Here is a 57,671-nt window from a genome sequence, read left to right on the forward strand (position 1 = left end):
GCACATGAACGCGATTCCGGAGTACGAACTCGGCCTGATGGTGGCGCACAATCCACAACACCTTCCCGGCGCGGGCTCGTGCATCTTCATTCATTTGTGGACCGCGCGCGACAACGCCGGCACCTTCGGCTGCACCGCCTTGCATCGGCACGACTTGCTGGAATTGTTTCACTGGTTGGATGCTGCGAAACATCCCGTCCTCATTCAACTGCCTGCCACGATCGTGAGGGAAAGTCTGAGCGGGTTCTGAGAGTGTTCGATCGAAAGACGCGTTCTCCACGAGCACCGGACAGCGAACGAACGGGCTTCTTCTTAATCTTAATCTTAATCGTAATCTTAATCCTCCGTCGGCCCGTTCAGGATCAAGATTACGATTAAGATTAAGATTAAGAGCAAGAGCCGCCCTCGATATGGCCCCTCTCTCCACTGTGACACCCTGTCACCCCTTCAGAGAGGCGATGCCAATTTTAACATTAAACGCCACCCCCTAATATTCGCCTACACGTAGCTTGCACGCCTCTCGCTCACGCCGTATGTCTTACGCCCCTAAAAAAACGCCCACATGATCAACTGGATCCTGAAGAAAATCGTCGGCTCGAAAAATACGCGCCTCATCAAGAGTCTGCGGCCGGTCGTCGCGCGCATCAACGAGCTGGAAGTCCAGTTCCAGAAACTCAGCGACGACGAGCTGCGGGCCAAGGTCGTCGGCTGGAAGGAGCGCCTCGCGAAGATCGAAGAACCCGCTGAGCAACAGGTCGTGCTGAACGAGATTTTGCCCGAGGCTTTCGCCGCGGTGAAGAATGCCGCGCGGCGCATGACCGAGCGCAAGGAGACCTACAGCGTCTGCGATCAGCCCTACACCTGGGCGATGGTGCATTTCGACGTCCAGCTCATCGGTGGCATCTGCCTGCATCGCGGTATGATCGCGGAAATGGCCACCGGTGAAGGTAAGACACTCGTCGCCACCCTGCCCCTCTTCCTCAATGCGCTCACCGGCAAGGGTGCGCACCTCGTGACGACGAACGATTACCTCGCCCGCCGCGACGGCGAGACGATGGGCAAGCTCTACGAATTCCTCGGGCTCACCACCGGCATCATTCAGCACGACCAGTATCCCACCGAGCGCCGGGCGCAGTACTACTGCGACATCACCTACGGCATGAACTCGGAGTTTGGCTTCGATTACCTGCGCGACAATGGCATGGCCACCAGCAAGGACCAGCAGGTGCAGCGCGACTATCATTTTGCCATCGTCGACGAAGTGGACTCGATCCTCATCGATGAAGCCCGCACCCCGCTCATCATTAGCGGACCGGCCACGGTTTCCACCCACCAGTACGACAAATACAAGCCGCTCGTGGACCAACTCGTGAAGAAGCAGACCATGCTCTGCAATCGTCTCGTCTCCGAAGCTGAGGAGCTTTTCAAGCAGGGCAAGACCGAGGAAGCCGGCCGCCTCATGGTGAAGGTGAAGCTCGGCCAACCGCGCAACAAGGGCTTCCTCCGCATGATGGAAGATCCGGAGCGCCGCCGGGTCATCGACAAGACGGAGCTCTCCTTCTACGGCGATACGCGCAAGGAAGAGTTCTTCGCGCTCAAGGAAGAGCTCTTCTTCACCATGGACGAGCGCGCGCACGAGGCCGACCTCAGCGAGCAAGGCCGCGACTTCATGAACCCGGATGATCCGGACGCCTTCGTGCTGCCGGACCTCATTACGCAATTTGCCGAGATCGACCAGACGCCCGGCCTGACCGACGCGCAGAAGATCGAAGAGAAGCAGAAGCGCCAGGCGCACTGCGATCACCAGAGCGAGCGCATTCACAATATCTCGCAGCTCCTCCGCGCCTACTGCCTGTTCGAGCGGGACGTGCAGTACGTCGTCGAGGAAGGCAAGGTCGTGATCGTCGACGAATTCACCGGCCGCAAGATGACCGGCCGCCGCTGGAGCGACGGCCTGCACGGTGCGGTCGAGGCCAAGGAAAACGTCACCATCGAGCGCGAGACGCAGACGCTGGCCACGATCACCATTCAGAATTACTTCCGCCTTTATTTCAAACTCGCGGGCATGACCGGCACTGCGGAGACCGAGGCCAATGAATTCAGCGACGTCTACAAGCTGGACGTCGCCGTCATCCCCACGAACCGGCCTTGCATCCGCAAGGACATGAACGACTTCATCTACAAGACGCGCCGTGAGAAGTTCAACGCGGTGGTCAAGGAGATCGTCAATGCGCACGCGCGGAATCAGCCCGTGCTCGTCGGCACGGTGAGCGTCGAAGCCAGCGAGGTCCTGAGCCGCATGCTCAAGCGCGAGAAGGTGCCGCACGCGGTACTGAATGCGAAGTATCACATGCAGGAAGCCGAAATCGTCTCGCGCGCCGGCCAACCGGGCAGCGTGACTATTTCCACGAACATGGCGGGCCGCGGCACGGACATCAAGCTCGGCCCCGGCGTAACGGAAGTCGGTGGACTCTACGTCATCGGCACGGAACGTCACGAATCGCGGCGTATCGATCGCCAGTTGCGCGGCCGTTGCGCGCGTCAGGGCGACCCGGGTCTCTCGCGTTTCTACGTCAGCTTTGAAGACGATCTGATGCGTAACTTCGGCGCCGCCGATCGCATGACGAAGATGATGGAGCGTTTCGGCCTCGAAGAAGGCCAGGAGCTCGAGCATCCGTGGTTGAACAAATCGGTCGAAACCGCGCAGAAGCGCGTGGAGCAGCGCAATTACCTCATCCGCAAGCGCTCGCTCGATTTCGACGACGTGATGAACAAGCAGCGCGAGGTGGTCTACTCCTTCCGCAACGACGGCATCAATTCAGAGGATCCGCGTCCGCTGCTCTATGAAGTCGTCGAGGAGGCGATTCCGGCGAAGGTGTTGCAATTCCTGCCCGAGGACGGCGAGGAACATAACCCGGATGGCTTGCTGCACTGGGTGAATACCACCTTCCCGATCGGCATTAACCGGGAAGCAGCTGGCTTCGATCACAAGACGCCCGCGGAGATCGGTGAATTCCTCGTCGACCGGATCAAGAAGACTTACGAACTGAAGTGCTCGCACGAACCGCCGGAAGCGGTGCGCTATCTCGAGCGCAATATCATTCTCAACGCGGTCGATCGCCTCTGGCAGGAGCACCTTTATGCTACCGACGCCTTGCGCGAAGCCGTATACCTACGGGCTTATGGCCAGAAGGATCCGCTCGTGGAGTATAAGGCGGAAGCCTATGACATGTTCGCGGAGTTGATGACCAACATCAAAAACGAAATCGTGCAGAATCTCTTCCGCTCGACGGCGAATCTGGAAGCCTTCGGTCAGTTCCTGCAGAACCTGCCGCAGTTCCTCATTAGCTCCGACGAAACCGGTGCGCAGCAGACGCAGGGCGTCGGCCCAGAGCGTCCGGCGAGCCCGCGCCCGCATCCGACGCGCGCCTTGGAATCGCAGGTCAGCAACGAGGAGCGGCATGATGGGAATGGCGCCTCCGGCTTGTCCCTCGACGATGCCATTGGCAGCAAAGCGCAGCCCCAGCGCGAGGCACTAAAGGTGGGCCGCAACGACCCCTGCCCTTGCGGCAGCGGCAAGAAATTCAAGAGCTGCTGCGGCCGGATAGCGTAGGAATACGGGTAACTCTTTAGCCGGAGTTATTGTTCCGACTATGCCCCAATTCGTATGATCTTGGGATTATGATAACATTTTCCCTTGCAGCTATTAGTTGACTGACTAATAGGTGCCCTATGTCCAACACCTCAAATCGCACCGTCCATCTGAAATCCTTGCTCGCGCTGGAGGAAAAGCGCGTGGCTTTGCAGCAACAGATCGACGATATCCAGGAACAGATTTCGAAAATCAGCAATCAGGTCCTCGGCCAGGAACCCTCGGCCATCGTCAAGGCGGCCCGCAAGGCGGTGGCCACGGGCGCTCCCCAGGGCCGCTCCCAGCGCGGCGCGCTCAAGGAAAAGATCATGGCGGCCCTCGAGTCTGCCGGCCATGCGGGTGTGCGGGTGACGGAACTTGCCGAAAGCCTCGGCACGAAGGCGGCTAATCTCCATGCGTGGTTTCACGCCACTACCAAGCGCATGCCCAGCATTGTGAAGGTGGCGGGCGGTCACTATCGTCTGAATGGCCACGGCCCCAAGTCGGCGCCGGTCGCCGCGGCGGCTCCGGCCAAGGCCAGGAGCAAGGCGCGCAAGGGCGGCCGTGTGAAGCGCGGCGCGCTCTCGGAAAACGTCCTCGCAGTCTTGGGCGAAGCGGGCGCGAACGGCATCTCCATCAAGGATCTCTCGGACAAGGTCGGCAGCAACTATCGTAATGTGGCCGTCTGGTTCGCCACCACTGGCAAGAAGCACCCGAAGATCAAGAAGGTCGCCCCGGCGACTTACAAGCTGGCCGCCTAAACCAGCACTTAAATTCACCCATCTCTACGGGGATGCCCGCTCAATGCGGGCGTCCCCCTTTTTTTTATTAGCGCGGGTTGCGGACGACTGGCCCCCGTCGTCTTCGCAGATAGAGCCTCCCGCGAAGGTAATTTCCGACAGCGCCCCTGCGTAGCTTATAACATTACTTTCCCGTCGGAGCCGCCACTAACTGCACGTCGCAAATCTCACAATCCGCGCCGTATTGCGGCAGCACGAACTTAAACTCGACCATCGCCAGGGTCGTCGTCGGCAGCTTCTTGAGGCCGTGCTCCTTGAAATTCACGGTGAATGTCTTCTCCATGCTCTTCCATTCGTTCCCGCTGCTGAAGGCCACTTTCTCGTTCACTTCCTCGTGGGTTTCGTCTTTCTGCGCTTTCACCCCGCCGCGATCGTTCTTTTGGAACTTGGTCGCCACGTTTTCCGCCGCACCGAGATAAGCCACCGTGCAAACGCCATCGGTGATCCCCTTGCCTTTGACTTTGAACGTCAGTTTGTAGGTCGTCCCCACCTTCAGGTCACCCAATTGCTGACGCAGCAGAAATGAATCCGCCATGCGCCCATGACTCGCCCAGTGCACATCCACCGGCACCCATTCATCACGCCAGTAACGGAAGAAATCCGCGTCGTCCCGCCCATTGATGGAGAGCGAGGACATCTTGAAGACCTTGTTCGGTGACGGAAAGTAACCGGCCTTGAGCACCTTACCCCCGCCCGGGCTGGCTTCATTGGGATCGACCGAGACATAGGCATACAGATTGCCACGATCGTTACCCGCGTCGAAGCTCCACCAGTCGGGTTGATTGATCTTCTCCTTGAAGTATTTCTCCCCGCGCAATTCCACCGGCATCTCGAATTTTGGCTGGGTCTTCGTCCCCTTGTTCACCGCGAGGGAGATGCGGCCATTGCCCTGGCCGATGATGAGGTCGAAGAGCCCGTCGCCGTTGAAATCCGTGGCGTGCGGCGCGACCGGCGTGCCTAGCGAGTCGCGATTGCCAAAGTGAATCATCTCCGCCAGCGGCAGCTCCGTGCCAGGCTTCCAGCCACCGGGATTGAGATAAACACCCACCGTCCCTTTCCGATCTCCGACGATCACGTCCGGCAGGCCATCGCCATTGTAATCGGCCACGGTGGGCACGAGTTGTTCGCGCCCGTCGCCATAGCAGAGGTAGTAGCGATGCTCGTCATTGAATTTCGGCTCACTACCGCTCGATTGATTCAGCAGTACGTATACGGCATTCGCCGAATAAGAGCCCTCGCCGATCAGCAAATCCGTCTTTCCATCCTTGTCCCAATCAATCGGGCAGGGCGCGAAGAGATTTCCCCACGGGCGTTTTCCGGCCAAGGGAATCTTCACCCGGTCGTAATTGCCCGGCTGTGCAAAAACGGGCGCCTGCTTGCTCCCGGTATTCGGTACGCGCAAGATATCACCGCAGTAGTTGCCGATGAGCAGGTCGAGCTTTCCGTTGTGACTCCAATCATCAAGCGCGATCTTCGGCACGCTGTGCGGCCCCGTCCACCAGCTACGGTCATACACCGTGTCCTTGGCGATCTGCGGCGGGAAGATGGGAATGATCTCGGCATGCGTGAACTTCGGCTCCGTCTTCGTTCCGCTATTGATGTAGGCGCGGAGCACGCCCGCGGGATCGGCGGTAACGAGATCCGGCAGGCCGTCCCCATTGATATCCACGATGCTGTCCGAGATGGGCATTTCCTGCCCTCCGACTTTGCCGGATTCCGTAGTGGCGTAGGTGCTGCGCCGGAAGCCGGCGAGAAATCCCGAGCCATCCACGCCTTCCCACAGATTGTCCACCGGTGTGAATTTCGAAAAATCGCCATTGGTAATGAGGTTTTGCGGCTCCGCCCAGGCGCTGGAGGTTGCGCAGCCGAAAAGCAGAGTCAGGAGGATACGTTTCATAATCGGTTTCCTTTGGAAGCTCAGTTCATCTGCGGCGCGTTGCGGAGCTTGTCCTCCCAGCGCGTCAGCAGGTGGATGATGACGTTCGTGCCGAACTTGTAAGTGGCATCGAGCGACTTGGGATCGATGTTGCGGTAGTAGAGATTGCGGCGGTACCACATGTCCTCATTCACCGCGACCATGCGCTTCTTTTCATCGCGGGTAAGGTCGATGTTCCCCTTTTCGTCGATGCCAAACTGCCACATGTCGCCGTAGTCATTAGCCGTGTAGAGCACCGCGATTTCCCCGCCGTAGCCCATCAGCGCGTAGATCGGTTCGTCGTAGTAGTTGACTCCCGGCGCAACGTTCTTGATTTCCGAATACCAGGCGTGGGTGAAGATCGGATGGCTCGGCGGCAGCTCCCTCCACGGCTGATTCGGATCTGGCACGAGTCGCAGCATCTCGCGACGAAAGGCGATGTCGAAACGGGAGCGTTGTCCGGGCAGCGAGCTATCACCCCAGATGCAACCACCGCGCCGCAGATATTCGCCGAGGTTCTCCACCTCCTTGTCCGTGAGCTTGAAATCGCGATGGCCGGTGAACCAGATGAACGGCGGCTTCTTGACGAAAATCTCGTCGCTCGACAGGTCGAGCGGTTGCACCTGCGGCTCGGCGTTGATCTTCTTTTTCGAGAGTTTCGAGATGATGTACAGCAGATTCGGCAGGCTTCCCGCCCAAATGCGTCCGTCCTGTTCCAGGCGCACCGTGGAATCCCAATCGCCGCCCTGATACTTCGCCAGATAAGCGGTGAAAACGAATTCGCGCTCCTTCAGCGGCTTGCCGAAGCTCTTCGTGCCGCCCACCGCCCATCCCGAGGTAAACGAGGAAATGCGTTTGGCGACGTCCGCGCTCAGACCGGAGCCATTCGCCGGCAGCTTCGGCGCCGCGCGATCTTTCAGCACGTCGGCAATCATCGCCGGCTTGGTGGTCGCCAGCGGACTCGCGGTGAAGGTGGTGGGGGTCAGTCCCGTCGTCGTCAATATCGCGACCTTCGACGGTGCCATGGGGACATTTGAGATCTCGACCTTCGCCTGTGAGGAATCGAGGGGTTGCAACCGCGGATCGGCGGGAGGCATCTCGACCGTTTGCTCGGGCTGCGTCAAACCACCGGGGGCGGCGAAGTCGGGCGTTTCCACCATTTGTGTCACCAGCACCGTGCCGCCGAGGAGGATGATCAAGATCGCGTGCAGCAGCGCGGACATGGTGAGGAATTGCGCTCGCGAGAAATACTCGAGCACCGCGTCCAGAAATCCGCGCTTGGGCTGCTGATGAGAGGGACGAAGGGAGGCAATGGCATTCATAGGCTAATGGGTCAGACCGAGGCAAAGATCACGTGCCGCCCTTTAGCACTCGCCGGGCCAAGCCTCGCCGGAGCGCCTCTCTCTCTGAAAGCTCATCTCTTTCCTCCGCGCTCCGGAACGCAAAGCATCCACGCCGCCAGCCATCCGGGACAGATTCTATCCCCTAAAAAAAATGACGCCCACCGCAAATCGGTGGACGTCATCTCGCTCCCTGTCCGCCGGCTCGCGCGCCCTTTCCACGAGCCTGGACGGACAGGGGATTTGAATCGAACCGGCGTCGTTTACGCCGAGGCCTGCACGCCGCGGCGGCGGAGACCGATGAGGCAACCCAGACCGCCAATCATCGCGGCCACCGTGGTCGGCTCCGGCACGGGCGAGGTCACGTTCGCCGTCGCGCCCGAGGGCGAGGTGCTGGTGAAGGTCTGGATGTCACCGAGCGCATTCGCGGCGCTGATCGGCAGGGTCAGCATCGTGGAATTCGTCGTATCCGTCGTGCCGATGGCCGGGTTGTTCGTGTCGCTGTTAAGGATCGAGACGAGGAAGCCATCGGGCGTCACGCCCGGCGCGTTCTGGCTCACCGAAACGTCGAACTGAATGTCCGTCGTTCCCGCCGTGAAGCCTTGGAAGATCTCGTTGAATTGATTCGACGAGTTGTCGTTCAACGTGATCGTCGAGCCCATATCGCCGGTCGCCAGACCGAAGGCCGTGGCCGAACCCGACGCGCTACCGCCGGTGAAGACGAAATTGCTCAGCGAAACCGAATTCGGCAGCGTGCCCGAGCCTTCGTTCAACTGGAAGTCGACAAAGAAGGGCGAGTTTGGAGCCCCGACGAGGCTCGCCACATTGAGGTCGACGTGAAAGTTGAAGTTATTCGCGTGAGTCACCGCGGGCGTCAGCACCGCCGCGACGGCCAGAGCGAGTTTGGTCAGATTGCGAGAGAAGTAAGCGTTCATTGAATTGAGTAAGAGTGTGAAAGTGGTGGGCGACCGCGCCGGAGCCGGACTCCGGGCGCGGCCGCACGTTGAGTTAGGTTAAGGATTGGTCGTGCCGGTGACGGTGCGAGCGTAGTAATTCACGCCGCCCGACGAGGGCATCGCGAATTGCAGCGAGACGGTGACCGAGGCGCCGGGAGCGATACTGCCGGTCGCCGCGGTGATGTACGGGCTGCCATTGGGCGCGTTGTTCACCGTGACGCCGGTCTTGTTGTTCAGCGCGGTGCCCGCCGACAAATTGTCGAGCACGAGTTGCACCGGGCCTTGCATCGGCACGCTGCCGCGATTGGTGATCGTCACGGCTTGGGTGATGATGCGCGCACGCTGGTTGACCGCGAACGGACCGCGAGCGATGTCGAGGGCTGTAAACACGTCCGCGAAGGTCGGAGCCGACGCGTCCCGTTGATTCAGCGACTGGAGACCGAAGCGCTGTTCGATCGTCGAGAGGATCGACGACGTATCGCGCTGCGTGTGATCGACATAACCTTTCTTCGCCAGCGGCGAGATGATGATGCAAGGCACGCGTTCACCCGGACCCCAGATATCGCGAAGCGGAGGCGTTACGTGATCCCAGCGACCCCCGTGTTCGTCGTAGGTCACGATCACCGCGGTATGCGCCCAGAGGGTTGGATTCGCCTGCAGCGCCTGGACAATCGAGGCGACGTGCGCCTGACCTTGTTGCAGCGTGGCATAACCGGGGTGCTCATTGTTCACGCCCACAGGCTTGATGAAGCTCACCGCCGGGAGGGTTCCATTCGTCACATCCGTGAAGAAGTTCGTCTCATCCTGCAAGTGAGCCGCGGAGTTCTGCGCACGGGTCACACCGGTTTGCTGGAACGTCAGGCCACCGGTGCCGGTGCCCACGAAACCGCCGACGAAATTTGCCGGCACGACGTTCGTGGTATCGAACGGCGCGTAGTTGTCGAAGTAGGCAAACGGCTGATGGTGATACTGGAGCTGCAGCGACGCATTGACCGAAGAGTAGCTCGGGCTCGTCGTTGGGCTCGGGTTCGAGCCGCTGTAGGCCAGCATCTGTGTCCAACCGCCGGAATACCATTTCCAGCTGACGTTATTCGCGCTCAGTTGATCGCCGATCGTCGGGATGTAGGGACGGGTATCTCCGTTGGCATTGGTGGGGTTGCTGTCGTTTTGCGACGGCAGCAGCGACACCAGAACCGTCCCGCCGTTGCCGGGCAGACCGTTCTCGCCATTGCCACCAAGGTTCACCGAACGGGTGGTGTTCACCACATAGTGCTTGTCGAACGTGGTGCCCGCCGCGCCTGCATAGGCTTCCGTGTTCGCGCTGGTAATCGTCACCGGCGTGGAAGCTCCGTTGAGCGTGACGGTGATCTGGTCGCCCGCCACCGGAGTGATGCTACCGTCGCGAACGTACTTCCCATTGGCTGTGCCGCTCGTGTTCATGACAAACGCGCCGTTCGCGTCGAGGTAGGCAATGTTTCCGTTATTCGACGCCGGCATGTTGTTGTAAACCGGAGCCGCCGCCGACACGAGAAACTGGTGGTTCAGGAACGAACCGCCAAAGGCCGAGTGGAAGAAGTTATCGTTGATCGTGTACTGCTGGGCGAGCAAGCCTTCCGGCAGGTTGGTTGCGTCGTAGTGGCTCATGACCAGACCCGGGTTGTCACTCCATGTGACAAAGCCGCTGTTATTGCCCGCTTCGGCGTCGCCGGTGCTCGGATTCGTGACCGTGCCGAAGATTTGGAACTGCTCCTGCCAGTAGCGGTGATAGATATCACCGGTCGTCAGCGTGGGATTGATGGAGGAGCCGAGATCATACGGTTGCAGCGTGTTCGTCGACGACGACACTCGCGTGTCACCCGTGCCCGAAGCCGCGTCCGTGGTCAGCGGCACGGGCGGATTCTTCACCTGATCGGTGGCCGGCTGGCCAGCGGCCGGCACGAAGGCCGGGTTGTTGTACGAAGTGGGGCCGTCGCCGGACAGCGCGGAACCGGTCAAGCGATTGATCTGGCTCAGCGCCGCCGCACTGGCGTTGGCGATGCCATTCGCGCCGGGGAAGCTGCCGTAGAGACCATCGAAGGGCCAGTTCTCCTGGTAGACCACCACGATGTGATCGATGCTGTTGAGGGCATTGGCCGCATCGATCTGGAAGCTGAACAACGGCTGCTCGGGATTGTTCACCGGATCATATTCCAGGAAGCTGTTCTGCGCCGTGGAGTTGATGCCGTAACTCGTCACCGACAGCGTCCTTCCGTCCGGGCTCACATCCAGAACGTTGTAGTTGAACGTGTCGGGGCTATAGAAGTCCTCCGGTCCACGGTTCGTATCCGCATTCGGATCACCGAGACGGCTGACGTTATGAAGGCCCGGATAGCCTCCCAGGCCGATCGGCTCGACACCGGCGGCCACCTGCGCATTGGCAATGCTCTGCGCCAGCGGCTTCGTCATGTTGTCGAACGAGTGGTTCGTAATCAGATCCGGTCCCGTGGCCCCAAGTGGCCCGCAGACGATTTCGAAGCAATACGGCACCTTCACATAGGTCGATTGAACGCCCGTCTGCCCGGTCGGCGAGTAGAGGATCTCGTTGACCCGGTTCTGGTGATCGTCGGTCGCGAGGAAGACCACATTCTTGATTTGATTATCGGCAATGAACTTCAGCAGGGCATTGCGCTCCGCACGATAGCCGCCCATCCAGGCTTTACCGCCATCGCTGGATACCGGGCTATAGGTGCTCCCAGCGCCAAAGCTGGGGAGGTTGTTCAACGTCAGCGCGCCACCGATCGGCCCGAGCTGATCGATGGGATCGGAAACATTGATGAATTTCCAGGTGGTGCCCGCCTGCTGCGCGCTCAGGAGCGCCTGCTCGAGCCAAGCGAGTTGCGTGGCCCCGAGATAGGTGCGGCTCAGGTTGTCGGCCCGCGAGCCGGTATCATCGGCATTACCCGAAGTCTTCATCCGGATGTCGCGATAGCTGCGGCAGTCCGTATTGATGAACATCGCGTTGCGACCCCATTGCTGGGTAAAATAGAGCTGTTTCGTGCCATTGGTCCGAGGATCGCTCGGCGCGTTCACCGTGCCGCGATTCTTCATCGGCTGATAGTTCAGGAAGACGTTTTGCAGCGCCAGGAACCCACCGCTTTGGTTCAGGAAGGTGCCACTGGTGTTGACGTCGTTCAATGAGGTGCGGGCGTCCACGCCGGCGCCGGACGTGAAATCAAACGGGGCACTTCCGGTCGTGCTGCCCACAGGACCACCGGCAGGAGCACCGCCGTTGATGTACTGCTTATTGCCCAGTTCGTGATTGTCGTAGGTGGTGTAATTCGCCTGGCCAGCAAAGAAAGGTTGCAAGCCATTCTGACCGCTCGCGTTCACCGCGATGAACTGTTCGCGATATTTGCGGGTGTAGTCTGCGATCAATTGCGACTGCGTTGCCGTCGCCGCAACCACCGTCGGATCGGGAAGCGTGCCGGTACTGTGCGCCGCTGCCGAGCCGGTGCTCGCCGTCTCATAAATCGTATCGCCGTCGAACATGAAGAAATCGAGACTCTTGTTCGCGACCTGACTCGCCAGGGCGTATGGTCGGATCAGACCGTCGCAATCGCCCGAAAACGCAAAATGCAGCGGATAATTCGTCGCGGCGGTGGGCGCCGTTTTGAACTTACCGACATTGCTGGTGGCGCCGCTGATGGGCTCCACGAAGCGGTAGTAATAAACGGTGGACGGCTGCAGTCCGGTGATATCGAACTTCACCGTATAATCCGCCACCGCGCTGCCATCGGTCGCGGCGCTCATTGTATTGACGCCCGTCACGAACGTTTGATCCGTGGAATACTGGAGCGTCACCGAGGTGGAGGCGGGAGCCGCGCTGTCAACACCGCGGGTCCAGACGATCGCTTCGTTGCTGCTGGTGTCGCCGGCCGCAACTCCCAGGAAGGAGAAGGCTGCTTGGGCATGCAGACTGATAGCCAGGAGGCTGGCAATACTCGCCCCCAAAATCGGGTATTTCGATCGTGGGGAAGGTTTCGACAAATTCATAGGGTGGTCGTGGGATTTCCGATGGATACTTACGATGGGTGATTTAGGCTGAATGAGTCACTGCGCGACCGAAGTAGTAATTCGTATCTGAAGTAATACGGATAACTCTGATCCTTGCCGCGCGGCTCGTTCGCAGAGTTACCAGCCCATTGTGGCAATCAAACGACTTGCTTGAGACGTTTGTGCGAAGAATGTGAAATACACGTGTCGTTTGTCGCGCTCGGGTGCGACCGAAACAAAATTTCGTAAAAATCACGTTTACCCTCACGCGATTGTTCCCGCCGCACCCGTCACTCAGCGATAGCGTCGCGCGGTGGTCACCAACTCGGCGGCAAGCTCTTGCGGTGTCCATTCGCCACCTCTGAAGATGTGCCGGATATGCCCGCTGGCATCCACGATCACCGTCCTGAGGTTGTGATCGATGCGCTCCCCTACCCGCTGGTATTCGAGGCCAATCGAGTCACCGAGACGCCGAAGATCTTCTTTGCTGGCTGCGGCAAAGGTCCATAACTGTCCATCCGCTTTATACCCCTTCGCATAAGCGGCGAGAACCTCCGTGGTGTCGTGCGCCGGATCGAGACTGATCGAGAGCAGGTGACATTTTCCGCCGACTCCCATTTTGGTGAGCAATTCCTGGGCAATGTTGAAGTTACGCCCGACCAGCGGACAAAATGTCGCCGCCGAGCAGCGGCTGTAAAAAAAGGTAATCGCCACCGCCTCACCGTGAAAATCGCGCAAATGAAATTCCTGGCCATCTTCCCGTCGCAGCGGAACATCGGGCAACAAGTCACCCATATTCAATTCGCGAGCTATCACCGGTGCAGGCTCAAAGGGTGACGACTCCGTGGCAGCGCGGGCACACGCGACCGAAATGGCGAGCGCAGCGATCAAAGCCAAATGAAGAGAGCGACGGCGGTGCGGCATGGTGGCCATGTCTCCGACAACAGATCGTCACCGACAAGCAACAAAATCGTTACAATGCGATCCTTGCCGCCAGGCACTGTGGTGAAGTTGTTTCGCAGTGATGAACCCTTTCGGCCTCCGCGCTTTCGTGATGCTACTATCGCTATCATTGGCGCTTTCCCATCCCCACACGCGAGCGGCGGATAACTCCGACTCCGCGCCGCCTCCCCTGCCTGTCACGGTCACACCGGAGATGGGAGATGTGGGCGGCAAGTTTTTTGGCAAAGTGCCCGATCCGCAGAAGGTCCACCATTACTACATCGCGGCAGAACCGGAGCTTTGGAACTTCGTTCCCGAAGGACAGGATCCCGTTTGCGGCAAGGCATTTCCGAGTTCACTGCTCCTGAACCGTGTCTCCTGGAAGATTCGCTACATCCAATACGCCGACCCGCAATTTTCCGCCCGTGTGCTGCCCACCGAACGGCTCGGAATTCTCGGCCCGGTCCTGCGGGGAACAACTGGTGAATATCTCGCGGTAACGGTGCTGAATCGTTCGTGGCGGCCGATTTCCATGCATCCGCACGGCGCGCACTATGACAAGGATAGCGAAGGCTCTTTTTATAAGCCCAATCCCGGCTTGGGCGCGGCCATCGCTCCGGGGGCCAGGTTTACCTATATCTGGCATCTCGATGAAGCTTCCGGCCCGCGCCCGGATGAACCTAGCTCCAAGGCATGGCTCTATCACAGTCATGTCGCCGGCGACGAAGATATCAACCTGGGCATGTTCGGATTCCTCATTGTGACCGACCCGAAGCGTGCGCGACCGGATGGAACCCCGAAGGATGTCGATCGCGAGATGGCGGCTGTCTTCAATATCTTCGACGAGAGCAATCTTCCCGACTCGGATAACGACGAACCGGATGAGCGTCCGGCCAAGGCGCCGACGGGGCCGACGGGGCCGATCCAACGCACGTGGTCGGAGATCCAGCAATTCACCGAGGAGGGCGAACGCCATGCCATCAATGGCCGCACCTTCGGCAATCTGGCCGGCTTGGAAATGAACCAGGGCGAGCACGTGCGGTGGTATCTCTTCGGGCTCGGCTCGGAGAAGGATTTTCACACGGCGCATTGGCACGGTGAGCGGGTGGTGGAAGACGGACGACGACGCACCGATGTGGTCGAGCTGCTGCCCGCGTCGATGAAGATCGCTGACATGCAAGCCGACAACCCGGGTTCGTGGCTGTTCCATTGCCACGTGGCCGATCACATGGAATCGGGCATGTACGCGAAATTTGTCGTGTATCCTTCCGATGTCACGGGGGCGAGTCGTGACCCGCGCGCCGCTTTCTTCGGCATGCCCGAAGCCGCGCAAACGTTGCACTTCCAAAGCGCCGAGCTCACGCTCCCACCGAGCGACGCCAACACATGCGAACTCAACGTCAGCGGTCAGGTGACCGTGCCCGATCCCTATCCCAGTGCAGGGCGGTCGTTCACCGTAGAGTTGGGCTCGCAGAAGATCACGTTTCATCCAGACGCCAGTGGCATCTCGGTCGGCGATGGAGGCATGCTCGTAGTGAAGAACGGCTCCCTCTACGGCAATGGCGTGGTCACCGGTGGCACGCTCCATTTCGATCTCACGCTGAAGGGGAACGCTGTTCGGCGGGAACTCGAGAAAGCTCGCGTGATTGAAGACGGCCAACTCGCCTCGAAGCCCATGCTGCACCTCAATCTGGTCGTCGGCGATGCCCACCATACCGGCGCGGCGGACGTGAAACTGCTACCGCCGTAATGCTCCGCAAATCACACCCATTTTACTTTAACCGCAGAGACGCAGCGCGGCAGAGCCGCGACCAAAACTCTTGCGACGGAGGAAGGACCACGGATTATGCGGATTTTTGACATTCGGGGCTCCCGACGGACAGTGACGCGCGAGAAAGCATTGACAGGCTCCCCTGCTTCCCTTGCCATCCGCGGATGAAATTCGAGCCCCTCGATTTCTCCAAAATCCGCACCTACCCTGTGGCGGAGCGCGCGAACAAGGTCAACGCCCAGGCCTTCGCCACGCCTCCCGCGGCAGGCGGCTCGCTGCGTGGATTTCTCGACGGCTTGCCTGACTTCCTCGCCGTGCAGGATCTGCGGAAGATCGTGACGGCTGTCGCCACCGCGGTGCGCAACCAACGCCCGGTTGTGCTGATGATGGGCGCGCACTCGATCAAGGTCGGCCTCAATCCCATTTTCGTGGACGCCATGCGGCGGGGCATCCTCAATGCCGTCGCTTTCAACGGCGCGGGCGCGATTCACGACTTCGAGCTCTGCTATCAGGGTGAGACGAGCGAGGACGTGCAGCGCGGCCTCGACGACGGCTCCTTCGGCATGGTCGAGGAAACTGGGCAACGCATGAATGCCGCACTGGCCGACGGCGTGGCCCGCGGTCTCGGCGCCGGGCGCGCGCTCGGTGAAGCGGCTCGAGCGGCGCAATATCCCAATCTTGCCCTTTCCATCCTAGCCACCGCGGCCGAGCTCGATATCCCCGTGACTGTGCACATTGCGGTCGGCACCGATATCATTCACCAGCATCCGACTACGAAAGGCTCCGTGCTCGGTGAAGCTTCGTATCGCGACTTCCAGACCTTCGCCGCGGTGTGCGCGCAACTCGAAGGCGGCGTAGTCCTCAACATCGGCAGCGCGGTGATCATGCCCGAGGTCTTCCTCAAAGCGCTGACTATCGCCCGCAATCTCGGCCACAAGGTCGAGCACTTTACCACCGCTACTTTCGACATGACGCGCCATTACCGCCCCACGGAGAATGTCCAGCGCCGCCCGACCAAACTCGGCGGCCAGGGCTTCTATCTCGTCGGCCACCACGAAATCATGATCCCGCTGCTCTTCGCCGCGATCACCGAGGAACTCGCCCGATGAATCGCGACCGCGTTGCCGCTCTCACTCGGATCTTCGCCGACAAGCGCATCCTCGTCATCGGCGATCTCATGCTCGACGAATTTCTGTGGGGCAAAGTCTCGCGCATTTCGCCTGAGGCGCCCGTGCCCGTGGTGGAAGTGGTGCGCGAGGAATGGTTCCCCGGCGGCGCGGCCAATGTGGCGCGCAACCTCGCCGAGTTTTCCAAACACGTCCGCGTCCTCGGCTTCACCGGCGTGTGCTCGCACGCCGAGCATCTCAAGAAACTGCTGACCAGCGAAGGCATCAACATCGACACGGTGCAATCGCACGCCTGTTACCAGACGATCGTGAAGACGCGCATCATCGCGCGGCAACAACACGTCGTGCGCATCGACCGCGAGAAGAAGCTGCATGTGCAACCCGAGCACGCCGCCGCGGCGCTCGCGCAAATCGAAGCGCTATTGCCGGAGATCGATGCGATCATCGTTGAAGACTACGGCAAGGGGGCTGCTCGCGCAGCCGTTTGCCGAGGCGATCTGCGACCTCGCCAATCGCGCGGGCAAAGATCCTGGCCGTCGATCCCAATCCGCATAATCCCCTTGCCTGGCGGCACGTCTCGGTCATCAAACCCAACCGCGTCGAAGCTTTTGCCAGTGCCGGTTTGCCGCAGGAGGAACCGATCGATCCGCCCACCGAGGATACTGCGCTGCTCGAAGTCGGCCGCGTGCTTTCCGAGAAGTGGGACGCCGACAACTTGCTCATCACTCTGGGCGAACAAGGTGTGTTGCTCTTCCGCCACGACGCACCGCCTTATCATGCCCCCACGAGGGCTCGTGAGGTCTTCGACGTCAGCGGCGCGGGTGATACGGTCATCGCGCTCTACACGCTGGCCCTCAGCGCCGGCGCGACTCCCGCCGAAGCCGCGGAGATCGCCAATCACGCCAGCGGCGTGGTCGTGGGCAAGCTCGGCACCGCCACGGTTACGCCTGCCGAATTGCTCGCGAGTTTCGTGGAGTAGTTTTTAATCCACGAACACAAACTCGTTCGTCTCCAGCAACACCTGGGCGTATTGCTCCCACGGTGTCAGGTCTTTCGGCGGAGTCGTCGAGCCGGCGAATTGCGCTTTCGCGTCCCACTCGCTGCTGCCGCGAATGACCGGGTGCCAGATGAAGCCGTCGGAATCCAGGCTCTCGCGCAGGTCGACCATAAAGTCGATCGTGTCGCCCTTCTTCACTTCGATCTTATCGAGACTGACTTCGACGGTACCCTTCGGAGCCACCTCGCTCTTGAACAATTCGCCTTTGCGGCTGGAAACGACGCGGGCCAGGATGCCGTCGCCGTGGTCGCTCGGCCGTTGCACCGCGCCGGTGATGGAGATCACGCCATCCTCCGCGGCGACCCAGCGTCGAATCGTATCGTGTGCATGATCATTGCCCGCGTGGCCGCCTTCGGCGTTGATGGTCACATAGCCGAGCGTGGCATCCGGCACCTTGGCGCCGCCCTGCCAGGCGTGGCCGCTGAAGAACGGAAGCTTGTGGAAATCGACCTTGTGCGTCGCTTCGTCATAACCGCCCCAGCCATACTGCCAGGCGGCTTGCAGGTTCACCCGCGGATGCGGGTTCGTGATCGCATTCATCACGAAACGCAGACCAGAATCCACTTCCAGGTTCGTCGCCTTGCGCGCATACACCCGCTGGTAAAGCTCCTGAATCTGCGACTCGTAAGCCTGCTGCTGTTGAAACTCCGGCTTCGCCACCAAGGCCTCCGCCTGCTGGATGACGAATGGGTTGTTCATCATGAACAACGCCTGCTGCGGCACGGTCGTGACATGGCGCTGTGGGCTCGTCTGGTCGGGTGTCGCATAATCAAACGTATGGAAAATACCGGGCAGATTCTGCCGATCGATGAGCCCATACACCGCGCGGCGTTTCGCATAGGGCGCCGTGGTTAGTTCCACGGGATGGCCACCCATCGAGGGATCGAGCTGACCCGCCACAGCCAGCAGCGAATCGCGCATCGCTTCAAAATCGAGACGGCGGCGGTTCATGTGCCAGAGCAGGCGGTTTTCCGGATCGGTCTGCGCCGCATCCGCGCGCAAATCGCTGACCTGCTGATACACGCTCGAAAGCATGATCTCCCGCTGCAACTTCTTCACCGACCACCCTTCGTTCATGAAACGCGAGGCGAGATAATCCAGCAACTCAGGATGGGTGGGCGCGTCGCCCTTGGTACCGAAATCGCTCGGCGTGCGCACCAGGCCGGCGCCGAAGTGCAGATTCCACACGCGATTCACGAACACGCGCGCGGTGAGCGGGTTGTCCTTGCTGGCGATCGCCTTGCCGAGTTCGAGACGGCCGCTGCCATCCTTGAACGGCTGCGGGTCGTTGTGGCTGAGCACCTGGAGGAATCGCCGCGGCACCGCTTCGCCCGGGCGCCCTGGGTTGCCGCGGATGAATACATGCGGATTCATCGGCACCGGCGCATCGACCATCGCCTGCGGACGCGGCGGCGCCAGCGGGCCGGCGTTCAGTTCGTCGATCTTGTTGCGCAGTTTCACCGAATCCTGTTTGCCCTGCTTATCGAGCACCTTTTCCTGGATCTCCGGCGAAATGATGGCCGGCACGCCGAGGAGACCGATCGTGCGCATGGCATAGACGCGCCGCTGGGTATCGAGGAACGCACCGAGCTTCCCTTCCAAATCGTCGAGTTGCTTCTTGTATTCGGCCTCATTCGCCGGGTCGCTCGCCGTCGGCAGAATCGGCAGATCCTTCCACGTCGGCTCGACGGAGGAAGCGAACACGCCATAAAGCGCGTAGTAATCCTTCTGCAGGATCGGATCGAACTTGTGATCGTGGCAGCGCGCGCAGCCCACGGTGAGCCCCATGAGACCGCGGCAGACCACATCGATGCGGTCGTCGATGATATCGGGCGTGCTGTTCAGGAAACGGCGACCGAGCGTGAGGAAGCCCAGCGCGGCCATCGGACGCGGATCCTGCGGCGTGGAGACGCGATCCCCGGCGATCTGCTGAATCACGAACTGGTCATACGGCAGGTCGCTGTTGAATGCGTTGATCACCCAATCGCGATACGTGTAGCTGAAGGGATAGCGCCGCTCTTCACCGCCGGCGAGATAGCCACGCGTGTCGGCATAACGGGCGACGTCCAGCCAGTAGCGGCCCCAGCGTTCGCCATAGTGCGGCGAGGCCAGCAGACGGTCCACGACCCTGGCAAAAGCGTCCGGTGAATTGTCCTTCTCAAACGCCTCGACCTCCGACTGGGTCGGCGGCAGTCCGGTGAGATCGAAAGTGGCCCGACGCAGCAGCGTGCGCTTCGACGCGATCGGTGAGGGCGTGAGCTTCTTTTCCTCCAGCTTGGCGAGGATGAATTGGTCGACTGGAGTCTTCACCCAATGGCCCGGGTCTTTCACCGCGGGCGGAGCCGGATTCTTCACCGGCTGCAGCGACCAGAGCGTCTTGGCCGCTTCCATCTGGGCGGAACCCTTTATCGGCGCGCCATCGTCTGGCCAGGGCATACCCATCCGCACCCATTGCTCCAGCGCGGCGATCTGCGTGTCCGCCAGCTTGTCCGCCTTCTCCGGCATCTTCGAGTCGCCGACGTGCTTGATGGATTTAATGAGCTCGCTCTCCTCTGGCTTGCCCAGCACCACGATCGGGCCGTCATCGGTCCCCTTCAAAATGGCCGCGCGGGAATCCATGCGTAGCGCCGCCTTCTGCTTGTCGGCGCCATGGCACTTGTAGCACTGCTCGGCCAGCACAGGACGCACCTGCTTCTCAAAGAATTCAGTTTCCTGAGGGGTAATCGCCACCGCCTTGGGCAAAACGGCACCAGCCAGGGCAAAAATGGCAAAAGGAACAAATCGGGTCATCGCGGTCAAAATAACCCATCGACAGAGAAGACGTTAGCGGTTTTTGCGGAGCGACCAAAAACCGCCTGAGGCGGCTATCGATCGGACCTTCTCGAATTGTGTCGGAAATGTAAAAATTATAGTAATACACGGCTCACGCGTAATTAGGTCTTGCTCTTGCTGCCAGCAGTCGACAATGCTCGACGAAGTCACATCTCGGTTGTTTCTGATTGCTCCTTCTCTTTGTCAACGGAGAGCGCCCGGTATGTAAAGGGAACGTTCGCGTACGTTGATCCAGCCTTGCCACCTTCTCCTAACCCATTGTACATGAAGACATTGTTCCGCGGTTTAGCCCCTCAGCGCTTCCTTCTCACCGCCCTTTGGCTGGCCCTCGCCCTCGTCGGGTTTGGCGGCCAGGCCATGGCTCAAACCGGTCCCTTCAACGGACAGGTCGCCGCCGGCACCGCGGGCAGCTATGACTGGCCGTTTAGCTGCGTCGCCCGCAACCCCACGACCGACGAAATCTACGGTTTCTGGCGCCGGGATAGCGGCAGCACTGCGGTTTACAACCTCATCAAATGGACCGGCTCGGCCTGGACCTCCGTCGGCACCATTCCCGCAGCCAGTGTAACCACGAATTTCAACGCCACCGACTACGTGTCCATGGCCATCGACTCGACCGGAGCTTTTCACGTCGCAGTCAGCGGCGCCATCGGCACCGGCATCAGTAACGAGCGCGGCGTGTGGTACGGCACCAGTGCAACAGGAGCCACCAGCTCGTGGACTTTTACCAAGGTGGAAACTTACACCGACCCCAACGGCTGGAAGAATACCTACGCCCCGCAGATCCGGGTCGACTCGCAAAATCATCCCCACATCGCTTTCGATTTCGATGACGTGAATGGCAGCCGCAGTTACGCGGCCCGTTACCGTTGGTTCGATGGCACCACCTGGCAGGGCTCCGGCACGGCGGGCAACATCTATGTCAATGCGGGCAACGCCAACAACGAGGTCAACTACGTCAACCTCGCCCTCGACACCAACGACAAGCCACACTTCGTCCTGCAATCCGAACTCAACGGCTCCGGCCTCGACGGCAGCCTGGTTTACGTCAACCGCGTTTCGGGTTCCTACAGTTCGCCGATCATTGCCGACCAGGGCACGACGAACAACGCCCGCGGTTATGTGGCCAACATCATCGTCGAACCCTCGGGCAAGATTGATATCGTTTACGGCAACGACGACGGCTCCTTGCGCTATGCCACCGCCCCGAGCGCTGCGGGTCCGTTCACCGCCGTCCAGATCAACGGCAACGTCACGGGCTACACCGACTACTGTTCCTTCAGCCGGAATAGTTCGGGCGATCTCTTCGTCGTCTATAACAACAACAGCAGCAGCATGGCGGCGGCCCGCCTCCCCGGTGGCACCGGCTCGACCTGGACGGTCACGAACCTTTTCACCGTCCCGGGAACCCCGGCCGAAGGTGGCACCTTCTATAGCGGCATCCTCAATAACGCGGAAACCTATGTCGCTCTCTTCGACTATGTCGCTGCCGGCGCGCCGCCCCGCAACCTCTGGGGCGCAAATGGCACCTTCGGCGCAGCGGCGTCGGCCCCGTCGGTCACGAGCAATCCGACCAGCACAACGGTCAACGCGGGCTCCACCGCCACTTTCACCGCGGCGGCCAGCGGCTCTCCGGCACCTACCGTACAGTGGCAGGTCAGCACCGACGGCGGCTCCACTTTCAACAACGTCTCCGGCGCCACCTCGACGACCCTCAGCTTCACCACCGCCGCCGGTGACAACGGCAAAAAATACCGCGCCGTCTTTACCAACGCCAGCGGCTCCGCAACCTCCACCGCAGCGACGTTGACCGTCAACTTCGCTCCCTCGGTGACCACCAATCCGAGCAGCACGACGGTCAACTCGGGCGCAACGGCCAGCTTCACCGCCGCAGCCTCCGGCAATCCGTCACCGACCGTGCAATGGCAGGTCAGCACCGACGGCGGCTCCTCCTTCAATAACGTCTCCGGCGCCACCTCGACCACCCTCAGCTTCACCACCGCCGCGGGCGACAACGGCAAAAAATATCGCGCGGTCTTCACCAATTCGGTCGGCTCCGCGACCTCCACCGCAGCGACCCTGACTGTCAACTTCGCTCCCACGGTTACCACCAATCCAACCGCCACGACGGTCAATGCGGGCGCAACCGCCTCGTTCAGCGCCGCAGCCAGCGCCAATCCGGCAGCCACCGTGCAATGGCAGGTCAGCACCGACGGCGGCTCTTCCTTCAACAACGTCTCCGGCGCCACCTCCACCACTCTGTCCTTCACAACCACCGGAACTCAAAACGGCAACCAGTACCGCGCCGTCTTCACCAACTCGGGCGGGTCGGCCACCACCACGGCGGCAACCCTCACAGTCAATATCGCGCCCACGGTGACGACCAATCCGACCAGCACGACGGCCGGCGTGGCCACCAACGCGACCTTCACCGCGGCGGCGGTCGGCAACCCGGCACCCACCGTGCAATGGCAGGTCAGCACCGATGGCGGCGCCACCTTCAATAACGTCTCCGGGGCCACCTCCACCACCCTGTCCTTCACCACCACCGGAGCTCAAAACGGCAACCAGTACCGTGCGGTCTTTACCAATGCCGCGGGCTCCGCCACGACGACCGCGGCCACGTTGACGGTCACCTTCCCCGATCTGACGGTGACCGTGGCGCATTCACCGACGACGTTCGTCGCCGGGCAGACTTTCTCTCTCACCTTTGTCGTTACGAACAGTGGCGTCGCCGCCACGTCCGGGACCATCACATTGACTTGCCCCATGCCCAGCGGTCTGACCCTGAGCTCGATTGTTAGCGATGCCACAGTCAATGCCACCAGCTCTACCGTATCCCAAGTCAACGCCACACGAACCACGCCGCTCGCCCCGGGCGCCAGTACGACGATCACCGCGAACGGCACTGTCGCGAGCAACGCGCCGAGTTCCCTGTCGGTTACCGTTACCGTGGGCGGCGGCAGCGAGACCAACACCACGAACGACACCGCCACCGACACGGTGACGGTGAACGCCGCCCCAGTCGTGACGACCAATCCGGCGACCCAGACGGTCACTGCCGGGAACGCCGTCACCTTCACCGTCGCGGCCAGCGGCAACCCCACTCCCACGGTGCAATGGCAGGTCAGCACCGATGGTGGCAGCACCTTCAACAACGTCGCCGGAGCCACGTCCACCAACCTGACCTTCACCACGGCTCCGACGGACAATGGCAACAAGTATCGGGCGGTATTTACCAACGTCCAGGGCACCGCCACGACCACCGCGGCGACATTGAACGTTCAGTTCGCGCCGATCATTACGACCAATCCGAACAACGCGACCATCACCATTGGCAGCCCCGTGACTTTCAACGCGGCCGCCAATGCCAATCCGGCGGCGACCGTGCAATGGCAACTCAGCAGCAATGGCGGGGCTTCCTTCACTAATATCGTCGGCGCCACCTCGACGACGCTCAGCTTCACCCCAACGGCAGGAGACGATGCCAGCCAGTACCGCGCGGTGTTTACCAATATCATCGGTTCGACCAACACGACTGCCGCGACGCTGACGGTCAATCTCCCGCCCACGGTCACTCTCAACCCCTCGAGCAGCCTGGTGAATACCGGCTCTGCCGCGACCTTCATGGCCGGGGCCACCGGCCGGCCCGCACCGACCGTGCAATGGCAGGTGAGCACCAACAGCGGGGCGAGCTTCAGCGACATCGGCGGCGCCACCTCGACCACCCTGAGCTTCACGGTGGACTACTCGATGAACACTTATCAGTACCGCGCCGTCTTCAGCAACGTCGCCGGCAGCGCCACCACCACAGCCGCGACGCTCACCGTCAACCGCCCGCCGGTCGCCACCCCGCTCACCTTCCATCGCAACACGGGCGTGGGCCTGCGCCTCACCGTGGCCCAGATCCTCGCGGGCGCCTCCGACCCCGACAGCGGTGATACCGTGAAGCTGATCTCTCTCGGCACGGGCACACACGGCGCCACTCGCCTCACGACCACCGACGGCCTCACCGGCACGGTGACCTACGCGCCTCTCGCTAACGACAATAACAACGACGCCTTCACTTACACCGTGCAGGACAGCCATGGCATGCAAGCCACCGGCACCGTTTCCGTCATCGTAGATACCGGCTCCACTACGCCCACGAGCACGATGAATATCACCAGTTTCCAATACGACCCCTACACGCACGCCGTGGTATTCGACGTGAACGGTCTCCCCAGTACGACTTATGGCGTGCAGTACTCACCGGTGGTTCCAGCGACCACATGGACGAGCATCGGGACCGTCACCACCAATTCGACCGGTCTCGGACACTACACGGATAGCGCTCACCCCGGCGCCTCGGGTTACTGGCGGGTCGTCTATCCTGCTACGCCCTAAGCCCGCCCTCACCGGCCAATCCATTTCGTCGCTCCAAGGCCGAGCCGATTCACCCATCCTATGAAAAAACGCATTCGCCGCCGTATTCTGCCCGCAGCCGCCCTGCTTTCCTTGGGCATTCCCGCGGGTATGGCCGCCACGGATACCTTTACCTTCACGCCAGGATCGCCGATTACCATTCCGTCGGGCAGTCTGACGGGTGTGGCGGACGTGCAAAACCCTGCGGCGAGCATCAACGTGATCCAGAATGTCAGCGTGAGCTTGAACATCGCTGGCAATCCCACGGATTTCAGCACCGGCGACCTTTATGCTTATCTCCGGCTGGATACGCCCGGCGGTACTGGATTCACCATCTTGCTGAACCGCGTCGGGGTTACCGCGTCCGATCCCTTTGGCTATGCGGATACCGGCTTCAACGTCACCTTCTCCGCGGCGGCACCAAACGGGGACATTCACCTTTACCAGAATTCGGCCGCATATCCCAACGCCCTGAGCAGCGGGACGCTGACTGGCACCTGGCAACCGGACGGCCGCAATACCACTCCACCACTCGTCGCGCTCGATACCGATGCGCGCACCGCGTTGCTCAATTCGTTTGACGGGCTGAGCGCCAAAGGCACGTGGACGTTGTTCGTCGCGGACGTATTCGCCGGCTCCGACGCGACCTTGAATAGCTGGGGCATCACTGTCGACGGCCTCAACGGTCCATTCTATTGGAAGGGACAAACCAGCGGCTCGTGGAGCGCCGTAGGATCATCGACCTTCAACTGGGCTGCGGACACTGCTGGCACCATTCCCATCCTGGCCACGCCCGACGCCACGTCGGATGTCGTCTTCTCGGCCACGGGCGCGACCAACCAGGCGAATACCACGCTCGATCAGGACTTCACCATTCACAGCCTCATGGTCAACGACACCGCTCCGGTGGTGATCAGCAGCGGTGCCGGTGGGCCGCACACCCTCACGATCGCGGGCGACGCCGGCACCGGAATTACGGTGGGCAATGGCTCGAATCTCACCATCAACTCCAATGTGACGCTGGGCGGCGCGTCCGATACCGTCGAGGTCGATGGCACGGGCCTGGCGAAGATCACCGGCGTTCTTGATGGCAGCAATGGCGTGCATAAGACAGGCACGGGCATGCTGACCCTCACGGGCGTCAATACCTACACCGGCGGAACGTTCATCGACGCGGGCGTGGTGCAGATCGACAATGACAAGGCGCTAAGCACGGGGACGGTGACCATGGCCGACGGCACGGAATTGGATGCGATCGGCAACGCCAGCCTGAGCCAGTCGCTCTCGATCACCTCCGGAGCGACCGCCACGCTCGCCGCGGTAGCTGGGAAAACCCTCACCTTGGGTGGCTTCAACATCGGCGCCAATTCCAAGACCATTTTCGGGAGTAGCGGAAATACGGGTGTGGTGGTCGTTGGCCCGATTTCAGTTCTCTCGTCGATCAGCGCCTCCGCGACAGTCGAGGTCGCCAATGGCACCCTTCGCGCCGGCGATGGAACTCTCCTCACTGGGATCACGTCGAACATCACCTCCACGACGGTGGACGCGGGCGCGACGTTGGATCTGAACGATTTCAACATGACGGTGAAGAAGCTCCTCGGTGCAGGCTCGGTGACCACGGGCACCAATGCCGCCACAGTGCTGACGGTGAATGACGGCGATTTCAGCGGCGGTATCAGCGGCGCGGGCAGCCTGGTCAAAGACACCAACACCACGTTCATCCTCGAAGGCACGAACACCTATACCGGGTCGACCACCATCAAAGGCGGCGGCACCCTGCAGATCGGCACAGCGGCCAGCGCGGGCTCCCTCGCGGCGGTCAGCAATGTCGACGTCCAGACCGGTAACACGCTCCAGCTGGTCAACGTGGCGGGCAACACTTTCGCCAATAACATCAGCAACTCCGTGGCCGGCGTGGGCACGGTGGAAGTCAACTCGGCTAACTACAACATCCTCTCCGGTGTGTTGAGCGACGGCGCCGGCCAGGTGGCCCTCACTCAAAGCGGATCCGGCACGACCGCCCTCACCGGCAACAATACCTACTCCGGCACGACGACGATCAACGCCGGTGTCCTGCAGGTCGGCAACGGCGGCGCCTCGGGGACGACCGGCATCGGTGGCGGCTCGATCGTCAACAACGCCGTTCTCGCCTACGACCGCACGAATCTCTTCACGGAGAGCAATGTGATTTCGGGCAGCGGTGTGCTGCGCCAGATCGGCAGCGGCGCGACCGCGCTGACCGCGGCCAACACTTATTCGGGTGACACCAATATCTACTCCGGCATGTTGCTGGCCAATAACACCGCCGGTTCCGCCACCGGCACCAGTTCGGTGTTCATCAACTCCGGTGCAGCCTTGGGCGGCAACGGCACCATCAGCGGTGCGGTCACTTTGAACAGCGGCTTCATCGTCCCGGGCGCCGTGCCCACGGGCGTTTCGGCCGGGACGCTGAAGATCGGCTCCCTCACCTGGAATAGCGGCGGCACGCTCGACACGCAGTTGGGCACCACCAGCGACCTGTTGTCGATCACCGGCGCTCTCACCAAGGGCACCCTCGGCACTTACGGTATCAACATCAGCGACGCCGGCGGCTTCGGCAATACGACGCACTACGTTGTGGCCACCTTCGGCTCGAACGCCGGCTTCGCCGCCTCCGACTTCACCTTGAGCAGTTCCTTCGGCGCCGGTCTGAAGGGCACTCTCACGCTCACCGGCACGGAACTCGACTTCGATATCACCTCGCTCATCGTCGGCGGACCGATCCTCCAAAACTCTGCGCCGGTCGGCACCCCGATCTTTGCGGATTTCATCGTCGGCGGACCGGTCACCACCGGCAACCCGACGGAGAACAACCAGGTCCACACGCTGACCTTCACCCCGGGCAGCTCGCTACTCATCCATCACACGCTCTATGTCGTGCAAGGTCCGGTGACGCTGGTGAACGGCTCGAGCATTCAGCTCGATGGCAATCTCTCGACCAGCCTGCTGAACATGCTCGCGGGCTCCTATCTGCACGGCAATGGTTCAATCATCGGCAACCTCGTGAACGGCGGCTTGCTCAGCCCGGGCAACTCGCCGGGCCAGATCCATGTTACCGGCAACTACACGCAGACCTCCTCGGGCACGTTGCGGATCGAAATCGCCGGACGCGATCTTCCTCAGCACGATCTACTCTCAGTCGGCGGCACAGCCAGCCTCAACGGCACGCTGCAGATTCTCCCGATCGATGGCTTCAAGCTGAAGCGCAACAAGCCGATCACCTTCCTCACCGCCAATGAGGGGGTTATCGGCCGATTCTCCCTTGTAGAAAACAGCTTCCCCAGCGACACGATCCTCAAGCCGACGGTCGTCTATCACGATACCAGCGTCACTCTCGATCCGGTGCAGGCTTCCTTCGCCAATCTCGACGGTCTCACGCCCAATCAGCGTGCCGTGGGCCGTGCGCTCGACAGTGCCGCGCATGACCGCCGCATGAATGGGATCTTCGACTACCTCGACTATCGCAAGCTCAACGAGCTGCCGCGCGATTTCGACAAGATCGCGCCGGAGGAATTGACGAGCATGTTCACCATCGGGATCTCGCTGGCCAATGTGCAGTCGGGCAACATCCAGCGCCGCACCGATGATATCCGCAGCGGTGCGGGAGGTTTCAACGCCGCGGGTCTGGCGATCAATGGCGCCGGCCCGAGCTACAGCGGCAGCTTCAGCGGGGTCGCAGGACCAAACGGCAACGATGGCAAGGAGAACAAGGCGGTACAGCAACCAGTCGCACCCGCGGAAGATCGCTGGGGCGCCTTCCTCTCCGGCACCGGTGAATGGGTGAGCGTGGGCAACACCGACAACGCGCGCGGTTACACGATCGACAGCGGCGGCTTCACCCTCGGCCTCGACTACAAGGTCACGCCGAACCTGGCGATCGGCGTTGCTGCGGGTTACACGGGAACCAGCAGCGATCTCACCGACGGCGGCCGCGTGTATGTGAATGGCGGCAAGGTCGGCATCTACGCCACTTACTACGAATACCAGCGGGTCAAAGCCGCGCCGGTGGATTCTTCCAAGGAAGGTCTCCCGCAGTCGTATGCCGAAGCCCGAGGCTTCTACGCCGATGCCGCCGTCTTCGGCGGATACAACAGCTACCACACCCATCGCGCTGCGCTGCAGGATGACGCCACCGGCGATACCGATGGCGGCGAACTGAACGTCCTCTTCGGCGGCGGTTATGACTTCAAGAAGGGTAACTTCACCTTCGGACCGACGGCGTCGTTCAATTACACCTATCTCGGTACCAATACCTTCACCGAGCACGGCTCGCTCGCCCCACTGGACATCCACGGCGGCAAGGGTGAGTCGCTGCGCACGGCCTTCGGCATCAAGGCCAGCTACGACTGGAAAGTCGGTGGCGTGTCCATCAAGCCGGAGATTCGCGCCGCCTGGCAGCATGAATTCGGCGATGCCGCTTACTCGCTCGATTCCAGCTTCGCCAATGGCGCCGGAGATTCTTTCCGCGTCAGCGGCCCGCAACTCGGCCGCGACAGCGCATTGCTCGGCGCCGGCTTCGCCATTCAACTCAACGAACGTTGGTCGACCTACTTCTACTACGACGGCGAACTGGGCCGTCGAAACTACCAGTCGTCGAGCGTCACCGGCGGCCTGCGCATGACGTTCTAAGGCGACCAACCTCTCCGAACTCCCTACCCTTCGCACCAGCGCTGCCACATCTGCCGATAGGCACTCTCGATCCCGCGAGTAAATCGTATCGCATCCATTAGCACGGACGCTTCCATCCGCGCGCGCAAAGTCCGGCGCAAATCGGCGAGACGGGAAAGGTCCTGGGCCAGCGCCGCAGCGATCTCGACGAATTCGTCTTCCGCCGAGGCGACCAGTTCCGCGAGACCCAAATTGGATAGCTGGCTCAACCCCGCACGCGACACCGCCGACCTTCCCGCAAGGCTCACCACGGGCACCCCCATCCAGAGGGCATCGAGGCTCGTGGTGTGGCCGTTGTAGGGAAAGGTATCGAGCGCCACATCCATCTGCTGATACAACTCCAGATAAGCCCGGCGGCCGCATCGCGGCACGAATTCGACACGCCGTGCCTCCACCCCTTCGCTCTCCAAAATCCGCCACGTCTTTCGCCGATGGCTTCCCTCCGGACTGAGCAACATCAACTTCGAATCGCGCACCGTCCGGAGCACCTTGGCCCAGCGCCGCAGCGTCGGCTCATTGACTTTGCAGAAGTGATTCAGGCATCCGAAAGTCACCCATCCATTGCGCTGCACGGGCAATTCGTTCACGCCGATTTCCGCACCGCAAGGGTCGTAACACCAATAACTGTCGATCCGTAGCAGGCGATCCTCGGTCGAATGCGGTTCGAGAAAACGATCGCTAATACGGTATGGAATCGCCTCCACACCCGTTGCCTCTGGATAGCCGGCGAAGCTCAGTTGCACCGGGGCAGGTCGGCGGCCGAACATCGCAAGCCGGTTGCCATCCATGTGCTGGGTGAGGTCCACCAGGATATCCACGCCATCGCGTTGCACCCACTCCGCCAGTTCCTCGTCACTCACCCCCAGCGTGCTTCGCCAGTGGTCCACTCGCTCGCGAAATTGCTGCGTCATGCCATCCGGACGCACCACTCCCGAATAACAAAAAATCTCAAACGCCGTGCGATCGTGCTCCTTGAACAGTGGCCACAGATTCCGGCCCGTCACGTGATCGCGAAACTCCGGTGAGACGTAGCCGATGCGCAAGCGACGGTGGAAATCCGGTTCGTTGCTGTATCGAACAGCCGGTCGCGTATCTCCCCCAAAGCGCTCGTTCCAAAGGCACTGCTCTCTCCTGATTTCTCCTTCATTTCCATCCGCGTGGTAATGCAACGTGTAGATCAGGTTGCTTTGCGCGACGAGTTGCGCGGACTTGCTCTCCGCAGCGCGCCGATAAGCCGCGATCGCTTCATCGAGCATCCCTTGATCGCGCAGGACATTGCCGAGATTGCACCGCGCCACGCCGTAATCGGGCTTCAACTCCAGCGTCGCGCGATACGCCAAAACCGCCGCATCCAATTGCCCCTGTCCGGCAAGCGCATTGCCCATTTCGTGGTGCGTTTCCGCACGTTTTGGCTGCAGCGCCAGCGCGTGCCGATACGCAGCCATCGCTTCATCGAACCGGCCTTGCTCGCGCAGTCCGTTCCCCAGATTCGCCTGAAACTCCGCGCTATCCGGACGCAACTCGACCGCACGACGGTAAGCCGCCACTGCCGACTCAAACTGCCCGAGCTCTTTGCAGGCATTGCCGAAATTGTTGTGCGCTTCCGGTTGATTCGGAGCCAACTCCAGCGCGCGGCGATACGCCTCCACCGCTTCGCCGAAGCGCCCCTGCTCCGCGAGCACGATGCCGAAGTTATTCCAGGCCCCCGCGTCCGCCGGCGCGAGTTGCAACGCGCGGCGCAGCACCTCAGTCGCCTCGGTCATCACTCCCTGCCGGGCGAGTGCGATCCCGAGGTTGTTATGCGCATCCACATAATCGGGCTTGAGGGTCAGCACACGCCGATAAGCCGCAATCGCTTCCTCCAACTTGCCCCACTCCACCAGGACATTGCCCAAATTATATTGAGCAAGGACGTCATCCGGTTTGAGTTGCAGCGCACGACGAAAGCTGGCCACCGCCTCTTCGAACTTGCCCAAGCCGCGATATGCCTCCCCCAGATTCGAATGCACTGCCGGATGATTCGGCACCAGAGCCGCGACGCGGTTGAGTAAGTTCACCGCCAACTCCGCACGCCCCGTTTGCATGGCAGCGACCCCGAGGAGATGCAATGCGTCGAGGTGATCAGGCTGCGCCTCGAGAATCTCCCGATAACATGCCTCCGCCTCGGCCAGGCGCCCGGCTTGATGATGCTGCAATCCCAGTTCGAGAACTTGCTGCGCCGTGCTCATCGGTCGTCTCCTCGACCGCACCACTCCCGCCACATCGCGCGGTAGGTCTCCTCGATCTGACGCGTGAAACGAACCGCATCCATCAGCACGGAAGCTTCCATCCTCCGCCGCAGCGTGGCGCGCAGTTCGCTCAAGCGCGGAATATCCCCGGCCAGTTCCACGGCGATCCGAATGTAATCGTCCTCCGAAAACGCCACCAACTCCGGCAGGCCCAGATTAGAAAGCTGACTCCACCCCGCTCGCGAGAGCGGCCCCCGGCCCGCCCGACTCACCACCGGCACGCCCATCCACAGCGCGTCGAGGCTGGTGGTGTGGCCGTTATAAGGAAACGAATCGAGGGCGATATCCAGCCGTTGGTAATACTCGAGATAGCCTCGACGCGGCGCCCGCTCCACGAACTCGATCCGCCGCGGATCGATGCCCTCGCGCTCCAATCCATCCACCACCCGCTGCCGGTGACTGCCCGGCGCGCTGAGCAGAATCAGCCGCGAGCCGCTCACTTGTCGAAGAATCCGCGCCCATGACTTCCACGTCTGCTCATTCAGCTTACAGAAGTTATTCAAGCATCCAAAGGTCACTCGACCAGTTTGCTGACACGGCAGTTCATTCCCCTCCACTTTCTCGTCACCCGGATCGTAACACCAAAAGCTGTCGAGCGGGAAGACGTGCTCCGCGGATCGGAGCACGGAGTTCGGAGATCGGAGCTCGGGCTCGCCCTTCCACCCCATCTCCGATCTCCAAACTCCGATCTGCGATTCCAGATAGCGATCGCTGATCCGATAAGGAATGGCAGCCAACCCCGTGGTCTCCGGATAACCGGCAAAGCTCACTTGCACCGGCGCGGGCCGGCGGGCAAACAGCGTCAAACGACTACGCGCCATGTGCTGCGTCAGATCCACGAGAATATCCACGCCGTCCTGCTGGATCATCCTGGTGAGGGCGTCGTCCGCCGCTCCCAAGGTATGACGCCACACGCCGGCGAGTCGCCGAAATTCCGTCGTCATCGCATCCGGTTGCGCCACTCCCGAGTAACATAGAATCTCGAAATGCCGGCGATCATGCTCGCGAAAGAGCGGCAGCAGGTTTCTCCCCACGACATGGTCGCGAAAATCCGGCGAAACGTACCCGATGCGCAGGGGCCGTTCGGCTTCGCGGACATTGGTGTATCGCGCCCCCGCGGCCGTCGGCGCCTGGCCGAACCTGCCATTCCAGGCCCTGCGCTCTTCCGCAATCGTCTCCCACTCGACCGTTGGGTGAAATTGCAGCGTACAGATGAGATTACTCTGCACCGACGCATCCGCCGGGTTGATTTCGAGCGCGCGTCGATAAGCGGCCACGGCTTCGTCATGCCTCCCGCATTCCGCGAGCACACCTCCGAGATTACTCCACGCACCGGCATGCTGTGGCTGCCATTGGATCGCCTGGCGAAAGGCCGCCTCCGCCTCGACCAATCGCTGCATCCCCACCAGCGCCGACCCATAGCTATTCCACGCCTCGGCATGGTGCGGGTCGATCTCCAGCGCGCAACGATACTCGGCCAGGGCTTCCTCACTTCGACCGTGTTCGCTTAACGCATTCGCCAGATTGAGATGCGCCTCGACATATCCGGGCCGAAGCTGAGTTGCCCGCCGGCACGCGTCGATCGCCTCATCCATTCGCCCCACACTCCGCAGAACATTGCCCAGATTGCTGCACGCCTCCGGCTGGCCAGGCTGAATGCAGAGCGCACGACGGTAAGCCACGATCGCTTCCTCCAGCCGCCCCGATACGCGGTAAGCCTCGCCGAGATTGCAAAGAGCCGCCGCGTCGTTCGGGTTGAGTTGCACCGCCTCGCCGATCAACTCGATCGCGCCTTCGTGCTGGCCGACTTGATGCGCAATCACGCCCAGCAGATGCAGTGCATCCGCATGCCGCGGCTCGACCGCGAGAATCTGCCGGTAGATCGCCTCGGCATCCGCCAGCCGTCCTGACTGGTGATGCTGCAGCGCGATTTGCATGGCTTGCAGCGTCGTCATATCGAGATTGGATTTTTCGCGCACCAGTCGCGCCACATTGTGCGGTAAGCCGTTTCGATCTGGCGGGCGAAGCGCGGCGCGTCCATCAGCACCGACACCTCCATCCGCGAGCGCAACGTCGCCCGCAGCTCCGCGAGACGTGGAAGATCGCCCGCCAGCCGCGTCGCAATTTCGACATACTCGTCTTCCGTCCGCGCCACCAACTCCGGCAGACCGAGATTCGTGAGCTGGCTCAAACCCGCGCGCGACACCATACGTTCGCCCGCGAGGCTTACCACTGGCACGCCCATCCATAACGCATCCAGGCTCGTCGTGTGGCCGTTGTAGGGAAATGGGTCGAGCATGGCGTCCGCACGATGATAATACCGCAGGTATTCCGCCCGAGGCCGCGGCTCAAGAAATTCGACGCGGTTCTCCTCAATCCCTTCCTCGCGCAAAAGCGCGATCGTATCGCGCCGATGTTCCCCCGGATAAGTCAGCAGCAGGAGCCGCGAACCGGTTGCCTTGCGAAGCACCGCCGCCCAGCGCTGGAAAACGGCGCGATTGATTTTGCCGAAATCATTGAGGCTGGCAAAGGTGACGAAGCCATTCTCCCGGGCCGGCGAAGGTGAAACCGCCAGCTTCACCCCACACGGATCGTAGCACCAAAAGCTGTCAATGAGCGCGACATCCCCGGCTTCCATCGGGGAACCGCCGGCACGCTCCACTTCGAGATACCGATCACTAATCCGATATCCCATCGCCTCCAGGCCCGTGCTTCCGGGATATCCCGCAAAACTCACCTGCACAGGCGCCGGACGACGCGCAAACATCATCAAGCGATTCCCCGCGGTGTGCAGGCTCAAGTCCACGAGGATATCCACGCGATCCTTCCCAACCGCCTCCGCGAGTTCCTCGTCGCTCATCCTGAAAGCTTCACGCCAGACATCCGCGTGGGCGCGGAACTCCTCGGTGACATGATCCGGAGACGCGACACCGGAGTAACAGAGAATCTCGTGTCGCGTCCGATCCTGTTGCCGAAAGAGCGGGAGCAAATTCCTGCCCACCACGTGGTCTTTGAAATCAGCCGACACATACCCGATCCGCAGTTTTCGCTCCGGATTCCGCTCGTGCGGATACGGTCCCGAAAAGGTCTCTATCGGATGACCGAAACGTTCGTCCCAGCGCCGGCCCTCCGCGCGTACCGCTCTCTCGTCCACCTCCGGAGAGGCCAGCATCATCAGGATGAGATCGCTATGAATCCGCGGCACCTCCGGCGCAAGGCCGTGCAACCGGCGCATGAGTTCCAGCGCCAGCTCGGACCGGCCCTGGTCTTTGTAGATCTCGGCCAACCGATACAGCGCTTCCGTTTGATTCGGCTGCAACTCCAGCACTTGCAAAAGCGCAGCGGCAGCATCATCCAGCCGCCTTTGCCGTTGCAAGAGCGCGGCCAATCGGCAAAGCCGAAAAGGTTCTTCCGGATCCAGGCGCAAAGCCTGCCGGTAACACGCGATCGCATCGTCGAGCTTCTCACCGCGTTGCAAGACATTCGCCAGCGACGCCCACGCTTCCGGGTCGTCCGGATTGCACCGCACAATCAGGCGAAACACCTCGCCCGCTTCATCGAATCGCCCCAGCAGCACGAGCGCTTCCCCCAGGCCTTGGCAGATGTCGAGTCGCGCGGGACTCGACTGCAGCGACCGGCGATACGCCACCACCGCTTCGGCATATCGGCCGCTTGCCCGCAGGGCATTGCCGAGATTCGCATGCACCGCGTTGCCGTCCGGCTTGAGTTCCAGTGCGCGGCCATAGGCGGCGATGGCTTCATCGCTCTTCCCCTGCTCGGACAGCGCCACACCCAGGTTGTTATGGGCATCCGCGTAGGCCGGTTGCAGTTGAATCGCCCGCCGATACGCCGCGATCGCTTCATCCAGCCGCCGCAACTCACGCAGGATATTGCCGAGATTATTTTCCGCGACCGCGTGGGTCGGCTGAATTTCCAGCGCACGCCGGTACGAAGCGAGCGCCTCTTCCATCTGCCCCAACTCCGCCAGCACCGCACCGAGATTATAATGCGCATCGGCAAAACCCGGTGCGACTTCCACGGCCCGCCGCGCGTACTCCGCCGCTTCCCCGGCCCGACCACCGGCGAGCAGTGTCGCCGCGAGATTGGAAAGCGCCGCCGCATGATTCGGATCCGCCGCGATCGCCTGCCGCATGAACTCGATCGCCATCTCCGTCCGCCCTACCTGCTGGGCCAGCGCGCCCAGAAGGTGTAGCGTCTCGGCATGCCCCGGTTGCACCGCAAGAATCTGCCGATACAACGACTCTGCCTCCACCAGTCGTCCCGCCTGGTGATGTTGCAGCGCGATTTGGAAAGCCTCTTGAAGCGTCATCGTACTACCGGATTTTCCGCGCACCAGGTGCGCCACATCGTGCGGTAAGCGGCTTCGATCTGGCGGGCAAAACGCGGCGCGTCCATCAGCACCGACGCCTCCATCCGCGAGCGCAAAGTCGCCCGCAATTCCGCGAGGCGCGGAAGATCGCCGGCCAATCGTGTGGAGATCGCGACATACTCGTCTTCTGTCCGTGCCACTAGCTCCGTCAGGCCGAGATTCGTGAGTTGGCTCAATCCCGCGCGCGAGGCCGCCAACTGGCCAGCGAGACTCACCACCGGCACCCCCATCCACAGCGCGTCCAGGCTGGTCGTGTGGCCATTGTAGGGAAAGGGGTCGAGCACGAGGTCCAGCCGCTGGTAAAGCCGGAGATATTCGGCGAAAGGACGCGGCTCGACAAACTCGATCCGATTGGCCGCGATGCCCTCGCGTTCGAAGATGTCCACAGTACGCTGGCGATGACTTCCAGGATGGCTCAGCAGAATGAGCCGCGATCCCTCGGTCGCCGCCAGGACGCGCGTCCAGAGCCGCAAGACATCGGGATTCACTTTGCAGAAATTGTTAAAGCTGCCGTAGGTCACGAAGCCGTTGGTCTTCGCCGGCGCCGCGTTGACCTCAAGCTCGATCTTGCCCGGGTCATAACACCAAAAGCTATCGATCAGCACCCGGCGTTCGCCACTCGCGCTGGGCGCGGCGACATCGTCTTCCAGATACTGGCCGGTAATTCGCCAGCCGATCGCCTCGATGGCGGTGCTCTCCGGATAACCGGCAAAGCTCACCTGCACCGGCGCCGGCCTGCGCGCAAAGACCGGCAACCGGTTGCCCGCCATGTGCTGCGAGAGATCCACCAGCACATCGATGCCATCACGACGGATCATCTCCGCCATCTCGAGATCGGTCTTATCCGTCGTGACTCGCCAATGATCGCTGAGTTCGCGGATTTGCTGCGTCACCGAATCCGCTTTCACCGCGTTGGAATAACAAAAGGTCTCGAACTGGCTGTGATCACGCCCCTTGAAAAGCGGCAGCATATTCCAGCCGACCACGTGATAGTAAAACTCCGCGCTGACATAGCCTACCCGCAACCGCCGCTCGGGGTTCCGATCGACCGCACTCCAGTCATCGAAGCGCTGCGCCGGCTGGCCAAATACTCTCTGCCATTCCCGCTGCTCCTCGGCCAACGCCGCCGCATCCGTCCGCGGATGAAAATGCAGCGTATAAATCACATTGCTCTGGATGCCGGCGTTTTTCGGCTGGAGCCGGCGCGCCCACCGATGCGTCTCCATCGCGCCGTCCAAATCTCCGGTGTCTTTCAACGCATTGGCCAGGTTGCTATAGACTTCCGCGTAATCCGGTTGGAGCGCGATGGTCCGACGATAGGCGGCGATCGCTTCATCCATCTGGCCCATTTCCCGGAGAAGATTGCCGAGATTATTCCAGGCCTTCGCGTAGTCGGGTTGGGTTTCCAGCGCCGCACGGAATGCGGCGGCCGCTTCGTCGCGCCGGCCTTGTTTAGCCAGGTTGTTTCCCAAGCCGAAAAGAGCCTGGGGAAACGCCGGCTTGATCTTCAGGGCACGCTGATACGCCGCGTCCGCATGGGCAAACTGCCCGTCATCGGCCAGCGCGGCCGCAAGGTTGTTATGGATCTCCGCCGAATCCGGCAGCAGCCGCTGGGCTTCCCCAAAGACCGTGATCGCCTCGGACAGGCGTCGCTCTCCACGTAGAATATTCCCCAGATTATTGTAGGCCTCCGCGAAGTTGGGATTCAGACGGATGGCTTCCTGATAAGCGGCGATGGCTTCGTCCTTGCGGCCAGCCGCGGACAAGACATCGCCTAAATTTTTGTGCAACTCGACACCGTGAGGTCGAAGTCGAATGGCCTGTTGCAACCAACCTACGGCCTCATTCAGGCGACCGGTCTGCCGCAAAAGATTGGCGAGATTGTGATACGGTTCCGGCAGCGCGGGCTGCAATTGCAGTGCCCGGCGATACGCCTCCATCGCTTCATCCACACGCCCCAAGGAACGATAAACCAACCCCAGGTTGGAATAGGCGGCGCCATTGCGCGGCTCGATGGCCAGAGCCCGGCCGATGTATTCCAGCGCGAGATCGGAGCGTCCCGTCTGGTGCGCGAGAAGACCAAGCATGTGCCAGGCCTCCACCCACATGGGTTGCACCGCGAGAATCTGCCGGTAGAGCGCTTCCGCCTCCGCCGCCCGCCCAGCCCGATGATGCTGGAGGGCGAGGTCAAAGGCTTGCTGGACCGTGAGGGAGGACATGGGAGAAATCGCGAAAGCGAACAACACACCGACCCACCCGGAAAGGCAACTTCATCGCGGTGCGAGTTTTGCTTTTTGCTAACCACCCCCACCAGCAAGACTTCGCCCTTGGAATCGTCCCCACCAAACCCCACCGCGGACCAGAACGCCGCAAACGCCGGCCCGCCGACGCCTTCATCGTCGACCCCACCGCCGTTGCCGCAGCAGATCCAGCGCTTCCGGGCGGCCTGTTGGATCGGGTTGGTCTCCGGCGGGCTATGGGCGCTCGTTGGCGGAGCGGCGCTGCTAGCAGCGCTTTTGAAACCCATGGTCTGTGTGTTGACCGGTCTGCCGGTATTTCTGCTCCCTCCGGTTGCGCTCACCCAGAGCTTGACCGCTTATCTCTTGCTCAAGGGACGACCACGCGTCTTACAAATATTTTGCGCCAGTTCGATTCTGGCCGGTTTGGTCATTTTTCTCTTCGGCGCGAGCATTTTCGGAGCGCTCAATCTGGTTCCGATCATTCTGCTCATGTTGAGCGCGGGGCCGGACTTGACCCGGACGGAAGCTCGCGAAAATCAGGAGACGAACTCGGCGACACTCGATTTGTCCGCCAGCCCCAGCACGCCCGCAGAATCGCGAGAGGATATTTACTGAGGATTGGGTAGTGCACGTGCCCCAGAGCCAGCCCGAATTGCTGACGGAACCGTAGCCGGGGATCTCCCCGGGGAGTTTCGCGCCTCACCGTTACCGAAGACTGCTCACCATCACGGAATCCAAGCTTTCCTTTTCGAGGCGGCTTCGCCAGGCTCATCTACGGATGCGCACCAAGGAAAGACTGGCGAGGGTCACTTACCGGCTAACAAACCCGGAGGAAGGAGCGTCTTCCCTGTTGTCGGGAGGATCGTTGGCGTCGCTCGTGCAGTGGGGCGCCGAGGTCCGGCTGACCACCTGAGCCTGAACCTGAGGAAATTGCCGCAAAAACGCCACATCGATTCAGCAATGGCACCCAATTCGCTTTGCTTGTGACATTCGTGAAAACCCGCATCCTTCCCGTCTCCGTTCCTTGCCCCGTATGAGCGCCAGTGATAACGTAGGCGCCGTCTTCATGGCCGCCCCCAAGAACCCCCTTATTCAGGAGTGCTCCACCTGTGGCGCCCTGCTCGATGTCTCAGGTGAAGAGCCTTTTGCCCTCATGCACTGCCCCAGTTGCGGAGCGGGCACGCGCGTCCGCCGGCACTTCGACCATTTTGAAATTCAGGAAGAGCTCGGCGCCGGCGGCATGGGCACGGTGTATCGCGCGCTGGATCTCACCCTAAACCGGGCGGTGGCGTTGAAGCTCCTGCAGCGCGAGCATAGCGGGAACCCGGAATTCGTCACCCAATTCCAAAAGGAAGCGGCGATCACGGCCTCGATCAATCATCCCCACGTGGTGCGGGTCTACAGCACCGGACAGGACAACGGGCTGCTCTACATTTCCATGGAACTGGTGGACAAGGGTTCGCTGGAAAGCCGCATGGCGGAGGATCCGCATCTGCCCGAAGTGCAGGTGCTCTCCGTGGGGATCCAGATCGCCCAAGGGCTGCAGGCGGCGCTGAACAAGGGCTTGATCCATCGTGACATCAAGCCGGGGAACATCCTTTTCGCGGATGCGAATACGCCGAAGATCGTGGATTTCGGTCTCGCGGTCTTGCAGGAGCACGCCGGGCACGTGGCCGGTGAAGTGTGGGCTACGCCCTACTATGTGGCGCCGGAGACGGTGGAAGGAAAACAGGAGGATTTCCGCAGCGATATGTATTCGCTGGGGGCGACGCTTTTCCATGCGCTGGCCGGGCGGCCACCGCACGTCGTGGAGACGAATTCCATGGGTGCGCTGGCCGAGGCGAAGAAGGTGCCGGTGAATCTCACGGCGTTCGCGCCGACGGTTTCGAGCGCGACGGCTTACGCGCTGAACAAGGTGCTCCAGCACGATCCCGCCAAGCGGCAGCAGAGTTACGCCGAATTCATCGAACACCTGGAATTTGCGCGCGCGGGTCTGCTCGGGATTTTGCCAGCGGACGAAAAGAAGGACCCGAAGAAGCAGGCGGGCAAGCCGCGCAACTATCGTTGGCTCATTTACACCACGGCGATGCTCACGGTGGCGGTGGGGGTGAGCGGCTTCCTGTTCCGCAATCAGCTCCTGGCCCGCTTCCGTCCGGTGGAGGCAAAGGACACCGCGCAGGCGGCGAAAAAGGAAACGGCGGAGATGACCTACGAGCAGGCGCGGCAATTGATCGCCAAAGGCGACGTGAAGCAAGCGACCGAGGCCTTTGCCACGCTGGAGGCGAGGCCCGATACGCCGCAGCCGCAGAAGAACTGGATCACGTTGCACGCGGCGATTGTGGATTTCCTGGCCGGCCGCACCGAGTCGGCCAACGGCAAGCTCAAACAAATCGTGGATCGCGGCAAATACTCCACCGACCCGGCGGAGGATGCGCTGGCGACTTATTTCCTCGACGTGGCGAGTCGCGCGGGCGGCTCGGTGGCGATCATCGCGGACACGACAAAGGATCTCGATCGCCAAAGTTATGAGGCGCTCTCGCTGCTCATTTATGGACTGAAGGATTGGTCGCTCGGCGAATACGACGAGGCGGCCACGCTCTTCCGACAATACGCGCAACTCACCCCGGATTCCCGCTACATCTGGGTGGCCGATTACAAGCCGCTGGTCTCGGCTTATGTCGCCGAGGTGAATGCCTTCCACCCGGCTGCGGATGCCGCGAAAGCGGCGGACAATCTCGAGACGCGCAAGCAGGCGCTGGAAACGGTGAAGACCGCCCGGCGGAAGATCACGATGGCGAAGACCTTTGCGGCCCGGCTCGACGATAGCGCGCGGGATTTGCAGCAGAAGATCACCGCGGAAGAGGATGAGATTGCGCAGCGCAAGGCGGCAATGGAAGCGGCCGATGAGAAGGCCATGACCGACGCGAAGAGCAAGGTCGCGCCGCTCTGGCAGCAATTCCGCCCGGCCGACGCCTACCTCGTGATGAATGCGGTGCAGGTGCAGGGAGAAAAAGCGCGGGCCGAACGCGAAGCGTGGCTGAAGAAGCTGACCTGGCTGGCGCGCTTCAAGGCGACGCTCATCCAGGACATCAATGTGGTGGGCTACCAGGCGGCCGTGCTGAAGAAAGCGGGCACGCAAATGCAGGGGCCGATCAAGCATGCCACTGACTCGCAGATCGAGACGACCACGCCCTTCGGCACCATCTCCGCGCAGTGGACGGATCTCGCGCCGGATTCCGTCATCGCCATGGCCAAGTCGTTTCTCCGCGCGGGTCTGCCGCAGGATCAACTCGGCGAGCGCGAATGGATGATCGGCGTATATGCCTATGTCGCGGGCAAGCCGAAGGAAGGTCGCGACCTGCTCACGCAGGGCAGCCAGGCGGTGCCGCAGCACGCCGACGAGATGAAGCTTTTCCCCGAAGGCGGAGAGACACCGTGAAGACGCTGCGCTCCCGGCGCACCAAGGCAGTGCGTCATAACTAAAAGGAGGCGCTGGACAAGCAACTCATGTCTGCTAGCGTGCGCCCACTGCAAAGGCAGTTTTGACAACTATTCCACCATGAACAACACATCCGATACTCCCCTGAATCGCCGCTCTTTTCTCGCCCGCTCCGCCGCTGCGGTGGCTGCCACTTCCGTGATCGGCTTTCCCGCCATCGTTCGCGCCGACAATGAGAAGACACTGAAGCTCGGCATTGTGGGTTGCGGCGGGCGCGGCACGGGTGCGCTCGGCAATGCGCTCTCCGCCGACAAGAATGTGGTCCTCACCGCCATGGGCGACATCGCCCGGGACCGCCTCTACACCAGCTTCGAAAACATCAGCAAGATCAAGCCCGACCAGGTGAAGGTGGAGGAAGGCAACAAGTATATCGGCCTCGAGGCGATCGACCAGGTCCTGGCCACGGACATCGACGTGGTCATTCTCACCACGCCCCCCGGGTTCCGTCCGCAGCATTTGAAAAAGGCGATCGCGGCCGGCAAGCACGTGTTCTGCGAGAAGCCGGTGGCCGTCGATGCGCCCGGCGTGCGCGACGTGATCGCCACGGCGCAGGAAGCGAAGAAGAAGGGGCTCGGCATTCAGTCGGGCTTTTGCTGGCGCTCGAACTACGCGGAACGCGCGATCTTCCAGCAGATCAAGGACGGCGCGATCGGCAAGATGCGGTCTTACTACGGCACCTATCTCGCGAATTCGCCCTGGGTGAAGGAGCGTAAGCCGGAGTGGACCGATCTCGAATGGCAGCTCCGCAACTGGCTGTATTACACCTGGCTCTCGGGCGATCATCTCGTCGAGCAGGCCATCCACACCGTGGACAAGATGAGCTGGGCATTCGGCGATGTCGATCCGATCAGCGTGACCGCGCTCGGCGGCCGGCAGCAGCGCATCGAGGAGCAGTACGGATGCGTCTACGATCACTTCGCGGTGTCGTATGAATATCCCGAGGGCGCGCGTGGTTTCGTCTATTGCCGTCAGCAGCAGGGTTGCGACAACGAGAACGCGGACGAGATCATCGGCAGCGAGGGCACGGCGCGGATCAATGGCTTCCGCAAGATGCACACCATCGAGGGCAAGACCTCGTGGAAGTATGATGGCCCGCGCAATGACATGTACCAGACGGAGCACGAGGAGATGTTTGCCGCGCTGCGCAAGGGCACGCCGCTGAATTACGGCGAGAAACTCGCGCACAGCACGCTCATGGGGATCATGGGCCGCATGTCGGCTTACACCGGCAAGACGATCACCTGGGAGCAGGCGCTGAAGTCCGAGGAAGTGCTCGCGCCGAAGGAACCGCTCACGTGGGATATGAAGCTGCCGACGCCGCCGGTGGCGATGCCTGGGCGCACGAAGTTTTTCTAAGCCACGCGCCCGCTGCCGCATTACTTTGAGGATATCACGATCGCGTCACAACTGCTCATCCCCATATGAATCGTCGCACCTTCCTGCAAACCACGGGCGCCGCGCTGGCTGCGTCCGCGCTCACTCCCCTCGCCCATTCCGTCGACACTCCTGCGAAGAAACGCCCCATCAAAAAGGCGGTGAATCTCGGGATGGTGAAAGTGAGTGGGTCGGTGGAAGACAAGTTCAAGGCGGTGCGCGATGCGGGGTTTGATGGTATCGAGCTCAACCTGCCTGATGCGGACCTGAGCGTGGACATCATCAACCAGGCGAAGGCCGCGAGTGGGCTGGACGTCGCCGGCATCATCTGCACGCCGCACTGGAAATTCCCGCTCAGCGATCCCGATCCGGCCAAGCGCGAACGCACGGTCATCGGGTTGCAGCAGGCCCTGACCCAAGGCGGTGAGATCGGCTGCACGCGAGTGCTGTTGGTCCCCGGCGTGGTCAACAAACAGGTCGACTATCTCCAGTGCTGGCAGCGCGCGATCGAGGGGATCAAACGTTGCACCGATGCGGCGGAGAAGGCCAAGTGCCACATTGCCATCGAGAACGTCTGGAACCTGTTCATCACGAACCCGGTCGACGCCGCGCGCTTCGTCGATGAGATCAATCATCCCTACGTCGGCTGGCACTTCGATATCGGCAATTGCGTGACCTACGGCTGGCCCGAACATTGGGTGCGGATCCTCAACAAGCGCATCCGCAACCTGCACATCAAGGAATACAGCCGCAAGAAGCGCGACGCCGAAGGGCCGTACAAAGGCTTTCAGGTGGAACTCGGTGAAGGCGACGATGATTGGCCGTCCATTATGACCGCGCTCGATGAGATCGGTTATCAGGGCTACGGCATCCTCGAAGTGCCCGGCGGCGACGCCACGCGCCTCAAGTTCCTCGCCGAACGGACGGACAAGATCCTGGCGAGCTAATCGCCAGTCGGTAAGTCCATAAGCCAGCGGGACTGGTGCGAGGCACGCGTCACCAAGGATCATCCAAAATCAACGCAGAGGCGGCTGTACCCCAGCCGCCTCTCGCTTTTATTCATGCCGAGGGGGGCGAGAAAGAATAGCCCAGCACGCCAAAAAGAAAGGGCGCTGCGGAAGCAGCGCCCTTCTTGAATTGTTTCTTCGTTACGTCCGCCTGCCTTAGCTGTGGTGCCGGCGCCTGACGTGCAACTGCGCGAGGCTCTTGAGCAGCGAGGCTTGCACGGACGCGACTTCTTCCTCGGAGAGGTCATGACGGCCGGCAAGGGTCGACTTGGCGCGCTCAATGGCGGCTTCCGCCGCCGTCTCGTCGATGTGCTGCCACTCGATCGCCATGTCGGTGAGGATGTTCACGTTGGTCTGCGTGACCGTCGCGAAGCCTTCACCCACGGCAAGATAATCCTTCTTGCCGTTCTGCGTGATGACCACTTCGCCGGGCTTGATCTGCGTCATCAGCGGAATGTGCATCGGCAGCACGCCGAGTTCTCCCTCGGAGCCGGGAATGACGACAGACTCGACGTCACCTTCAAAGGCGAGTTTATCCGGCGTAACAATTTCGAGGCGAAGTGTGGCCATTGGGAATTAGTTGAGAGTTAATAGTTGAGAGTTGAGAGCCACGTGTGCACCTGCAAATTGTTTTGGCAGGAGGTAGTCGGAAGTTGGGCTGAATTCAGTTTGAGCGTCGCTTTCATTTTCGCGGCTCTCAACTCTCAACCATCAACTCTCAACTCACAGCACCTAGCCCTTGATCATGTCGATGCCGCCCTTCATGTAGAAGTTCGTCTCGTTCACGTCGTCGTGCTTGCCTTCGAGGATTTCCTTGAAGCCGCGGATGGTCTCCGCGATCGAGACGTACTGGCCGGGCGTGCCGGTGAAGACTTCGGCAACCGTGAAGGGCTGCGAAAGGAAGCGCTGGATTTTACGAGCGCGGAACACCGTGAGCTTATCCTCGGGCGAGAGTTCGTCCATGCCGAGAATGGCGATGATGTCCTGCAGATCCTTGTAGCGTTGGAGCACGCGCTGGACGCCTCGGGCGACCGCGTAGTGTTCTTCGCCGACGATTTCCGGCGCGAGCGCCTTCGAGGTCGAAGCGAGAGGATCCACCGCTGGATAAATACCGAGTTCCGCGATGGAACGCTCGAGCACGATCGTCGAGTCCAAGTGCGCGAAGGTGTTGGCCGGCGCCGGGTCGGTTAAGTCATCCGCAGGGACGTAAACCGCCTGGAAGCTCGTCACCGAACCCTTCGTGGTCGAGGTGATGCGTTCCTGGAGCTGGCCCATTTCCGCGGCGAGCGTGGGCTGGTAACCCACCGCCGACGGCGTGCGGCCGAGGAGCGCGGACACTTCGGAACCGGCCTGCGAGAAGCGGAACACGTTGTCGACGAAGAGGAGCACGTCCTGGTTCTTCTCGTCGCGGAAGTATTCCGCCATCGAGAGAGCCGAGAGGGCCACGCGGAGACGCGCGCCGGGGGGCTCATTCATCTGGCCGTAAACCAACGCCACCTTGGACTTGCTGAGGTCCTTCTGGTTGATAACGCCGGCCTCGCTCATTTCATGATAGAGGTCGTTGCCTTCACGGGTGCGCTCACCCACGCCGGCGAACACGGAGTAACCACCGTGGCCCTTGGCGATGTTGTTGATGAGTTCCATGATGACGACGGTCTTGCCGACGCCCGCACCGCCGAACGCTCCGACCTTGCCGCCCTTGGTGAAGGGGCAGATGAGGTCAATGACCTTGATGCCGGTCTCGAGAATGTTCGCCTTCACGTCCTGGTCCATGAGCGTGGGCGCCGCGCGGTGAATCGGATAACGTTTCGTGTGCGGCACTTCGCCACGCTCATCCACCGGATCACCGGTGACGTTGAACACGCGGCCGAGCACGCCTTCGCCGACCGGCACGGAGATCGCACTGCCGGTGGCGGTGACCTTCAAGCCGCGCTTGAGGCCTTCGCTCGAGCTCATCGCGATGGCGCGGACCCAACCTTCGCCGAGGTGCTGCTGCACTTCGAGGACGAGGCGGGTGGAAACGCCGTTCACGTCGAACGTGATTTCGAGCGCTTCATAAATTTTCGGAAGCGTACTCGCGGAAAAGTCAACGTCCACAACGGGACCGATGACTTGGACGATGGTGCCGGTATTGCTCATAGGTTATTCGGAGATCGGAATTGGAAGATCGATGTTTGGGGTCTGAAGTGCGCGCTTTAGCCGAGCGCCATTTGCGCGGTGGTGATTTCGAGAAGTTCGGTAGTGATACTCGCCTGGCGGATCTTGTTGTACTCGAGCGTGAGATCCTTGATCAGCGACTTGGCGTTATCGGTCGCACTCTTCATCGCGACCATTCGCGCGCTGTGCTCGGCCGCACGGGCTTCGACGACGGCGCGGTAGATGGCGAAGTGCGCGTAGTAAGGCAGCAATGCATCAAGCACGGCCAGCGAGTTTGGTTCGAACTCGACGTCCAACCCACCCGCTTCGCGGGCGGCTTCCATGTCCTTCGTGTTCGACGGAGACGCGGAGACAGGCAGCAATTGGAAGACGACCGGCTCTTGCGTCAGCGTGTTCACGAAACGCGTCACGAGCACGGAAACCTTGTCCACCGAGCCATCAAGAAACTGCTCGATCGCCATCTTGGAGATGACTTTCGTTTCCACGAAGGACGGCGTGTCCTTGAGTTGAAACTCCGCGATCAGGTTGCGCCTGGAACGCGCCGCCCACTGCGCCGCCTTACGGCCACCGGTAATGAAGAGCGTCTTCTCCGGATCGAACTTCGCCGCTTCGCGCAGCAAGTTGGTGTTCAACGCGCCGCAGAGGCCCTTGTCCGTGGAGATGATGATGACGAGCTCTTTCTTCACCTCACGCTGCTGGAGCAGCGGGTGCTTCTCGTCACCGTGCACCTCGTTCACCGCCGCGCTGATCTTGTTGAGCAGCTGGGCGTACGGCCGGCCATCAATGGCGAGCTGCTGCGCCTTGCGCATCTTGGAGGCAGCAACCATCTGCATCGCCTTGGTGATCTGCGCCGTGTTCTTGACGGACTTGATCCGGCGCCGGATGTCGCGGGTATTGGCGGCCATCGATTAGTGGAGAGTTGAGGGTTGAGTGTTTAGGATCACCGATCCCGCTTAGCGGTAGCCGGTCTTGAAATCGCCGAGCGCCGACTTGAGGTCGTTGGTGATTTCGTCGTCGATCGCACCCTTGTCGCGGATCTTGCCGAGCACGGCATCCTTGCGGGTGGTAAAGTACTCCTGCAGCTTGAGCTGGAAATCCTTGATCTTGTCGACGGGAACGTCGTCCATGTAGCCGTTCTGCATCGACCACAGCACCGCAACCATCACTTCGGTCGCGAGCGGGTTGTACTGCACCTGCTTGAAAAGTTCCACGATGCGGGCGCCACGATCGAGCATCGACTTCGTCTTGGCATCGAGATCGCTGCCGAACTGGGCGAAAGCCGCCAATTCGCGGAACTGCGCAAGGTCACCCTTGATCTTGCCGGCTACCTGTTTCACTGCCTTGATCTGCGCGGCGGAACCCACGCGGGACACCGAGAGACCCACGGAAACCGCGGGGCGGATGCCTTGATAGAAGAGGTCGGTTTCGAGATAGATCTGACCGTCGGTGATCGAAATCACGTTCGTCGGAATGTAGGCGGACACGTCGCCGGCCTGCGTCTCGATGATCGGCAACGCGGTGAGCGAGCCGTTGCCGTTCTTCTCGTCCACGCGGGCACTGCGCTCGAGCAAGCGGCTGTGGAGATAGAAGACGTCGCCAGGATACGCTTCACGGCCGGACGGGCGCTTGAGAAGCAGCGACACCTGGCGGTAAGCCACGGCGTGCTTGGAAAGATCGTCGAACACGATCAGGGCGTCCATGCCGTTATCCATGAACCACTCACCCATCGCCGCGCCGGAGAACGGAGCGAGATATTGGTTGGTGGCCGTGTCGGAAGCCGTGGCGCAAATGATGATGGTGTACTGCATCGCACCAGCCTGCTCGAGCACCGCAATGGAACGCGCGACGTTCGACTGCTTCTGGCCGATAGCCACGTAGATGGAATACAGCGGGCGGAAATTCGGCTTGCCCTCGTTGGCCTTGTTGATACGGGCCTGGTTGATGATCGCGTCGATGGCGATGGTCGTTTTGCCGGTCGCACGGTCACCGATGATCAGCTCACGCTGACCGCGGCCGATCGGAATCATCGCGTCGATGGCCATGATGCCAGTTTGCACCGGCTGGCTGACCGACTTACGCTTGATGATGCCAGGGGCGATCTTTTCCACCGGGTAACTGGCCGTCGCCTGGATCGGGCCCTTGTTATCCACCGGATTGCCGAGCGTATCGACCACGCGGCCGAGGAGCCCCTTGCCCACCGGAACCGAAAGGAGGCGACCGGTCGTCTTGACTTCCGTGCCTTCGACCACGCCCTTCTCGTCACCGAGAAGAATGGCGCCGACTTCGCTCTCTTCGAGGTTCAGCGCCAGGCCGTAGAGACCACCGGGAAATTCGATCATCTCATTGAGCATGACGCCGCTCAGGCCTTCGATCTTGGCGACACCGTCACCGACTTCGCGCACGATGCCGACGTTGGACTTGGCCGTGCTGGTCTTGAGACCGCCGATTTGCTTTTCGAGTTCTTGCAGGATGCTGCTCATGTGAAAGGTAGGTTTGGGTAGAAGGGGTTAGGGGCGCTTAGGCGTAGATGAGTTCGGATTCGAGACGGCGGAGACGTTCGCGGACGGAGCCGTCAATAACGTCGCTCCCGACCTTGATGCGGAGGCCGCCGAGCAATTCGGGCGAGACCTTGAATTCCGTGCGCAGATCCTTGCCATACTTGGCTTTGAGGCTGGCGGTGAGTTCCTTGGCCATGGCCTCGTCCAGATCCACAGCGCTCTCGACGATGGCGTGATGCTTGGCCGATTCGAGGCGCACGAGGCGACGGTATTCCTTGAGAATGCCCAGCGCATTGCGCGGCTTGCTGCCGGCCACTTCCTTGGCGATGGCCGCGACGCGCTTCGCGTCGAGTTTGCCTTCGGTGAAGCTGGCCGCAAAGAGCTGCTTCGAGAGTTTGCGTGAATCCTTGTCGATCTTCATGACATCAGGCCGCGACTTCGCGCGAGGCCTCCTCGTTGATCCGCTTCTGATCGGCCTGCGTAAGCACCTTGCCGGTGACGCGGGACGTGGTGTCGATGACGAGACGGCCGACTTCGCGCTTGAGCTCGGCCATGATCTTCTCGCGTTCGATGCCCGTCGCTTCGCGCGCCTTGGCGATGATCTGCTCGGCTTCGGCAATCGCCTGCTGGGTGCGCCGGTCGGCGACCACCTGCGCGCTGGCGCGGGCTTCGTCGATCAACCGCTGCGCATCGACATTGGCCTTGGTCAGGATCTCCTGCACGCGAGCCTCGGACTCGGCGAGTTGCACCTTGATTTTTTCGGCGTTGGCGAGCCCTTCCGCGATTTTCTTCCGGCGCTCTTCAAGCACGTTGAGGATCGGCTTGTAAGCAAGCTTGTGCAGCAGGAACGCCACGATGGAGAAACTGATGATCTGCGAGAAAAGCGCCCAAGCGTTCACGCCGAAGACTTCAGCAGTCTCCTGAGCGCTCTTTTGGAGATTTTCAATAATGCCGCCTTCCGCAGCGAGAGGGAGTAAGAAAGTCATAGGTAAAAAAGAAAGAAAGCCGGAGGAAACGGGCGCGGGGCTGTTACCAACCCCGCGCCACGAATTACTTCTGAACGAGGTAGATGGCGAAGAACACGATGCCTTCAGCGAAGGCAGTGCTCAGGATCGCCTGGACGAGGATCGGGGTAGCGGCACCGGGATTCCGGCCCACCGCCGACGAAGCGCCCATACCGATGAGACCCACGCCGACCGCCGCGCCGAGCGCCGCGAGACCAACGTGAATGCTCCCACTCATTTCAGCGAGGATGGTTGCGATGTTCATTGATGTTTCCTTTTTGGTTTTGGTTTTCCCGACAGCCCCCGCTGACATGCACGGTCCGACTGCCGAAAGTGTTGGTAAGATGATTTAGTGGTGATCCTCTTCGTGCTGGCAGATCAACATGGTGAAGACCGCCGTGAGGAGCATGAAGACGAGCGCCTGCGCGATGCCGACGAGCAACTCCATGAAGTAGAAAGGAACCGGAATCAGCCAGGAGAGACCCGGGACGATGTTGGACATCGACTCGAGAATGTTCTCACCCGCGAAGATATTGCCGTAGAGACGGAAACTAAGAGAGACCGGACGGAAGGCGATGGAAATGAGCTCCAAAACACCGACAATCGCAAAGATCACGACCATACCGGCCTTACCCCAGAAGCTCTTCATCTCGCCCTTGGGCCCAAAGATATGCATGATCATGCCGCCGAAGCCGTTGGCCTGGAAGGCCCAGATAATCCACAGAACGAAAAACAAGAGCGACATACCCAACGTCATGTTGAGGTCCGCATTGACCCCACGGAAGAGCGGCTTGGAAATATGATGCAAGCCACCCTGCGCGTCCGGAATCCCCCACCCGATCGTGCCAACACCGGGAATAAGACCCGCCCAGTTGGCAAAGAGAATGAAGATGAAGAGCGTCGCAAAGAACCAAAAGGTCTTCTTCACCAACTCACGGCCAATGATGCTCTCGAGAAAGTCCCGCAGACTTTCCACGAGCCACTCCCAGAAATTCTGTGCCCCCTCCGGCACCTCCTTGATCTGCCGCGTCGCATACCGCGCGAAGATAATAATTCCAAGAGCGATGATCCAAGTCCAAACCATGGAGCTGGTGACCTGAAGGTACTTACCGCCAAGGACGGGCGCATTCTGCGGAAGACCATGATGCTCTTCTTCCGCCTTTTCGGTTTCCGGCGCCGCCTGTTGAGCGGACGCCACCTCAGCCGTCTTGGGGGCAGCTTCCGCCGCACGAACGGCAACCGTTGCGAAACTGCTGATGCCAAGCATCGCGCAGCAAATAAAAATGAGTCGGACCCACCGGCGAACGGTGGACCAGGTGTTGTGTAGAGGAGGAATGGTCATTTTCCTGGTTAGGCAAAGCAAGAAGACCGACAGCCGATAACTCGACCGGATTCTAAAATCCCCTGCGCTGGGGCACTGGATGCGCAGGTGAACTTCAGGCGATGCTGGGGAGATAAAACAATGCGTTTGGAATTGTGGCAAGAACTTTGTGAATTTTTTCACAAGCTCCGCTTTTTCTCTTAAAAAGGGGCCGGGATTTAACGCCCTCCGCCAGTCGTTGCAAAGCAATAAATTCGCGTTCAGAGGGCGACTCATCCGCTGCGGCGAACTTGCGGCAACGCGGTTCCTAAATTTATTTGTGCCCCCTTTCCTGAGCCAAAGTGGAAGCAACCCGGGCGTAGCCTCGGCGATCTACGTCTTGCCGCGTATTTCCGAATTGATCACCCGCCCCATTTCCATTCATGCATCTTCCCGCGTCCCAGCCGAACTTCCTTCACTTCGAAATCAGAGCATTGCGAGATGCTGCCACCAAACTTCACAAGGCCGCGGCCACTCTGCAAGCCAATGCCGAGGACCTGGAGCACCGGGCCGAAGAACTCGCCAATCCTCCTCCTCGAAAGCCAACTCCGCGAAAAAAGCGCGGATAATTGCCCCGCCACGGGGTAATATCACACCACCATACCACCGGCACTTACTGGGACGACGCCGATGCGACAGCGTCGTCCCGCAAAACACATTCCGAGTGACTACGGCGCCGTCTCGACTTCGGTCGCGCGCAGAATCGGTTCGTTGTCGTCCTCGAAGATGTCACGATACAACTTGCCGTTCACGAAATCGCTGTGCTCGTCGATGCGCCCGTAGGTGGAGCGCTGATTGGCAGTTTCGCCCGCTTCGTTCGCGACAAAAAATCCTTTACCGGGGACTACGACGATGCCGCCCAGCGCGCCGTTATGGCTGTTGCCAAACGGCGTCAGCTCCAATTCCTCCCACGGCACATTCAGGCTGCCGATCACGTTCATTTCGGTGTCGAGCACGGAGATCGCCCGTTCCGTCGAACGCGTGACAAACACGCGCTCGCCATCGATCGCCACATCAATGGGAACCGGTACGGCGACCGATTTCACATCCTTCCCGTTGTGGCTCATGCGGAAGACCTTGTTGCCTTTCAGGTCGCACATCCAGAAGTTGCCCTTGGCATCGATCTTCATGCCGCGCAGATCATAGGCACCGGGCACCTTGATTACGCCGGAACCCTCAAATCCGCTGAGCGTCGCCGCGGTCACGTCGGCGCCGGATTCCTGCAGCAGCCAACGGCTGAGCGTGCCGTCCTCACGATCCGTCCCGTAAAGCGCGAGCTGGCCGCCTTCGCGAGCGGTGGCGACGCCTTCGCACGCCGTGGCGGGAATTCGCACCATCTTGTGTTCGAGCGTCGCGTCGTAGACGTAGATGCCGGCCCGGTCGCAAATGTAGACGCGGCCTTTGTCATCGGTCGTGATCGCCTTGCCCAGCACGCCGGGGAGCAGCGCCTCGGTCGCGCGATCGAAATCGGGAACGTCGGTCCGGATGCGCCGCACTTCGCCGGAGTTGTTGAAGCTGTGGTGATAGCCAGCGTAGAGGTATTTGCCATCTGGTGAAATGGCGAGGCCTCGGTTGTGGCGGGGCGAGACCTTCTGCGGGCGGCCAAAGATCGTGCGACTATTGTCGATCAGATATTGGACCGACCACTTGTAGGCGTCGCCGGCAAAAGTTTCGAGGGAGAGTCCAAGCGAGCAAATGGCAAAAACCAGCAAGCTCAACGGCAGTTTCTTCGCGCGGGGTGGGAGCATCAAAGTGGAAAATTGTGCCCGCGAATAACGCAGGTACGAGAGGTTTGGCGCGGGAGGGTGGACGGTCCGTGGTACAATGTCAATCGGGCTCCGGGGTTTTACCTACAAAAATCATTTATCGAAAGAGCTGTAACAATCTGGTGGCGACACTGGGAACGGGAATGGATGGATCCAGCCGGCGCGCGGCGTCTGGAATGACCGTGGGAGCACGCTCGGCCAATAGGTGCTTTAAGATGCCGGTCGTCTTGTCGACGGCGAACTTTTCCTCGGCGGTGGTCCGCCCTTTTTGCCCCAAGCGTTCCGCGTTGGACGGATCCGTCAGCAAGCCCGCCATCGCTTCGGCCAGGGCCACCGGATTCTGCGGCAGGACCAGCAGGCCATCCTGCCCGGGGGTGATCATCTCGGGAACGCCCGCCAGTTCCGTGGAAATGACCGGCGTGCGGGCCAGCATCGCCTCCATGATGACGGTCGGCAGGTTGTCGCTTCCGCCATCCTTTTCCGGCACACATGCCAGCACGAAAAGCTGCGCGGCGGCCAACATGCGCCGCACTTCATTCTGTGAGCGCGGTCCGAGTAATTGCACCTGCTGATCGAGCTTCGCCTCCGTGATTTGCGACTGCAACTGCGCTTCCAAAGGTCCACCGCCAACAATCCCGCACACGAAATCGATGCCGCGATCCCGCAGCAGCCCGCACGCCTGGATCAGATCGCCGAAGCCTTTCTTCTCCACGTAACGCCCCACGGAAATGATGCGCGGGACGCCGGAGGCCGGCTCTTTCGCGGGAAAGCCGTCGGTGGCCACGCCATTGAAAACGCGGAAGACCTTCCCCTTCGCCCACGGATACTTTTTCTCCATCCAGCGACGAGCGTAGTCCGTCTCGGTCACGACGAAACGCGCATCACGCACCAGATCGGCATTACTCACCGGAAAATCCGTGTCGCAGAAAATGTCGTTGGCGTGACCGGTGAAGCTGTAACCAATCCCGTAAAGTTTCCGCAGCCACCAAGCGGTGCGGGCGGCGACACCACCGAAGTGCGCGTGCACATGGCGAATTCCCTTCTCGCGCAGCCGCGGCCCGAGCCAGATCGCCTCGAACATCCGCTGCGCATCGGGCTCGTGGCGATGCCGGGGAATCGCCTTGTGCGGCCGCCACGAGAGCTTGCGCTGTTTGCGTTGGCCATCGACCTCGGCGCGCAATTCCTTCTCCTCCGGTGCGTAGAAGACTTCGACGTCCAGTTTCTCCGCGAGATCTCCGGGATCGTCCGGGCGGCGCAGGGACACGAGCCACGGATTCATCCCCTGCCGCACCATCTCCACCGCCTCGCGATAGACAAAGGTTTGCACGAACGACGGAAAGCGTTCGAACAGATACGCAAAAGAATGCGGTGCGGCGGGCATTGTGTCGTCTATTTCGTCCGGGCGCGCGCTCCGCCCATCGACCGCGCTTCGTCGTAGTAACTCTCCAGCTTTTCGATCTGCTTGCTCTGCTCGAATTCTTCGCGCACGGCCCGCGAGGCCGCCTGGCCGAGGATATAGAGCGAATCCGGCTCAGCCGTGATCTGGCACATCGCCTGGAAAAGCGCTTCTTGATCGCGCTCGGGCACGAGCAAGCCGGTGCGTTCGTGCGTCACCGCTTCGGGAATGCCCCCATGGGTCGTCGCCACCACCGGCAGCCCGGTAGCCATGGCCTCGAGCATCGAGTTCGGCACGCCTTCCTGGTTTTGATCCGGCGGCATTTCGCTCGGGTGCAGGAAAATGTGCGAGCGCGCATAGAGCGCCGCGAGGTCTTCCTGCGAAAGAAACCCGCGCAGCTCCACGGCTTCCTGCAAGCCAAGCTCGCCGATCAATTTTTCGATCTCCGCTTTCATCGGCCCGTCGCCGGCGATGCAGTAGTGCGACTTCGGATGCTTTTCATGGAACTTCGCGAAGGCGTGGATCGCCGTGCGGAGGCCTTTCTTCGCGATCAACCGGCACGCCTGCACGAAACGCCAGGAGCCATCCACCGGCATGGGGCGCTGCTGAAAGGGAAATTGCTCGAGCGGAATGCCCGTGCGGTTCAAGCGCAGCTTTTCTTTTGGGCAACCGAGACGCTCGAGGCCATCCATCAGCGATTTCGAGCGCGCGAGCACCAACGGCACGGTGCGCAGCAATTCCTGCATTTGGGCATCGTAGCCCTCCTGCTGCGGACGGGCCTGGATGTCCATGCCGTGAAACGAGACCACGCACGGCCTGTCCCATTCCTGAATGAACGGCAGCAGATGCACCCCCGTGTGGCCGAAATAAGCATGCATCACGTCGGCCGGCCGCCGCTTCAGCATCTTGATCAGCACCTGCAATTCCCCGCGGTAATAGACCGGCGGCAGCTTGCGAATGTATTTGAGATAAAAGCGTTTGATGAAGTTCTTCCGGGCGCGCGGGACCAGTTCGACGTCGGCAAAAGGAAACTGCTCCTCGCACATCCGCTCGCGCGTCATGACAAAGGTCGAATACCGCTGCAGGCCGGTGACCTGCCGGTAGATGTGCCGCATCTCCGGCTTCAGGAACGTCGTGCAATAACTCGCGACGATCGGTTTGGCGTTGGACTCACTGGTTGGCGGCATGGAACGCCGACTTTTGAAAACGCGCGGCGGTTTGTCCAGCCAGAGGCGCGGTCAAGTCGTGCTGAAGATCCAGGCGTGGAGCGCCTGGTATTTCCAGGCGAGCCCTTCCGTTAGCACCACCAGCAGCAGCGCGGCGATGTCGCGACGGCCGAAACGGTCCGCCGCCCCACGCGCGCGAATGAACTCCAGGAGCGCCCCCGTCGGGCAACCGTAACGGCAATAAGCCATCGGCACGAAGAGCGAGGCGATCAACCCGACCACCGCGATGGCGATGGTCGCGATGCCGGCCACGCGCAGGCTGTAGGCATCGAAAGGTTCGAGATGCGCAAGGTCCATCGGCAATCCGAGCATCGTGATGATGACCACCAGGCCGAGGGTCAGCGGCGCCAGCCAGCGCAAGCCGGCGGCGAAACCTTTGGGCAACGCAATCCGCCAGCGACGCGGAGCGAAATGCCCCAGCAATTCCTGCGCGGCGCCATGAGGACAGAGGTGCTGGCAATAGAGCGGTTTGCGCGTGGCCCACGGAACCACCAGCGCCGCCGCGGCCAGCAAGACCAGCGCCGGCGCATTTCGCCACGGCACGCCATTCTCCGCCCAACCGGCGAAGAGCGACTGCGCCAACGGCGCGCCGGCAAAGAAACCGACATAGCCAATGACCAGCACTTGAAATCCGCGCCGCAACCACGGCCGCCCATGCGTCCCTTTGAATGCCAGGATGAGTGCCACGACGATGATCGCCACCAGTCCTCCATCCACCCATTTGAAGCGAATCGGCGGCGGCTTCAATGCGAGCGCCGCATCGGCGGACCGCAGACGTCGCGTGATGCCTTCAGCCATGGCCATGCTCGTCATCGTCGCGCCGCTCACACCCTCGATTCCCGCCTGCTCAGGCGTCGTTCGCGCCACGGAATCCCACGATTTACCATTCCACGTTTTGAAGTAATAACGGTCCTCGCGAATGTCTTCCACATGCTCCGCAGTATCCTGCGAGGAACGCAGTCGCACCCCGATGACGTGCAACGCGGGATCGAAGGCAATCAGCGTATCCGTCCACCCGCGATAGCCGATGATATCATCCGTGACCGGTGAAGTGCGCAGGACGTAGCCAAGCTGGTGCCCAGCACCGTCCCAGACAAACATGCCGGCCCGCTCTCCCGAGTCGGCCCGCAGTTCTGTCGCTTTCGGAAAGATCGCCCGCACTTCCTCGAGCGTGATCGGCGAATTTCCCTCGATCCGCAGCCGCACATAGTGCGCCCGCACGATCCAGGCGATCGCGACGAGGATCGCGAGTCGGTAGATCTGGAGGAGGACGCGGCGGAACACGGGGGGAGAGTAATTAGTAATCAGTGTTCAGTATTCAGTCATCATTCGTCGGGCATTCCTACTGATCACTGATTACTGATTACTTCGCCTCCTCACTGCGCCGGCAGCAACTGCACCGCATCCGCGGCCACGTTGCCGTTCGCGGAGCCGGAGCCGATCACCACCACGGCCGGGTGACCCGGCTCGAAGCGGAATTTGCCAAGCGAGATGAAGCCCTGGGGCAGCGGCGACTTGACGCGCTCGTTCACCGTGACTTGCTTCGACCCTTCCGCGCTCTCGATCGTCACCGGCGCATTGCTCGCGCGATTCTCGTTCTCGCTGTAGTTCATGCGCACTTCGTAGACGCCCGCCTTGTCGATCTTGAATTCATAACGCGCGGTCCCCACCTCCTTTGGACCGCGGTAGCGATAGCCGTTGCCGATGTAATCGGGCAACCCGGAGCCTTCGGTCCATTTGCCGGTGGTCTTCGCCTGCGCATCGTCCATCACCAAGCCGGGGAGACTGGCCACCGCAATGCCCGGCGCGCCGCCCTTTTTGTCCACCACCGGCGGTGGCGCCGTATAACCTTCCGGCAGCGTAATCGGGCTGTTCACCGTTTCGCGCCGCGCGGCACCGTGCAGGGCGAGCAGTTGCTGCAATTCGGGGAAATACCGTTCGTAAATCGTGCG

35 protein-coding genes and 1 pseudogene (2 of these 36 running past the window's edge) are annotated in these 57,671 nt (G+C 61.1%); 13 read left to right on the forward strand and 23 right to left on the reverse strand.

The window, feature by feature from the left end:
* The 3 genes from CFE428DRAFT_RS21635 to CFE428DRAFT_RS21645 form a co-directional block, all read left to right on the forward strand.
* Positions 1-250 carry the 3' portion of a L,D-transpeptidase family protein gene (locus CFE428DRAFT_RS21635; protein WP_006981785.1) on the forward strand. It extends 482 nt beyond the left edge of the window, so only the last 250 of its 732 coding nucleotides appear in the window; its start codon lies beyond the left edge, outside the window; it ends in the stop codon at positions 248-250.
* Positions 251-562: 312 nt separating this feature from the next.
* Positions 563-3,613, forward strand: coding sequence for a preprotein translocase subunit SecA (gene secA / locus CFE428DRAFT_RS21640; protein WP_006981786.1), 3,051 nt, complete (start codon positions 563-565; stop codon positions 3,611-3,613).
* Between the two features lie 119 nt (positions 3,614-3,732).
* On the forward strand, positions 3,733-4,392 hold the full coding sequence (locus tag CFE428DRAFT_RS21645) for a hypothetical protein (protein WP_006981787.1): 660 nt from the start codon (positions 3,733-3,735) through the stop codon (positions 4,390-4,392).
* 163 nt (positions 4,393-4,555) lie between these two features.
* Here CFE428DRAFT_RS21645 and CFE428DRAFT_RS21650 read toward each other — a convergent pair whose 3' ends face one another.
* The 5 genes from CFE428DRAFT_RS21650 to CFE428DRAFT_RS21670 all read right to left on the reverse strand — a co-directional run bounded on the left by CFE428DRAFT_RS21650 (position 4,556) and on the right by CFE428DRAFT_RS21670 (position 13,565).
* Positions 4,556-6,328 carry an FG-GAP repeat domain-containing protein gene (locus tag CFE428DRAFT_RS21650; protein ID WP_006981788.1) on the reverse strand — a complete coding sequence of 591 codons (1,773 nt, stop codon included), beginning with the start codon at positions 6,326-6,328 and terminating at the stop codon, positions 4,556-4,558.
* 20 nt (positions 6,329-6,348) lie between these two features.
* Positions 6,349-7,668, reverse strand: a complete 1,320-nt coding sequence (locus CFE428DRAFT_RS21655; RefSeq protein WP_006981789.1) for a DUF4159 domain-containing protein — start codon at positions 7,666-7,668, stop codon at positions 6,349-6,351.
* Between the two features lie 281 nt (positions 7,669-7,949).
* Positions 7,950-8,621, reverse strand: a complete 672-nt coding sequence (locus CFE428DRAFT_RS21660) for an NF038129 family PEP-CTERM protein (RefSeq protein ID WP_006981790.1) — start codon at positions 8,619-8,621, stop codon at positions 7,950-7,952.
* A 78-nt stretch (positions 8,622-8,699) separates the two neighbouring features.
* Positions 8,700-12,674 carry an alkaline phosphatase family protein gene (locus CFE428DRAFT_RS34160; RefSeq protein ID WP_006981791.1) on the reverse strand — a complete coding sequence of 1,325 codons (3,975 nt, stop codon included), beginning with the start codon at positions 12,672-12,674 and terminating at the stop codon, positions 8,700-8,702.
* A 294-nt stretch (positions 12,675-12,968) separates the two neighbouring features.
* The gene (locus tag CFE428DRAFT_RS21670) at positions 12,969-13,565 is read right to left on the reverse strand and encodes an SCO family protein (protein ID WP_157447593.1); all 597 of its coding nucleotides are present in this window, start codon (positions 13,563-13,565) and stop codon (positions 12,969-12,971) included.
* Positions 13,566-13,728: 163 nt separating this feature from the next.
* Between CFE428DRAFT_RS21670 and CFE428DRAFT_RS34165 the strand changes: the two genes are divergently transcribed.
* The 4 genes and pseudogenes from CFE428DRAFT_RS34165 to CFE428DRAFT_RS40580 all read left to right on the forward strand — a co-directional run bounded on the left by CFE428DRAFT_RS34165 (position 13,729) and on the right by CFE428DRAFT_RS40580 (position 17,493).
* Entirely contained in the window at positions 13,729-15,366 is a 1,638-nt protein-coding gene (locus CFE428DRAFT_RS34165; RefSeq protein WP_162145302.1) for a multicopper oxidase domain-containing protein, read from the forward strand.
* A 185-nt stretch (positions 15,367-15,551) separates the two neighbouring features.
* On the forward strand, positions 15,552-16,496 hold the full coding sequence (locus CFE428DRAFT_RS21680; protein ID WP_006981794.1) for a GSU2086 family protein: 945 nt from the start codon (positions 15,552-15,554) through the stop codon (positions 16,494-16,496).
* Between the two features lie 68 nt (positions 16,497-16,564).
* Positions 16,565-16,870 (forward strand): annotated as a pseudogene (locus tag CFE428DRAFT_RS41255) (PfkB family carbohydrate kinase); the annotation flags it as partial.
* A 128-nt stretch (positions 16,871-16,998) separates the two neighbouring features.
* Entirely contained in the window at positions 16,999-17,493 is a 495-nt protein-coding gene (locus CFE428DRAFT_RS40580; protein WP_006981796.1) for a bifunctional heptose 7-phosphate kinase/heptose 1-phosphate adenyltransferase, read from the forward strand.
* A gap of 3 nt (positions 17,494-17,496) precedes the next feature.
* On the opposite strand, the gene CFE428DRAFT_RS21690 is transcribed toward CFE428DRAFT_RS40580, so the two are convergent.
* Positions 17,497-20,361, reverse strand: a complete 2,865-nt coding sequence (locus tag CFE428DRAFT_RS21690) for a PSD1 and planctomycete cytochrome C domain-containing protein (protein ID WP_006981797.1) — start codon at positions 20,359-20,361, stop codon at positions 17,497-17,499.
* A 306-nt stretch (positions 20,362-20,667) separates the two neighbouring features.
* Here CFE428DRAFT_RS21690 and CFE428DRAFT_RS34180 point away from each other — a divergent pair, with 306 nt between their 5' ends.
* Together CFE428DRAFT_RS34180 and CFE428DRAFT_RS21705 are read left to right on the forward strand one after the other, a co-directional pair.
* On the forward strand, positions 20,668-24,789 hold the full coding sequence (locus CFE428DRAFT_RS34180; protein WP_006981798.1) for a beta strand repeat-containing protein: 4,122 nt from the start codon (positions 20,668-20,670) through the stop codon (positions 24,787-24,789).
* Positions 24,790-24,849: 60 nt separating this feature from the next.
* Complete coding sequence (locus CFE428DRAFT_RS21705) at positions 24,850-29,475, forward strand: autotransporter domain-containing protein (protein ID WP_006981799.1); 4,626 nt, start codon at positions 24,850-24,852, stop codon at positions 29,473-29,475.
* 23 nt (positions 29,476-29,498) lie between these two features.
* On the opposite strand, the gene CFE428DRAFT_RS21710 is transcribed toward CFE428DRAFT_RS21705, so the two are convergent.
* From CFE428DRAFT_RS21710 to CFE428DRAFT_RS21725, 4 genes are read right to left on the reverse strand one after another with little or no spacing between them, the layout of a single operon-like run.
* The gene (locus CFE428DRAFT_RS21710; protein ID WP_006981800.1) at positions 29,499-31,742 is read right to left on the reverse strand and encodes a tetratricopeptide repeat protein; all 2,244 of its coding nucleotides are present in this window, start codon (positions 31,740-31,742) and stop codon (positions 29,499-29,501) included.
* On the reverse strand, positions 31,739-33,781 hold the full coding sequence (locus CFE428DRAFT_RS21715) for an O-linked N-acetylglucosamine transferase, SPINDLY family protein (RefSeq protein ID WP_337442751.1): 2,043 nt from the start codon (positions 33,779-33,781) through the stop codon (positions 31,739-31,741). The genes CFE428DRAFT_RS21710 and CFE428DRAFT_RS21715 overlap by 4 nt, the downstream gene beginning before the upstream one ends.
* Entirely contained in the window at positions 33,754-36,132 is a 2,379-nt protein-coding gene (locus tag CFE428DRAFT_RS21720; RefSeq protein ID WP_006981802.1) for a tetratricopeptide repeat protein, read from the reverse strand. The genes CFE428DRAFT_RS21715 and CFE428DRAFT_RS21720 overlap by 28 nt, the downstream gene beginning before the upstream one ends.
* A complete protein-coding gene (locus tag CFE428DRAFT_RS21725; protein WP_006981803.1) occupies positions 36,129-38,411 on the reverse strand; it encodes a tetratricopeptide repeat protein in 2,283 nt (760 codons plus the stop codon). The genes CFE428DRAFT_RS21720 and CFE428DRAFT_RS21725 overlap by 4 nt, the downstream gene beginning before the upstream one ends.
* Positions 38,412-38,486: 75 nt before the next feature.
* Here CFE428DRAFT_RS21725 and CFE428DRAFT_RS37635 point away from each other — a divergent pair, with 75 nt between their 5' ends.
* From CFE428DRAFT_RS37635 to CFE428DRAFT_RS21745, 4 genes are all read left to right on the forward strand, one after another.
* Positions 38,487-39,047 (forward strand): hypothetical protein, encoded by a 561-nt coding sequence (locus CFE428DRAFT_RS37635; protein WP_157447594.1) that lies wholly within the window; start codon positions 38,487-38,489, stop codon positions 39,045-39,047.
* Positions 39,048-39,465: 418 nt separating this feature from the next.
* The gene (locus CFE428DRAFT_RS34185) at positions 39,466-41,871 is read left to right on the forward strand and encodes a serine/threonine-protein kinase (protein ID WP_006981806.1); all 2,406 of its coding nucleotides are present in this window, start codon (positions 39,466-39,468) and stop codon (positions 41,869-41,871) included.
* Positions 41,872-41,991: 120 nt separating this feature from the next.
* The gene (locus CFE428DRAFT_RS21740; RefSeq protein ID WP_006981807.1) at positions 41,992-43,287 is read left to right on the forward strand and encodes a Gfo/Idh/MocA family protein; all 1,296 of its coding nucleotides are present in this window, start codon (positions 41,992-41,994) and stop codon (positions 43,285-43,287) included.
* Positions 43,288-43,352: 65 nt separating this feature from the next.
* Positions 43,353-44,252 (forward strand): TIM barrel protein, encoded by a 900-nt coding sequence (locus tag CFE428DRAFT_RS21745; protein WP_006981808.1) that lies wholly within the window; start codon positions 43,353-43,355, stop codon positions 44,250-44,252.
* A 216-nt stretch (positions 44,253-44,468) separates the two neighbouring features.
* On the opposite strand, the gene atpC is transcribed toward CFE428DRAFT_RS21745, so the two are convergent.
* From atpC to CFE428DRAFT_RS21810, 13 genes are all read right to left on the reverse strand, one after another.
* Positions 44,469-44,882 (reverse strand): ATP synthase F1 subunit epsilon, encoded by a 414-nt coding sequence (gene atpC, locus CFE428DRAFT_RS21750; protein ID WP_006981809.1) that lies wholly within the window; start codon positions 44,880-44,882, stop codon positions 44,469-44,471.
* Between the two features lie 162 nt (positions 44,883-45,044).
* Positions 45,045-46,451: a F0F1 ATP synthase subunit beta gene (gene atpD / locus CFE428DRAFT_RS21755; RefSeq protein ID WP_006981811.1), complete on the reverse strand. Its 1,407-nt coding sequence runs from the start codon at positions 46,449-46,451 to the stop codon at positions 45,045-45,047.
* A gap of 56 nt (positions 46,452-46,507) precedes the next feature.
* Complete coding sequence (atpG, locus tag CFE428DRAFT_RS21760) at positions 46,508-47,374, reverse strand: ATP synthase F1 subunit gamma (RefSeq protein ID WP_006981812.1); 867 nt, start codon at positions 47,372-47,374, stop codon at positions 46,508-46,510.
* A 48-nt stretch (positions 47,375-47,422) separates the two neighbouring features.
* On the reverse strand, positions 47,423-48,949 hold the full coding sequence (atpA, locus tag CFE428DRAFT_RS21765; protein WP_006981813.1) for a F0F1 ATP synthase subunit alpha: 1,527 nt from the start codon (positions 48,947-48,949) through the stop codon (positions 47,423-47,425).
* Between the two features lie 37 nt (positions 48,950-48,986).
* Positions 48,987-49,388, reverse strand: coding sequence for an ATP synthase F1 subunit delta (atpH, locus tag CFE428DRAFT_RS21770; RefSeq protein ID WP_006981814.1), 402 nt, complete (start codon positions 49,386-49,388; stop codon positions 48,987-48,989).
* Positions 49,389-49,392: 4 nt separating this feature from the next.
* Entirely contained in the window at positions 49,393-49,953 is a 561-nt protein-coding gene (gene atpF / locus CFE428DRAFT_RS21775; protein ID WP_006981815.1) for a F0F1 ATP synthase subunit B, read from the reverse strand.
* Positions 49,954-50,017: 64 nt separating this feature from the next.
* A complete protein-coding gene (locus CFE428DRAFT_RS21780) occupies positions 50,018-50,236 on the reverse strand; it encodes an ATP synthase F0 subunit C (RefSeq protein WP_006981816.1) in 219 nt (72 codons plus the stop codon).
* 84 nt (positions 50,237-50,320) lie between these two features.
* Positions 50,321-51,568 (reverse strand): F0F1 ATP synthase subunit A, encoded by a 1,248-nt coding sequence (atpB, locus tag CFE428DRAFT_RS21785; protein ID WP_202797480.1) that lies wholly within the window; start codon positions 51,566-51,568, stop codon positions 50,321-50,323.
* 431 nt (positions 51,569-51,999) lie between these two features.
* A complete protein-coding gene (locus tag CFE428DRAFT_RS21790; RefSeq protein ID WP_006981818.1) occupies positions 52,000-53,079 on the reverse strand; it encodes an SMP-30/gluconolactonase/LRE family protein in 1,080 nt (359 codons plus the stop codon).
* Between the two features lie 115 nt (positions 53,080-53,194).
* On the reverse strand, positions 53,195-54,478 hold the full coding sequence (locus CFE428DRAFT_RS34190) for a glycosyltransferase family 4 protein (protein ID WP_006981819.1): 1,284 nt from the start codon (positions 54,476-54,478) through the stop codon (positions 53,195-53,197).
* Positions 54,479-54,486: 8 nt separating this feature from the next.
* The gene (locus tag CFE428DRAFT_RS21800) at positions 54,487-55,680 is read right to left on the reverse strand and encodes a glycosyltransferase (protein ID WP_006981820.1); all 1,194 of its coding nucleotides are present in this window, start codon (positions 55,678-55,680) and stop codon (positions 54,487-54,489) included.
* Positions 55,681-55,731: 51 nt separating this feature from the next.
* The gene (locus tag CFE428DRAFT_RS21805) at positions 55,732-57,003 is read right to left on the reverse strand and encodes an FMN-binding protein (RefSeq protein ID WP_006981821.1); all 1,272 of its coding nucleotides are present in this window, start codon (positions 57,001-57,003) and stop codon (positions 55,732-55,734) included.
* A gap of 92 nt (positions 57,004-57,095) precedes the next feature.
* Positions 57,096-57,671 carry the end of an FAD-dependent oxidoreductase gene (locus CFE428DRAFT_RS21810; protein WP_006981822.1) on the reverse strand. 1,698 nt of this gene lie beyond the right edge of the window, so only the last 576 of its 2,274 coding nucleotides appear in the window; the start codon falls outside the window, past its right edge; it ends in the stop codon at positions 57,096-57,098.

It is taken from the genome of Chthoniobacter flavus Ellin428 (assembly GCF_000173075.1).
GTDB classification, from domain to species: Bacteria; Verrucomicrobiota; Verrucomicrobiia; order Chthoniobacterales; family Chthoniobacteraceae; genus Chthoniobacter; species Chthoniobacter flavus.

Excerpts from the sequence above, each read along its gene's own strand:
- CFE428DRAFT_RS21725 (WP_006981803.1), bottom strand. The coding sequence starts at position 38,411 with ATGTCCTCCCTCACGGTCCAGCAAGCCTTTGACCTCGCCCTCCAGCAT.
- atpH (WP_006981814.1), bottom strand. The coding sequence starts at position 49,388 with ATGAAGATCGACAAGGATTCACGCAAACTCTCGAAGCAGCTCTTTGCG.
- atpB (WP_202797480.1), bottom strand. The coding sequence starts at position 51,568 with ATGAGTCGCCCTCTGAACGCGAATTTATTGCTTTGCAACGACTGGCGG.
- CFE428DRAFT_RS34180 (WP_006981798.1), top strand. The coding sequence starts at position 20,668 with ATGAAGACATTGTTCCGCGGTTTAGCCCCTCAGCGCTTCCTTCTCACC.
- CFE428DRAFT_RS21650 (WP_006981788.1), bottom strand. The coding sequence starts at position 6,328 with ATGAAACGTATCCTCCTGACTCTGCTTTTCGGCTGCGCAACCTCCAGC.
- CFE428DRAFT_RS21740 (WP_006981807.1), top strand. The coding sequence starts at position 41,992 with ATGAACAACACATCCGATACTCCCCTGAATCGCCGCTCTTTTCTCGCC.
- CFE428DRAFT_RS21660 (WP_006981790.1), bottom strand. The coding sequence starts at position 8,621 with ATGAACGCTTACTTCTCTCGCAATCTGACCAAACTCGCTCTGGCCGTC.
- atpC (WP_006981809.1), bottom strand. The coding sequence starts at position 44,882 with ATGGCCACACTTCGCCTCGAAATTGTTACGCCGGATAAACTCGCCTTT.
- atpG (WP_006981812.1), bottom strand. The coding sequence starts at position 47,374 with ATGGCCGCCAATACCCGCGACATCCGGCGCCGGATCAAGTCCGTCAAG.
- atpA (WP_006981813.1), bottom strand. The coding sequence starts at position 48,949 with ATGAGCAGCATCCTGCAAGAACTCGAAAAGCAAATCGGCGGTCTCAAG.
- CFE428DRAFT_RS34160 (WP_006981791.1), bottom strand. The coding sequence starts at position 12,674 with ATGAATTTGTCGAAACCTTCCCCACGATCGAAATACCCGATTTTGGGG.
- CFE428DRAFT_RS21705 (WP_006981799.1), top strand. The coding sequence starts at position 24,850 with ATGAAAAAACGCATTCGCCGCCGTATTCTGCCCGCAGCCGCCCTGCTT.
- CFE428DRAFT_RS21720 (WP_006981802.1), bottom strand. The coding sequence starts at position 36,132 with ATGACGCTTCAAGAGGCTTTCCAAATCGCGCTGCAACATCACCAGGCG.
- CFE428DRAFT_RS21780 (WP_006981816.1), bottom strand. The coding sequence starts at position 50,236 with ATGAACATCGCAACCATCCTCGCTGAAATGAGTGGGAGCATTCACGTT.
- CFE428DRAFT_RS21800 (WP_006981820.1), bottom strand. The coding sequence starts at position 55,680 with ATGCCGCCAACCAGTGAGTCCAACGCCAAACCGATCGTCGCGAGTTAT.
- CFE428DRAFT_RS34190 (WP_006981819.1), bottom strand. The coding sequence starts at position 54,478 with ATGCCCGCCGCACCGCATTCTTTTGCGTATCTGTTCGAACGCTTTCCG.
- CFE428DRAFT_RS34165 (WP_162145302.1), top strand. The coding sequence starts at position 13,729 with ATGCTACTATCGCTATCATTGGCGCTTTCCCATCCCCACACGCGAGCG.
- CFE428DRAFT_RS21645 (WP_006981787.1), top strand. The coding sequence starts at position 3,733 with ATGTCCAACACCTCAAATCGCACCGTCCATCTGAAATCCTTGCTCGCG.
- CFE428DRAFT_RS21680 (WP_006981794.1), top strand. The coding sequence starts at position 15,552 with ATGAAATTCGAGCCCCTCGATTTCTCCAAAATCCGCACCTACCCTGTG.
- secA (WP_006981786.1), top strand. The coding sequence starts at position 563 with ATGATCAACTGGATCCTGAAGAAAATCGTCGGCTCGAAAAATACGCGC.
- CFE428DRAFT_RS21655 (WP_006981789.1), bottom strand. The coding sequence starts at position 7,668 with ATGAATGCCATTGCCTCCCTTCGTCCCTCTCATCAGCAGCCCAAGCGC.
- atpD (WP_006981811.1), bottom strand. The coding sequence starts at position 46,451 with ATGAGCAATACCGGCACCATCGTCCAAGTCATCGGTCCCGTTGTGGAC.
- CFE428DRAFT_RS21690 (WP_006981797.1), bottom strand. The coding sequence starts at position 20,361 with ATGACCCGATTTGTTCCTTTTGCCATTTTTGCCCTGGCTGGTGCCGTT.
- CFE428DRAFT_RS21710 (WP_006981800.1), bottom strand. The coding sequence starts at position 31,742 with ATGAGCACGGCGCAGCAAGTTCTCGAACTGGGATTGCAGCATCATCAA.
- CFE428DRAFT_RS34185 (WP_006981806.1), top strand. The coding sequence starts at position 39,466 with ATGAGCGCCAGTGATAACGTAGGCGCCGTCTTCATGGCCGCCCCCAAG.
- CFE428DRAFT_RS21745 (WP_006981808.1), top strand. The coding sequence starts at position 43,353 with ATGAATCGTCGCACCTTCCTGCAAACCACGGGCGCCGCGCTGGCTGCG.
- atpF (WP_006981815.1), bottom strand. The coding sequence starts at position 49,953 with ATGACTTTCTTACTCCCTCTCGCTGCGGAAGGCGGCATTATTGAAAAT.
- CFE428DRAFT_RS21790 (WP_006981818.1), bottom strand. The coding sequence starts at position 53,079 with ATGCTCCCACCCCGCGCGAAGAAACTGCCGTTGAGCTTGCTGGTTTTT.